Origin of the sequence: Epilithonimonas hominis (assembly GCF_003730015.1) — a bacterium.
Taxonomy (GTDB): domain Bacteria; phylum Bacteroidota; class Bacteroidia; order Flavobacteriales; family Weeksellaceae; genus Epilithonimonas; species Epilithonimonas hominis.
Window position 1 is genome coordinate 1 of sequence record NZ_RJTU01000079.1, and the last position, 57,671, is coordinate 57,671.

Sequence of the window (57,671 nt, forward strand, 5' to 3'; positions counted from 1 at the left end):
CAAGTTTTGAAACTAATCCCTAATCCATCTTCATAACATTTATAAGAACTGCTAACTTGAAAAGTATAGAGCATATCAAATGTTTCAGTATTGTTTCAGGCAAAAATACAAAAAGGGTTTTACATTTCTGTAAAACCCTCTGTTTTAAGCTCCTCCTGCTGGGCTCGAACCAGCGACCCTCTGATTAACAGTCAGATGCTCTAACCAACTGAGCTAAGGAGGAATGTCCTTTGTTTTAAGTGGTGCAAATATAAGAGGAATTTCCTTTATCCACCAAATTTTTAAAGAACTTTTTTTTAATTTTTTTGAGTCAAAAATTGACTGATTACTTTAACTATGTCATTTCCAAATATTAACACCATCAGTCCTAGTAAGAAAATAACGCCTATCATCTGTGCATTTTCCAAAACTTTTTGTGGTACAGGCTTGCCTGTGATGATTTCCCAAAGCGTAAACAATACGTGACCACCATCTAATCCTGGAATTGGAATCAGGTTGAGGAAAGCCAGCCATACAGAAAACATAGCAGTAAAGCCCCAGAAAAATTCCCAATCTATAGACAGTCTTCCATCATTACTCTTTTCAACGTGCATATTATTGACAATGGCAATTGGCCCGCCCACTTTCTTATAACCCTGCGTTTTGGTATTAAAGATGATTTTAAACTGTTTTATCTGCATAGTCAGAACATCTATCGTTCTTGTAAATCCTCTCGGAACAGCTTCCAGGAAAGAGTATTCCTTGGTTACTTGGGACTTGTCAAGGTATTTTTGAGCTATTTTAGGATCAAAGGCGAATCCAAGTTTAGCATCATCGCCAACATTTGCAGTCAATTTTAAAGGTTGCTTGTTACGAAGAACATCCAATTCTATAGTTTTACCTTTATTGATTTTTAATTCTTCTGCCAATTGGTCAAAATAAACTGTTGGTTTGCCATTTACGCCAACGATTTCGTCCCCTTTTTGTAGCCCGGCTTTCATAGCTGGTTTGTTAGGAATAACAGAATCAACAACAGCAGGGAAACGATTCATGAAATAAAGCTTCGCTTCGTTCGCATGAAGAACTTCGGCAACGCCATCTTCATTGATGGGGAATGTTACTTCCTTTCCATCCCTCAAAACCGTTACATTATCCGCAAAAAGCATATTAATGCTGGATGTTTCCATTCTTTCAGCTGGTTTCCCATCTATTTTCAGGATTTTATCACCTGTTTTTAGTCCCATTTTCTGTCCAGCATCAGAAACAGCAATTCCATTTTCGAATTTGGAATTATCATGAAACTTTTCGCCAGTAAAAAAAGAAAGACAAGAATAAATCAACCACGCCAGAAAGAAATTAACCGTCACACCTCCCAGCATAATGATTAGCCGCTGCCAAGCTGGTTTTGCACGGAACTCCCACGGCTGCGCCGGTTTCTTCAGCTGCTCGGTGTCCATGCTTTCGTCCACCATTCCTGCAATTTTCACATAGCCGCCCATTGGCAACCAGCCGATGCCGTATTTCACACCTTCGTGTCTTCTCCAGTCATCTTCCGGAAGTGCGGAAGTGTCAATCGGTTGTGTTATTTTTTTACCGTTGATTTCAACCTCTTCATCCGTAGGCTGGTTTTTTGAAAAGAATTTATATTGCCATTTTCCATTGATTTTCTTCATGGCGAAGATGGAAAAATAAGGATCGAAGAATAAAAAGAATTTATCTACTTTGGTTTTGAACCATTTCGCTGGCAAGAAGTGCCCGATTTCGTGTAATGTTACAAGGATAGAAATGCTCAGGATGAACTGAAATATCTTTAATGCTAATTCCATTAATATGTTTTAAAATTATAGTTGTCAAAGGTAATCATTTAGTCAGAAACTATACCAATGTAAAAACCAGCCTTTTTTCTGCCAAATTTGCACTTGGTGCTAATGATAATTTGGGCAGCTTATCCGCCCTCCGCTATTATCTTTTTGCTCGGCATAGCCTCTCGCAAAAAGGATAACCGCTCAGGTCGGGCTGCGGGCGATTCAGCGGAAAATCAAAAGTGTAAATATTAGATAGAAATCCTTAATTTTAAATCCATATTAAAAATGAAATAATGTCAAATATTGAGATGATAATCGAGGAAAGAGCAGCAGATATCGGTAATTTTCTGGTTGGTAGATTGTTGCCGTTTTCTCAAAAGAGAAGCGTTGGGCCATTTGTATTTATCGATCATATGGGACCTGCTGCGCTCAAAGATTATGAGAATATGGATGTTCCACCACATCCACACATTGGACTTTCCACTTTGACATTTTTGTTCGAGGGGAGCATCATGCACAGAGATTCTATCGGGACAGAAATCGAGATCAAGGAAGGCGCTGTCAATTGGATGACTGCCGGAAAGGGTGTTGCTCACTCCGAAAGAACACCTGAATATCTCAGAACTACTGATAAAAACCTCCACGGATTACAGATTTGGGTCGCACTCCCAAAGGAATTGGAAACAATGGAACCCGAGTTTTTCCACATCAACAAAGAAGACATCCCAAGCTGGATAGACAACGGAATCAACTATAAATTAATCGCCGGCGAAATCCTCGGACGCAAATCTCCCGTTCCGGCTTATTCGCCGCTTTACTTTCTGGAAGTCAAAAATACGCTCCAGGAAGATCGGGAAATCATTCTTGGCGATTATCTTTTTGGCGAGTCTTCTCTTTACATCTTAGATGGAAACATAGAAAGTGAAGGCAATCTTTATACGCCGAAACACATCCTGATTGCGAAAGATGCCAAACTTTGCCATTTCACATTGAAACCGAATTCTACAGTTTATATCTTTGGAGGCGAAGCGTTTCCGGAACCAAGATACATCTATTGGAACTTTGTAGCGACTTCCCTGGAAATGATTGAAGACGGCAAAACCAGATGGCAAAACCACGAATTCCCAAAGGTGATTAATGATGACGGTTATGTTCCTTTGCCGCCACAGAATAAAAATATTAAAATGAAAGAATGAGAAATGTAATTATTGGAAGTCTCTTGTTAATCTTCTCATTAGCAAACGCTCAAGTTCACAGATTTTATTACGAACTGACTTACAAGCCGACCAAAGATTCTATCACAACGGAAAAGGAAATGATGGTTTTGGATGTTGGGAAAGATGAATCGCTTTTTATGCCTTACAAGCAGTTAGACTATGATTCTACCTTGACAGCCGGCATCAGAAAAGCTCAGGAAATGGGCACCGATGTAGATGCGACCATCATGGCGAAGAAGGCTCCGGTTATCAGCTACCGAATCAACAAACTGAAGAATGGGAAGTTACGGTACAAAGATTTCATCGGAATGTCGGAATATTATGTTTATGAGGAGAATCCAAATCTGAAATGGCATATCTCGTCTGAAAAAGAAAAAATCGGTGTTTACCATACACAAAAAGCGTCAACCGAATTTGGCGGAAGACAATGGACTGTCTGGTTCACTCCGGAAATCCCGATTCAGGATGGACCGTATAAATTCTCAGGTTTGCCCGGACTCATTGTGAAAATCGAAGATGCTGTTCAGAATTACATCTGGACATTAGAAGGCAATAAAAAACTCAACCAAAACATCGACACCAACAAACAGAACTACCTGGAGTTTCAAATGGGAGAAGCGAAGAAAATCTCCAAAGACGGTTTCGTAAAAAGAATGAGTGAATACCGAAAAAACCCGATGGGACAGATGTCACAATGGTATGAAGATAAGGATGCAGAGCTGATGAAGAAACTGAAAGAGCAGGAAACCCGCGAAAAACAAAAACTCAATCATTACAACAATCCTGTTGAGCTATAAAAAAAGCATTTCGGAATTTCCGGAATGCTTTTCAATATATGATTTGGTGTAGAATTTAGAAGTTGAAAGAAACCCCAATGCTTCCATTGTTACCAGCCTCGATGTAAGCACCCACGCTGTCATTGAAGAAGTAGCGCACACCCAAGTGAACACCCAGTCCGAAATCGCTACCCAAAACTCCAAGATCTACACCCGGATAGATGTCCCACTGGCTCGGCAAGTTCAAAGGGTCCTGTAAGTGGAAATTAACTCTACCGAAAACGAAGAAGTTATTATCCTTGTTATTATCTTTATAATCACTGAAGTAGATGTTTGCTCCACCTCCTAATGAAACGATTTTTGATAAACCATAGTCATAAGTTCCGGTAATCCCGGTTCCGTTACCCCAAGCATTTAGACCTACTTGAAGTTTTTGGTCGCCTTTTCCTGTCCAAGCCTGTGCATACGATAGAACACCGGCGAAAAGTCCGAACGCTAATAATAGTTTTTTCATAAGCGTAAGTTTATTTTTTGATTAATAAATTTCAGGTATCAAAAATAAGACCATTAGTGCATTTTGTAGTTCTAGAAGGATTTTTTGCTGTTTTTTTTCTTTCCGAAAATATTTTTAAATAAGTGTAAATAAATTTAAACAATAATTAAGGCCTTTCAATAGATCGGCTTTTCACTTTTGATTTCCGGCTCTGGTCACCAAAAGAAATCAGCAGATAAAACAGAAAAGGCAGGATGAATATACTCCCAAGAACCAAGGCCCACCCAAGTGCTGCAATCGTTTTTGGGGCGGCACTTTCATCGAAAAGTGAAAGATGTGTACCGTTTGCAAATAAAATAATATTAGGATTATGCTGATATGTCGCCGCAACCAAAATCATAATAATCTGAAAACCTCCGAATACCCGAACTAATAAAAACTGTTTTTTCTTAATGGCCTCATTGGTGAACAAAAGGCTAATGGTAGCCAATGTGATTACGACGATGCCAAGTGCGTTTGAGAAAATCCAGTTGAGCAATGGAATTTGAGAATAGTAAGCGCTTAAAAAAACCAAAATACCGGTTGCAACAACATATATAGCAGTTTCCCGCGCTTTCTGCACCATAACGGACAATGCATCACTAAAACGGGCTTCGTGCAAAGAAAATAGTGAGGCTAGATAAGCACACAACGAAACCGTAAAAAAACCGACAGATATTCCGAAAGGATTGAGCCAACTGAAGATATAAAGACCTAAAAAATCTTTGGCTTCCGTGTCAATAGAACCGGAAATCGTGGCTGCAGCAATAATACCTAAAAAGAAAGGCGTCAGCAGGCTGGAGTAGTAGAAGATCTGAGTGTAGATTTTTTGCCAGCTGTCATCCACAGCATCGTAATTCCTGAAGGTAAATGCAGTTCCTCTAGCAATGATGCCAATTAGCATCAGAACAACAGGAATATGCAGATAGGTAGAAACAGTAGTATAAATGGTCGGAAATCCAACAAATAAAATCACAACAGCAATTATCAGCCACATATGATTGGCTTCCCAAATCGGTGCAATTGATTTGGACATAATCTTTTTCGTTTTTTCACGATAAGTTTTTTTAGAGAACAGTTCAATAATTCCTGCCCCGAAATCGGCTCCGCCAGTAATCACATAAAGACAGATTGAAATCCAAAGAAATGCAATGACAACGTAAATCATAATGTTTTGTTTTTAGGATTATAATTCGGGTCTGTCGGGTCATACAGTTTCGGAACCATTTTGATTTGTCTCAAAAGTAAAAAGATGATAATCAGTGATAACGAAATAAAAACTAATGTGAAGAAATAAAATGAGTATTGGATTCCCGGCATCGGTGTAACGGCATCTATGGTTTTCATAATACCATAAATGATCCACGGCTGTCTGCCAACTTCTGTTACTGTCCAACCCGCTTCTAATGCGATATAACCGAATGGAATTGCTGCAACGAACATTTTCAAATACCAGCTTTTGGTCAGCCATTCTTTTTTCCAAAAAGTGGCGATGAGGTAAACGAAGCCAATTAACATCATTACACTTCCAAAAAATATCATAATTTGAAAAGCATAATGAACGACTGCTACCGGTGGCCAGTGATCCTTGGGGAAATCCTTCAGTCCTTTTACCTCTGCATCAAAATCACCCCAGGCTAGAAAGCTGAGAAGTTTCGGAACTTTTATGGCATATTTTATCTGTTCATTCTCTTCATCCGGGATTCCACCGATGACGAAACTGGCGCCTTTTTCTGTTTCAAAATGCGCTTCCATTGCAGCCAGCTTTACAGGTTGTCTTTTGGCGACAGACTTTGCAGCAATATCTCCGCTGATGGGCGCCAGAAGCGCACCTATAATAGCAAAACCTGCGGAGATCCTGAATGCTTTCTTATGAAAACTGACATTTCTTTTCTTTAAAACCATTAAAGCGTGAATACCCGCTACTGCAAATCCTGTTGCCGCAAAAGCAGCTACCGTCATATGAAATGCCTGTGGAAACCAAGCGTCATTAAACATCGCTTTTATCGGATCAATATTCAGATATTCTCCATTAATATAATCGAAACCAGCAGGACTGTTCATCCACGCATTCGCAGCAACAACCAAAATACCTGAAGCTAATCCGCTGACGCCAACCACCACACCGCAAAACCAGTGAAACCACTTGTTGAACTTTTCCCAGCCGTAAAGGAAAAATCCTATAGCTATTGCCTCAATAAAAAAAGCGGTGCCTTCCAGAGAAAAGGGCATTCCGAAAATCGGACCGGCATGTTCCATAAATTTAGGCCAGAGTAATCCTAACTCAAAAGAAAGCATCGTTCCGGAAACAGCACCTGTTGCAAACAGAATAGCGACACCTTTGCTCCACGCTTTGGTGAGACCTTTGTAAACCTCATCTTGAGTTTTAAGGTATTTGTAATGAGAAAAAGCCATCAGAAAAGGCATTACCATTCCCACACAAGAAAATATGATGTGGAAGCCCAATGAAACGGCCATCTGAGATCGGGCAGCCAGAAAATCATCCATAATTTCAATTTTATTGTAAAGTTAGGATTTAATGATGTTACAATCACATATAATAAGAAGAGAAATATCATATTCGTAGTGACTTTGGGATGATATTTTTCAATACTCTTACAACAAAAAATCCTGAAATTTTTCAGGATTTTAAATATTATTTTGATGATTTCAGAGATCTGATTCCCATTTCATAAAGTGCAAAACTGAGCAGGTCAGCATTTTCGCCAATGATCTGTTCTGTAGATCTTCCTGCACCATGACCTGCATTTTTTTCAATTCTGAGTAATATCGGATTGCTGCATGCTTGCTTTTCCTGTAGCTCTGCCCCGAATTTGAAGGAGTGTGCAGGAACCACACGATCATCATGATCACTCGTGATAATCATAGTAGAAGGATAGCAGGTTCCGGCTTTTACATTGTGAACAGGTGAGTAAGACTTGAGGTATTCGAACATTTCCTTGCTGTCTTCAGCGGTTCCGTAATCATAGGCCCAGCCCGCTCCGGCTGTGAATTTATTATACCTAAGCATATCCAGAACGCCTACTCCGGGGAAAGTCACTTTTGCCAGATCCGGTCGCATCGTCATTGTCGCACCCACTAGCAAACCACCGTTGGAACGGCCTGAGAGCGCCATATATTCTTTGGATGTGTAACCTTTTGCCTGCAGATATTCGCCGGCAGCAATGAAATCTTCAAACACATTTTTCTTTTGCTGTTTTGTGCCTGCATCGTGCCATTTCTTGCCATACTCGCCACCTCCTCGGATGTTTGGAACCGCATAGATTCCGCCATTTTCCATCCAGATCGCATTCACAACCGAGAATGCAGGCTGAAGGCTGATGTTGAAACCACCATAAGAATATAAAATCGTTGGATTTTTACCATCCAGCTTTGTTCCTTTTTTATAGTTGATCATCATCGGAACTTTTGTACCATCTTTCGACGTATAAAAAACTTGCTCAGAAATGTAATTTTCTGGGTTGAATTTCACATTTGGCTTCTCGTAGATCTCCGATTTTCCTAATGCTACATTATACTTGTAAATGGTTCCCGGCGTAATATAGTTTGTAAATGAGTAATAGATATCTTTATCCTCTTTTTTGCCACCAAATCCAGAAACAGTTCCTTTGCCTGGTAATACAATTTCTCTCACCACTTTCCCAGTTTTGTCGAATTGCTTCACAAGGCTGATGGCATCTTTCATATATTTACCGAAGAAGTAACCGCCAGCTTCAGAAACGCTGAGTACATTCTCCGTTTCTGGGATCACATCTTTCCAGTTTTCTGGGCTTGGATTTTTGATGCTTACTTTTACAAGCTTCATATTTGGAGCATCTTTATCGGTGAAGATGAAAAGGTCATCACCCTGAGTATCCACAATATTAGCATTGATGTCAAAACCTTTGTTGATTTGCACAAAATCGCCACCGTTTTTCAGATCTTTTATATACAGTTCGTTTCCGTTGGTTGCGTTGGCTGCAGAGATGATGAGAAATCTCTGATCTTCTGAAACACCTGCAGACAGATATCTTCTGGGTGTTTTTTCGCCGCCGAAAATCAGCTGATCTTCGGATTGTTTTGTGCCCAGTTTATGGAAATAAACCTTGTGTTTATCCGTCATTCCGGAAAGTACCGTTCCTTCTTTTGGTTTGTCATAGCTGGAGTAGTAGAAACCTTCATCACCTTTCCAAGCAATGCCACTGAATTTCACATCCACCATTGTTTCATCAATTTGTTTTTTGCTGATCGCATCGATGATGATTATTTTATTCCAGTCGCTTCCACCTTCAGAAATAGAGTAGGCGGCAAGATTCCCTTTTTTGTTGAACGACAGGTTGGAAAGTGAGGTAGTGCCTTTCTCAGAAAACGTATTAGGATCTAGGAAAACCTCGACTTTTTTGGTTTTGTTATTAGTTCTGTAAAGTACCGATTGTGCTTGTAATCCGTTGTTTTTGTAATTATAAGTGTAATCACCTTCTTTGAACGGTGCTCCTATTTTTTCATAGTTCCAGATGTCCCGCAGCTGATTCTTAATGGTTTCTCTGAAAGGGATTTTGGAGAGATAGTTCTGGCTGTAAGCCACCTCTTCGTCCACCCATTTTTTTGTAGCTTCTGAATCGTTTTCCAGATCGCGGAAAGGATCTGCGACCTGTGTCCCGAAATAATTGTCCGTTTGATTGCCTTTCTGGGCTTTTGGGTAATTGGGTTTTGCCATAGACTGTGCATTGACTCCAGTGTAGAAAACGACTGCGGCTGCAATCAGTATTGAGTATCGTTTCATTTTTATTGTTTGATGGTTTTCAAAATTAATAAAAATTATCTCCAAAGCTTTGTTACGTAGGATAAAATAATATAAAATTTTAATTTATATCAAGGATATTAAAAAAGTAGCGCCTAAGGTTATAATGGTTTTGCACGGGTTAAAAAAAGTTAATTTATTTTACTCTGAAAAACATTAGCCCGTAAAAGATTATCTTTGCGAATTATTTTACTGGATGAAGAAGCTTGTCATTATTCCGACTTATAACGAGAAAGAAAACATCGAAAAGATCATTTCGGCAGTTTTTGCTCTGCAGCAGGATTTCCACGTGTTGGTGGTAGATGATTCTTCACCGGATGGAACGGCTGAGATCGTGAAAAAACTTCGTGAAAAATATCCGTTGCAGCTTCACCTTACGATTAGAAAAATAAAAGATGGGCTGGGCAAAGCCTATATACACGGTTTTCAGTGGGCGATTCATAACGATTATGATTTTATTTTTGAGATGGATGCCGATTTTTCTCATAATCCAAAAGATCTGACCAGACTTTTCGAAGCCTGCAAAAGTGCAGATATGGCGGTGGGCTCTAGATACTCTCAGGGCGTGAATGTTGTAAATTGGCCGATGGGAAGAGTGTTGCTTTCTTACTTTGCCTCAAAATATGTAAGATTCGTGTTGGGGTTGCCAATTCATGATACTACGGCTGGTTTTGTGTGCTTTCGAAAAGAAACACTCTTAGCTATTGGGCTGGATAAAATCAAGCTGAAAGGCTATGGTTTCCAGGTAGAGATGAAATACCGGGTATTCAAGAAAAATCTTAAAATCGTAGAGGTGCCTATTATCTTTACGGATAGAACGGAAGGCGAAAGTAAAATGAATGGCGGAATTATCCAGGAAGCTGTTTTTGGCGTTCTGAATCTAAAATGGAAAAGTTTAATCGGGAAATTATAGGATGAGATTTTTTATTGCATATTTATTTCTTGCGATCTTTACATTATCCTGTACTGAAGCAATAGAAAAGCCGAAAGATATTTTATCGGAGGAAAAAATGTCTGAGATCATTGCAGATTTTGCCATTAATGAACAAAGCTATACCATAGGCGGTAATATCAATACAGAAAATGCCACAAGATTTATCCTGAAAAAATATAATATTAAAGGGCAACTGTTTACAGACAGCTATAAATATTATATGACCGATCCGGACACTATGAAAGAGATACTGGACGAGGCACAGAAAATTATAGTATCAAAAGATCCTAATGCCGAAGCTTTTATCAATAAAAAACTGAAGGAAAACAGCGGAATTCCGGCACAGGCAAGATAGAATTATAAATATATGAATGACGTTCGGTAAAAACCGGAGGCGAAATCTACTACATACAATGAAATTTTTTGAAATCGAAAAAAACTCGGAATCAAAAGCGAGAGCAGGCGTTATCACTACAGATCACGGAACCATTCAAACCCCCATTTTTATGCCTGTTGGAACGGTTGCATCTGTAAAAACAGTGCACCAGAGAGAGCTTAAAGAAGACATCAAAGCACAGATTATTCTCGGCAACACCTATCACCTGATGCTGCGTCCTAAAATGGATATTATGGAACAGGCAGGCGGTCTTCATAAATTTATGAATTGGGACAGGCCAATACTTACCGATTCCGGCGGATATCAGGTTTTTTCTTTGGCAAAAAGCAGAAAGATTACTGAAGAAGGCGTGAAGTTCAAATCTCATATCGATGGCAGTCTGCATTTTATGTCACCAGAGGTTTCTATGCAAATCCAAAGACAGATAGGAGCAGATATTTTTATGGCTTTTGATGAGTGTATTGCCTACCCAAGTGATTACAATGCGGTGAAAACCTCTATGGAACTCACACACCGCTGGCTGAAAAGATGTATTAGCTGGACCGAAGAGAACAAAGAATTGTATGGCCACAAACAGAGATTGTTCCCGATTGTTCAGGGTTCTTGTTTTTCTGACCTTAGAAAGATTTCGGCCGAGGTGATCTCAGAAGCCGGAGCCGATGGCAATGCTATCGGCGGACTTTCCGTGGGCGAGCCAGAAGATGAAATGTACAGAATAACGAATGAAGTGACAGACATTCTCCCAAAAGACAAACCAAGATATCTGATGGGTGTTGGCACGCCTTGGAACATCTTGGAAAGCATTGGTTTTGGAGTGGATATGATGGATTGCGTGATGCCGACGAGAAATGCCAGAAATGCAATGCTATTCACTTGGCAGGGCGTAATGAATATGAAAAATGAAAAATGGAAAACCGATTTTTCTCCGTTGGATGAGTTTGGGACAAGTTTTGTGGATCAGGAATACAGCAAAGCTTACGTAAGACATCTTTTCGTGGCAAAGGAATATCTGGCAAAACAAATTGCTTCCATTCATAACCTTGCGTTTTATCTCGATTTAGTGAAAGTTGCGAGAGAACATATTGTTGCAGGAGATTTCTACCAGTGGAAAGAGCAGATTATTCCTCAGTTAAAGACAAGGCTTTAGGAAGTAAAAAGTGAAGCGTAAAAAGTAAAACGGATTCTAGCAAATTAAAAAGTAAATATCCCTCATCTAACTCACTACCTGACTTTATGAAAATCATAGATCTTTACGTTATTAAAAAATATCTGGGAACACTCATTTTTATGTTGATGTTGCTTTCTGTAATTGTCTTGGTAGTAGATGTACAATCTAAAACACCCAGAATAGAGAGTAATGGTTTTACGGTGGGTTATTTTCTTCTGTATTTTTATCCGTTCTGGATTCTGAATCTCATACTGACATTTATGTCGATATTGATTTTTATTACAGTCATTTTCTTTACCTCTAGGATGGCTAATAATACGGAGATTGTTGCAATCATCAGCAGCGGTGCCAGTTTTCACAGATTTGCAAGGCCCTATCTTATTACATCGATTCTTATCGCATGTTTTACTTTGGCGCTCAATCATTTCATCTTGCCTTGGTCCAACATCAAAAAAAATGTTTTGGAGCCTTACACCTACAATGCGATAAACAGGGAAAAGTTATTGGGTAATATAACTATTGCCTCCAACCTCAATCCCAGCGAATATATTTTTGTAAACAGCTACAATAAAAAAGAAAACCGCGGTTCTGGGTATATGTATCAGAGGTTTGATAAAAACAAAAAACTGATTTATCAGATCACAGCTATGGATATCCAGTGGGAGCCGAAGAAAAAGCACTTTATAGTAAATAATTTCTCCGAAAGAACTGTGAGAAAAGATGATACTGAGCTGCTGGCAAATGGAGCGTCTAAAATACAGGATTTTAAGATGCCGCCATCGGAGCTCTTTCCGGATGTTTTGGTTGCGCAGAACAAAACAACTCCGGAACTGATTGAAATGATAAAACGGGAAAAAATGAAAGGAAACAGCAATGTTACTTCTTTTTATAACGAGTTGTACAAAAGGACATCTATGCCGTTTTCTATTATTATTCTGACTTTTTTGGGATTATCCTTGTCTTCGCAGAAAAAACGTGGCGGGCTTGGGCTGAATCTTGCTTTGGGAATTGCTTTGGCGTTTTTGTTCGTATTTTCTTTTCAGGTTCTTAATGTCGTTTCGGAGAATAAAACATTACCACCGTTGCTGGCTATGTGGCTTCCAAACATCGTTTTTGCCCCTATAGCAGCATATCTTTACATCAAGAGAGCCAATCAGTAAATTCAGTAAAGCATTTCGATTTCTTTATGAAAGAATTTTTGTAATCCTTCATTTTCTAAATCAATCCACAGATATCCCGCATTGTCAGCGTTTTTAACTATGCCATTTTGTCGCACTCTGTTTTTCTGAAAAACGGAAATTGCATCCCTCTTGAAAAGATGTAAATTATATTGTTCAAGAATTTTTTCTTCATCCGGGATATTCATAATTCTGGAAATAAAGTAAGTATGAAAATCCTGAATAAACGTTATCAAATCAATATTGACGCCTGTAACAGAAAGGATTGAGCCGGCTTTTGGCAGATTGCTAAAATCTTTTTGAAGGATATTAATTCCAATACCGATAATAAAATAATCGTTACCGTTCTTTTTTGTTTTCTCGATGAGGATCCCACAAACCTTTTTTCCGTTCAGAATGATGTCATTTGGCCATTTTATGCATGCAGATACATTTGTCATATTGTCTAGAAAATCCCTCACAATAATGGCGGTATAATAATTGAGGCATACACCGGAAATACTTATCTTATTGCGGATTACAGCTATAGAGTAAGCAAGGTTCTCGTTCGGAATCACTTCCCATTTATTACCATATTGGCCGCGGCCTTTGGTTTGATTAAAGGTAAAAACGGCGGTTGTTTCGTCTTCATTAATGAGGTTTATGATTTCGTCTTGAGTGGAAACACAATTTTCGAGATAGAGTAAACGGTTCATTTATGAAAACTTTATGAGATTATGAGGCACTAAACAAAGATAAATAGATAAAAATCAATAAATTTGCAATTACACAATTTTTTTGAATGAGTAAAAGTACAGAAAAACAATTATTAGTCGACAAGATCGTTGAAGCGATTCAGGATACAAAAGGAGAAGATATTCAGATCTTTGATCTGTCGGGCATAGAAAATTCAGTAGCAGAGACATTTGTCATCTGCAGCGGAAACTCTAATACGCAGGTTTCTGCAATAGCAGGCAACATAGAAAAAAAAGTCAGAAATGATATCAGAGAAAGGCCTTGGCATGTAGAAGGAACGGAAAATGCGATGTGGGTTTTGGTAGATTACGTTTCCGTTGTAGTGCACGTGTTCCAAAAACAGATCCGTGATTACTATGATATAGAAGAACTTTGGGGCGATGCTAAGATCACAAAAATCGAAAGCTAGAGATGTAATATGGGCATCAATAAATTTTTTTAAAAAACAAAAATGAATAATAAAGGATTCAATTGGTTCATACCAGTTTTATTAGGAATTATTTTACTCATATTTCTTCCGGGATTATTGGGAGATTCTATGGTAAAAAATATAGATGAAAAAGAATTTTACGGATTGGTTCAGCAAGGCAAAGTCAATGAAGTAATGGTTTACAGAGACAGCTTTAAAGCGGATGTTTATCTTACTAAGGAGGCTAAGTCTGAACTGCAAAAAGGCGAAAAGAAAAGCGATCCGCTTTCTATGATAAACGTGAAGCCGAGTCCGGATTTTGTATTAACTTATGGTGACCTGAGATATTTCCAGGAAAAGTTTGATGGTATCAATTCCAAGCTTCCGAAACAGGCAAGAATGGAATTCGGGAAAAGTCAGGGCTTTTTCTCAGATCTTCTTTTTACAGCATTATTCTGGATTGGGATTATGGCGTTATTCTATTTCGTCCTTTTCAGAAAAATGGGCGGTGGCGCAGGTGGTCCTGGCGGTCAGATCTTCAGCATAGGAAAATCCAGAGCTAAGTTGTTCGATGAAAAAGATAAAATCCAAGTAACATTTAAAGATGTTGCCGGATTAGAAGGTGCAAAAGAAGAAGTTCAGGAAGTCGTAGATTTCCTTAAAAACTCTGAAAAATATACCAAATTAGGTGGCAAGATTCCAAAAGGTGTTCTTCTAGTAGGTCCTCCGGGAACAGGAAAAACATTGCTTGCAAAAGCTGTGGCAGGTGAAGCAAAAGTACCTTTCTTTTCATTGTCTGGTTCCGATTTCGTAGAAATGTTTGTGGGTGTTGGAGCTTCCAGAGTAAGAGACCTTTTTGCTCAGGCAAAGGCAAAATCTCCGGCGATTATCTTTATCGATGAAATTGATGCTATTGGTAGAGCCAGAGGTAAAAACAATTTTTCAGGCGGAAACGACGAAAGAGAAAATACATTAAACCAGCTACTTACAGAAATGGATGGTTTTGGTACAGATACCAACGTTATTGTGATGGCGGCCACCAACAGAGCAGATATTCTGGATAAAGCATTGATGAGAGCTGGGCGTTTTGATAGGTCGATTTATGTTGATTTGCCAGAGCTTCACGAGAGAAAACAAATCTTTGAAGTTCATTTGGCAAAGATTAAACTCGATCCGAATATTGACAGAGAATTCCTAGCTAAGCAAACACCGGGATTCAGCGGTGCAGATATCGCAAACGTTTGTAACGAAGCGGCTCTTATCGCTGCTAGAAACTCACACGAGTCGGTTACAAAACAAGATTTCTTAGATGCTGTGGACAGAATAATCGGCGGTCTTGAGAAAAAAAATAAAGCAATAAAACCTTCGGAAAAGAAAAGAGTGGCCTTCCATGAAGCTGGTCATGCAACAATTTCTTGGTTGGTAGAGCATGCTGCACCATTATTGAAGGTTACCATCGTCCCAAGAGGACGTTCTCTAGGGGCAGCTTGGTATCTTCCGGAAGAGAGACAGCTCACCACCACAGAACAGATGCTTGATGAGATCTGTGCAACCTTGGGCGGTAGAGCTGCGGAACAGGCTGTTTTTGGAAATATATCTACAGGTGCTTTGTCCGATCTAGAAAGAGTGACTAAACAAGCTCAGGCAATGGTTACAATTTATGGTCTTAATGATAAAGTCGGAAACATTTCTTACTATGACAGCTCAGGCCAGTCGGAAATTAACTTCGGAAAACCATATTCTGAACAGACGGCCAAAGTGATAGATGAGGAGATTAGTAAATTAATCGAAACGCAATATCAAAGAGCAGTTAATATTCTTACTGAAAATAGAGATAAATTAGATGCATTAGCGCAGAAGTTATTAGACAAAGAAGTAATTTTCCGCGAAGATCTTGAAGAAATCTTCGGAAAAAGAGCTTGGGACCCGGAATTGACAGAAAAACCGGTGTCGAGTTTAGATAATCCTGCAGATGCTGGAAACGTCTTAAATACAGAGAGTTAATTTTTTAAAACTCATTTTATATAAAAAAAATCCTGGGGCAACCAGGATTTTTTTTATTAAAACAATATTTTGGTTTTTAGATTATTATAATTATTCTTTACATTTGTAATTAATAACAAAAAAAACCACAGTAATTGAGCCTGTTCAAGAAATTCGTTAATAAAATAATGAATCAGTCTGAGGAAGAAGAGCCGGATGTTACCAAACTTGCGGATCAACTTCGTGATGCAGATCTGGACTACAAGTTTGCCCAGCTCTTTACGCATTCCGGGGGATTCTTTAATTATTGTGCAGATGAGTCTGAGGCATTGCAGACCCTGAACCAGATCATCAAGATAGAACAGATTAACGACGTATTTTGCTGGGATCAGGATCTAAGAAATTTTCTTGATGTCATCAAATGCAAATATTCTCCAGAACTTACAGAAGATAATGATGCTGCATTTATTACCTGCGAGTATCTGATAGCTTTTGATGGCAGAATCATGCTGTCTCATAACAATATCCTTCATTATCATTCCTCTCGCTTGCCAAGCAAAATCATTATTATGGCTAATGTTTCACAAATTGCAAGCAATCTGAATGAAGCTATGATGAAGGTAAAACGCGCAGGAAATCTTAAAAACCTTACCTCAATAAGCGGAAGTCAGTCCAAATTGGATACACCTAATAAGGATAATACCAAACTTTTCTTACTTTTGCTGGAAGATTAAATTTCAGCTTTGGATAAAAATTTCTTTCAGCGCTCATTGTCGGGACTTGTTTATGTTCTCGTTATAGCCATTTGTACTACGCCAGTCGGCGCATATCTGTTCAGTAGCTTTCTTCCGGAAGTCAAACAGCAATATCTTTTTTATGGACTGATTACATTCTTTTTTGCCGTTGGCATTTTTGAATGCGTCAGAATCATGAAATTTGATAACGGTATCTATAAGTGGCTTGTTTTTCCGATTGCAGCATTTATTTACTACACTTTCACGAAACGGTTTTTTTATCATGGTTTTTTCTTCAATGTCAATCTGAGCGAGATGCTTTCTCTGGCACTGATTCCAATAGCCGCCATCACATTATTTAAATTTCCCAAGGAGCTTTATTTTGAAAACGGAAAACTGATTTTTACTGTAGTTTATCTCGCTTTGCCTTTTGGGTTTGCTTTAGGCTTGCCAAAATTCAGTACTCTTGATCCGGAATATACTTTTACTCTAGAGGTTTTTATGCTTTTTGTTTTGATATGGAGCAGCGATACTTTTGCTTATCTAACAGGGAAGTTTTTTGGGAAACATAAAATGGCGCCTAAAATCTCCCCTAAAAAAACGTGGGAGGGATTTGCTGGTGGTGTAGTCCTCACATTGGTATTGGGATTCTTTGTAGAGCAGTATTTCCCTGAACTGAGAGGAAACTGGATGATTGTCGGATTGCTGGTCTCTATCTTTGCTCCATTAGGAGATTTGGTAGAAAGTCAGCTAAAGCGTAGTTTTGCAGTCAAAGATAGCGGAAACATTATTCCGGGTCACGGTGGCGTTTTGGACAGATTAGACAGCTTCATAATCTGTGCACCGGTTGTTTATCTGTATTTTATTTTAGAAAAATTATTTTAGAAACAGCATATGAAATTACATAAAGAATCAAAAGGTACATTGATCGTTGCAATACTGTTTATTGCATTTGTCGGGGCAATTTCCATTTATTACCTGCATCTTTGGTCATTGCTGATTATGATCCCTCTTTTGATAATGTTAGGACTTATTTTCTGGTTTTTCCGGGTTCCCTACAGGGCCATTCTAGATCATAAAGAAAACGTAGTAGCGCCTGTTGATGGTAAAGTGGTGATGATAAAAGAAGTTTTCGAAGATGAGGTTCTCAAAGCCAATTGCATCCAGGTTTCTATTTTTATGTCGCCGCTCAATGTTCATATCTGCCGATATCCGGTAAGTGGAGATGTGATATATAAAAAATACCATCCAGGGAAATATCTCGTAGCGTGGCATGAAAAATCTTCTACGGAAAATGAAAGAACAACTGTGGCGGTAAAAAGTATGACGAACCATCAAGTGGTTTTCCGCCAGATTGCCGGTTATGTCGCCAGAAGAATTGTTTTCTATTGTAACATCGAAGACAAGGCAAAGGCAGGACACGAGTTTGGTTTCATCAAATTCGGATCCAGGATGGATGTCTTCCTACCGCTTGATACGGAAATCCTCTGTAAGATTGGTGACAAGACCAAAGGCGGAATAGACGTCATTGCCAGAATGAAGGATTAAAACTGATTGATTTTAATACAAAGAGACTTATTCAGAAGTCTCTTTTTTTATTTGTATGATGATTTTACAATTCAGTCATTATTTTGTACGGTTCAGTCGGATTAATTTCTTTTAGAGATCCTGCCGCTCTATCTTTGAACCATCAAATAAATAATTCAACAGCTATGAAAACATCATTATTTTTCTCATTATTTTTATTATTAGTTTCGTTCTTCTCCAAAGCTCAGATGGATGATAAATTTTATCAGCCTAAAAAGGAGATGAAAACGTTAGAATTCAAAAACATTGAAAACATAAGCCTTCCCGTTGAAAGCGATACGATAACAGCAGTGGTTCTAAAGCCGGAATCAAGACAAATCAAAAAAACAATCCTTTTTTTCCACGGTGCAGGCGGTAATATATCAACCTATCAGTTTATGACAAAGCCTTTGGTGGAAGCAGGATTTCAGGTTGTCATGATCGATATGAGAGGTTACGGGAAATCTACAGGAAAGCCAACACATCTTAATGTGGCTGCAGATGGCCAGAAAATGTTTGATTATCTGTTGTTGAGAAAAGACATCAGCAATACAAAAATTTATGTTTATGGCGCTTCCTTAGGATCTCAGATCGCAACGCACCTGGCAAAAGATAACCTATCGAAAATCTCAGGTCTGATTTTGGAAGGCGGAATGTCATCATTCACAGATATTGCAATTTTTTTCAAACCGGAGTACAAGGAAGTTATTGAGAAATTTGTTGTTTCTCCTTATTCTGCAAAAGAAGATGTAAAATCTCTTGCCGGACTTCCTAAACTATTTATTTACAGTAAAAATGATAAAACAGTTCCTTTTGAGCACGGCCAGCTTATTTACAATAATGCTCCGGAACCAAAACAATTTCTGGAATATAAAGCAGATCATCTGGAAGCGATATCATCTGAAAAAGATCAGGTTCTGAAAGCTATTGAGAAATTATAATACAACAGGGAAGATTATCTTCCCTTGCATTTTTAGCTATACAAAGTTTAATTTTTTCTCCATTATTAATCAGCATCCATAGAAATGATGAAAATCGAATGGCAACGAATTCTAATTAAACTCTTTTTTCTTATACCAAGATTATCTTATGACGAATTTGTAAAATAAAAATATCCGTCTGGTTTGGACGGATATTTTATTCGTTATGACAAGTTATTTTTATTTCAATGCGATTTCAATCACCTCGCTCATATTAGAAACATAGTTGATTTTTAGATTATTCAGGTAATCTTTTTTGATTTCCCCTACATCTTTTCTGTTCGCCTCACAAAGAATCACTTCTTTAATACCAGCTCTTGTCGCCGCCAAAAGTTTCTCCTTAATTCCACCAACAGGAAGAACTTTTCCTCTCAAAGTAATCTCGCCGGTCATTGCCAAATGAGATTTCACTTTTTTGTTTTTGTAGCTGGAAACCATTGAGGTTAACATTGCGATACCTGCAGACGGTCCATCTTTCGGCGTTGCGCCTTCAGGAACGTGGACGTGGATATTTTTTTTCTCTATATCTTCTTCGGAGATGCCCAGATCTTCGTGGTGCGCTTTGATGAATTCTAGAGCAATTGTTGCAGATTCTTTCATCACGTTTCCAAGATTTCCTGTCATTGTTAGACCGCCTTTTCCTTTGGAAAGGATACTCTCGATGAATAAAATGTCACCGCCAACACTAGTCCAAGCTAAACCTGTCACAACACCTGGCACATCTGTAATCTCCGATAATGTTTTCGGTCTCGGAACACCAAGAATTTCATCTACTTTTTCAATAGAAATTTTTGGGTTATATTGCTTTTCCATAGCCAGCTGCAAAGCAACCCAACGGGCAATTCCCGCAATTCTTTTTTCCAAAGTTCTCACACCGCTTTCAGAAGTATGCGCATCAATGATATGTTTTAGTTCAGCATTACCTATTTTCAATGATTTGGCATCCAAACCATTTTCCTGAAGTTGTTTTTTGATTAAGTGTCTTTTAGCAATTTCAATCTTTTCTTCTAAAGTGTAACCCGCAATGCTGATGATTTCCATTCTATCCAAAAGCGGACGCTGTACAGACGAAAGCGAGTTAGCTGTCGCAATGAACATTACTTTGGAAAGGTCGTAACCACATTCAAGGAAATTATCATAAAAGTTACTATTTTGTTCAGGATCAAGGACTTCTAATAGGGCTGAACTTGGGTCTCCGTGAATCCCTTGTCCGATTTTATCGATCTCATCCAAAACGATCACAGGATTAGATGTTCCGGATTTTTTGATAGATTGGAGTATTCTTCCCGCCATCGCACCGATATAAGTTTTTCTGTGTCCACGGATTTCACTTTCATCATGCAAACCGCCGAGAGAAACCCGAACATATTTCCTACCCAAAGAATCTGCAATTGACTTTCCAAGCGAAGTTTTTCCAACTCCCGGAGGACCAACGAGACAAAGGATTGGTGATTTCATATCGTTCTTCAGTTTCAGAACAGCAATATGTTCCAGGATGCGTTTTTTGATATCTTCCAGTCCAAAATGTTCTTTATCCAAAAGTTTTTCGGCTTTGTGGAGGTCAAAATGATCCTTAGAATAGTGTCCCCAAGGCAAATCTGTAAAAAAGTCCAGATAATTTCGCTGAACATTATAATCTGGCGAGTTAGGATGCTGCCGCTGAAGCCTCTGTAATTCTTTCTGGAAGTGATTTTCAACGTCAGTACTCCAAGTGATTTTTGCAGCCTTTTTCTTGAACTCATCTACATCAGATTCTGCACCACCACCTAACTCTTCCTGAATGGTTTTAATCTGCTGGTTCAGGAAATACTCCCGTTGCTGTTTGTCAAGATCTTTGCTTGTTTTTTGATGAATCTGATTTTTCAATTCCAAATGACGGTAATCGTCGTGCATCATTTCATATAAAGCATTAGCACGTCCAATCAATGTCTTTTCATCTAGCAATTTTTGTTTTTTGTCAGAAGAAAAATTACCGTTGGCAGAGACAAAGTTGAGCAGTTCTTCTTCACCTTCGATGTTTTTTAGCGCAAACTGCGCAGCATTTGGAATATTTGGATCAATATTGATAATTTTTTCTGCAAGATCTTTGATGTTGTCCATCAAAGCCAAAAATTCTTCTTTATCTTTTGGTTTAAAATCTTTTTGCGTTATGATTTTGGCAATAAAATACGGTTCATTAGAAACCATTTTTTTGATTTTGAATCGGTAATAACCTTTCGTAAGGGCTGTGATATTGCCTTCCGGAAGTTTGATGATCTTGATAACCTTTGCCAAAGTTCCGATAATGTAAAGGTCTTTCTCTGTTGGATTTTCCTCATTTGGGTTTTTTTGGCAGATAATTCCTATAAATTTATTTTCCTTTTGTGCATCTTCCAGTAATTTTTTGGATTTTTCCCTTCCAGCGGTAATTGGTGTAACCACAGACGGGAACATTACCATATTTCTTACAGGAAGAATCGGGAAAAGGTCTTGAGACTGATGGTTCTCTATCTCATCTAAGTCCGAAAAATTAATTTCTTCTGCGATGATTCCGAGACCATCGTCAAGAATCTCTTCAAAATTGATATTTTCAAATTCTGTCATAATATCGTTGATGACATAATGTCATTAATCTTAATTAATATAAAAATTGTTTCTCTATATTTCTTAGAAAATCAATCAGGTTGTATGTTGGATTATAATTTCGCAAGAGGTATGCCATTGGAAAAAACAATACAATTTGGCAGAAATATTATTAATAATTCTTATCTTAGTATCAATAAATAAAAATAAAATGAAAAACTTACTTAGAATATTTTCTATTATTATAATGATTTCAAGCTGTTCCTTCTATGGACAAGCACCATCCATCAACAAAAATGTGACTAATAATTCTTTCCGAGTAGAAACTTGGGGACAATTAGGAGCTGGAAATATTGTTGAAGATTATGAAACTGCGAAAGCAAAAACAAAAGACAAATCTAAACTCAAAGAATTGGTTTTAGATGCTATTTATAATAATGAGCAAGAAAAAAAAGCATTGGACGTTAAATCTTCTGAAAAAGAACAAATAATCAATAAATTAAAATATCAATTACAAAAGATTGAAGACAAGGATTCTTCTAAATATAAAAAGGCTGACGAAAAATTACAAAAAGAACAAACAGAATACAATACTATAACTAGTAGATTGGTAAAAAATCTTAAGGATAGTAATAAACTCCAAGAAGAGTATCAGCAAATTACGGGAGACTAATAAAAAGACTGTTTTTAAACAGTCTTTTTATTAGTCGAAGTTTTCCTAATGTTAATCATACAAGCTATTCTTAGATTTTATTTTAATTCTCATTACTTATTGATTCTAATTTTTGACAAAGCAAAAAATTCAAAAGCAACAATCAATGGAAAAGAAAATGAAATTAATAATATTTTTAATGAGGGTTTATCAAAAATAAACATTCCAAAAGTCAAATATAGAAATGTCGGAATCAAGAAAAATATTAAAATGTTTATTTTAAATATTTTTATAAAATAAAAATAGAATAAAGGAATTATTAGATATAAAAAATATAAAACAATATAGGGTTCAAATTTAAGAAACATTACAAAAAAAGATTGAAGTAATATTGGCGAAAGTCCAACGAATAAACTTAATTTAGAATGAAAATCAAATCGAGATAGAATTAACCCTATCGAAAAAGAAATAAAATAAAGTGGAAATTTTCTTGTGAAAAATAATTCTAAAACAAAATCATTTTTTGGTGCCGAATTGATTATTAAGAAGAGTAACACTGATATTACAAAAACAAAAATTTTATCTTTAAAAAAATCTTTATTTAAACCTAACAAAAAATATAAAACTATTTGCCCAACGAAAGGTATAATTGTATAAATATTTTTGTTGTAGAAAATATTAATTAGGGCTAACAATGTTAACCCTAAAATTAAGAAACATTTATTTTTTTTATTCAATTTATACAAAATTAAGGAACATAAATACAATAAGCGTCACAAGGCTCTCCATTCCACCATCCACAACCTGTTGTGGTTGAAACACATCCGCCAGCTTTACAAGGGTTGTCCATCGTACACATAGTACACCAGCTTGTGTAACAATCTCCACTACCAGTACCTCCTCCTGGAGTCGGATCCGGCATTTTGTGAGAAATAAAATATGGTGTTAATTGCTTTGTCGTTTTGTCAAAATTACTAAGATTTTGAAAATATAATTTCTCCTCATAATCTGAAAATCCTCCTTTTTGAGCAACAGTAGTAAGTTTTTGAAGGTCGCTTAACCCATTAATAGTTAGCTCTTTTATAATTTGCTCAACCACAAACTTTTGCTTTTTGTTCAAATCAACATTTTGCAAAATAAATTCCATTTTATTTATCCATAATTTCTTTTTTTGTTCATCATTCATTTTATTATAAACAAAATATCGAGAATAGTTATCATATTTTACAAATTCATTTCTATCAGAGTATTTTGTCAAATCAGGATTTTTAGCATAAGATTCTTCTATAGTCTCTTCTAAATGTTTTTGTTGGCTAATTATTTCCTGCTCTCGACAAGAGTGAAAGGATATAATACCAATTGTCATCAAAATAAAAGTAATAATTTTTTTCATCATATAAATTTTTAATTGTTAATAATTACAAACTTATTGAAGTTTTCTCCTATTATATCAACAAAAAACTCACAAATTTTGTGTAAATATTTACACAAAATCTTAACTTTGCTTTAAAACATAACCGATGATAGTTGGAAATAACCTGAGAAGACTTAGAATAAAATCTAAAAAGTCTCAACAAGACATTGCAGATTTATTAGAAATAGACCGTCGTACTTACATTAATTGGGAGAACGAAGAAAATGATGTGAAATCTGAGTATATACCTAGAATTGCAAAAATTTTTGATGTAGATATAAAAGATTTATTTCAAGACTCTAAAAGTAATATTCAAAATATTAATCAAGAAAATAAAGACAATTCAATTAATGGGGTTGTTTTTGTCTTGACTGATAAAGAAAATATTGATAGATTAACTGAAATATTAAAGATTAGTTTAGAAAAAAGATAATTTTCTAAATAAACCTTTTCAAAGTTCTGAACTCTGCAAGGGTTTTGAAATTTTATTTGAATTGATTTATACCAACATTCTCTGTGCTTTTTTCACACCCTCAACCAAAATATCAATTTCTTCCAAAGTATTGTAAACTGCAAAACTTGCACGAACTGTTCCAGCGATATTGAAAAAATCCATAATCGGTTGTGTACAATGATGTCCGGTTCTCACAGCAATTCCCATTTTGTCGAGAATCATTCCTGTATCAGAAGCTATTCCTGCACCTTCCAGATTGAAAGAAACAACTCCTGTCCTATTGGCTTTTTCTCCATAGATTTTGATTCCATCTAGTTCCAGAAGTTTTTTCTGAGCGTAAGCCAGAAGTTCGTTTTCGTGGATTTGAAGATTATCGTGACCGATTTGATTAATGAAATCAACAGCTGAACCCAAAGCGATATTTCCACCTACATTAGGTGTTCCAGCTTCGAATTTGAAAGGTAAACCTGCGTAAGTTGTTTTCTCGAAACTGCAAACCGCAATCATTTCGCCACCGCCGTGGAAAGGATGAAGATTTTCCAAAACAGATTCTTTTCCGTAAAGAATTCCGGTTCCCATTGGTGCATACATCTTGTGTCCTGAGAAAACAAAGAAATCACAGTCCAATTTCTGAACATCGATTTTGAAATGAGGCGAAGATTGTGCGCCGTCTATCAAAACATAAGCGTTGGAAAGTCTTCTTATTTTTTCAATGATTTGTTCGATTGGATTGATTATTCCCAAAGCGTTAGAAACCTGATTTACAGAAACGATTTTCGTTTTTTCATTAAGCCAAGAATCCAAAACATCGATTTGAAGAATTCCGTTTTCGTCCATTGGAATGACGCGAAGTTTTGCACCAGTTCTTTCGCAAAGCATCTGCCAAGGAACGATGTTGGAATGATGTTCCAGATATGAAATGATAATCTCATCATCTTTCTTGATTTGATTGGTCAAAGCATAAGCTACCAAATTGATTCCTTCGGTTGTTCCTTTTGTGAAAATAACTTCGTAATCGTGTTTTGCATTGATGAATCTTTGGATTTTCTTTCTGGAAAGTTCCATTTCTTCCGTTGCAATCTGACTCAATGTGTGAATCCCGCGATGAACATTGGCATTGATGGTTTCGTAATATTTTTCCCAAGTTTCTAAAACTGAAATCGGTTTTTGTGATGTTGCAGCGTTGTCCAGATAAACCAATGGTTTTCCATTAACCTGTTGATTTAGAATTGGAAATTGTGTTCTTATGTTGTTGTTATCAAACATTTTGGATGTAGATATTAGATGTTAGAATTTAGATGTTAGATTGAAATCCAATGTTTAAAACGTTGAATTATTGCAGCCCGTCCTGAGTGGAAATCCTTTTTTGTGGCTGGAAAAGCCCTGGCAAAAAGATTGGGAACGGAGGACGGAAAAGCTACCCAAATAATTAAAATGGTGTTTATAATTATTTAGAATGGGTCAAAGTTACGGCAAAATTTATTAAAAATTTCGATGTTAAATATTTATAAAATGAGTGTGATAATTGGATTAAGGAATAATTATTGAGTATTTTTGAGCAATTCATTTATTAATAACAAAATAAATACGAAACTATGGCATTCGAATTACCAAAATTAGCTTATTCGTACGATGCGTTGGAACCAACAATCGATGCGAGAACAATGGAAATCCACCACTCTAAGCACCACCAAGCTTATGTGGACAATCTTAATAACGCAATTGCAGGAACAGACCTTGAAGGAAAATCTCTTGAAGAAATCCAAAAAATAGGTACAGATAAACCAGCCGTGAGAAATAACGGAGGCGGACATTACAATCATTCACTTTTCTGGGAACTTTTGACGCCAGGAGGAAGCAAAGAACCAGTTGGAAATGTGAAAGCTGAAATCGAGAAAATCGGTGGTTTTGAAAAATTCAAAGAAGATTTTTCTAACGCTGCTAAGACTAGATTCGGTTCTGGATGGGCTTGGCTTGTAAAAAATGCTGACGGATCTGTGGTTGTTTCTTCCACACCAAACCAGGATAACCCACTAATGCCTGTTGCAGATGTGCAAGGAACTCCAATTCTTGGATTAGATGTGTGGGAGCACGCTTATTACCTGAATTATCAGAACAGAAGACCGGATTATGTTTCTGCGTTTTTTGATGTGATTAACTGGGATAAGGTTGAAGAGCTTTATAATAAATAAGATAAAAATTGTGGCCCCAACCCTAAAGGGAGCAATTTTTAAAATAGAAAACCACCAAAATTTTGGTGGTTTTTTTATGGATTATCAATAGTTGTATTCCTGATTTTTCGCCAGATTTTTCGCCCAAAAATAATAACTAAAATCAAGAGAGCTAATGCCAGTATGAAAGCAATAACCGGTAAAAAGATTGAGAGAACAGACATCAATCCAGCTCCGGCTGTTTCTGTTGTAGCTATGACGTTATTACCTATTCCTGCAGTAGTTGCGGTAGAAGCGGCACGTGTTCCGGCAAACCCTGCTGCTATGGTTGCTGCTGTTCCGCCACCTGCAATTATTGCCAAAGCCCATTGTGGAAATGTACCTAACTCTATAAACTGACTTGCAAAAAGAACAGAGCCAGCTACTGTGGCGAGTGGAACAGTTACGGTATCTAGAAAATTATCAACCACGGGAATGTAGTAAGCCAGAATTTCTACTAATGTTGCGACTCCTGTGACAATGAGTGTAGGCAGACTAGACAACCATTGGAAGTTATCATTCATAGGAATCCAGCCTAGATATGAGGCAAGACTCACGGCAAACAAAGGTAAAAAAACACGAAAACCTGATGCCGCAGCAAGACCGATTCCAATGAAGGAACTCAGGATGTAAGGTAAAATATCACTCATTTGTAATTTTTATAAGATTAAAATTACAAATTAAAAAAGAATATTATCTCGTTTTCTTTTTACAAAGTTCAAGGAAATTCTTTTCCAAATCTGAATAGTGCTCAGGCATTTCCTTGGAAACCCAAAATAACATAGCCAAAGATTTCTCTCCAAATGCTTCTTTATATATGGATTTATTGAGTCTGTAAGCTTCTCTGAGTAAACGTTTTAAACGATTCCTGTCGACGGCCTTTTTAAAGAATTTTTTAGATACGGATACTCCCGTTTTGTTGCTGTCTAAAGTGGCTGTATCATTGGGCGTTAGATAAATAATCCTGATATTGTCCACAGAAAGCCATTTCCCTTTTTTGAACAAAAGGTCAATATCTGATTTTTTTTTCAGCTTTTCTTGTTTCGGAAATCCGTGCTGTTTCAAATTAATTTTTTCTTCCTGTTAGATAATTGATGACCTCTGCAGCAGCATACAATCCAAAAATGGCTGGAATAAAACTGATGGTTCCATAAAAAGATTTTTTAAAGTTGCTTCCATCCGTTAGTTTAAGGCTGTTTTCATCTTGTAGCTCTGTAGAGAAAACACATCTAAAACCTTTAGTGATTCCTTCTTTTTTCAATCTTTTTCTTACCTGCTTTGCCAGCAAACAGTTGTTTGTTTTTTGCAGGTCTCGTACCATTACTTTACTCGGGTCCGATTTTCCGCCGGCGCCCATTGACGAAACGAGTTTAATTTTGTGTCGTCTGCAGGTTTTTATAAGCGTAAGTTTTGGGGTGAGAGAATCTATGCAGTCTAGCACGTAATCAAATTTTTCTGATTTTATGAGCTCTTCCATTCTTTCTGGCTCCAGAAACTCGTTGATTTTTGTAAGCTTGAGTTCTGGGTTAATGTCCATCAGTCTGTCTCCAACCAATTCCACTTTATGCTGTCCAATTGTAGAATGTAATGCTGGTAGCTGTCTGTTGATATTGGTAATATCCACCACGTCACCGTCTGCAATGATCATCGTTCCGATTCCGGCTCTTGCCAGAAATTCTGCGGCAAATGAACCAACTCCCCCTAATCCCACAACTAGGACTTTTGCATTTTGCAATCTTTCTAATCCTTCGTTTTTTATAAGCAGCTCTGTACGCTCCAGCCAGTATTTATCCATTATGTCGAATATTGCCAAGATTTTCCCACATTTGATTCTTAAGATTTTCAACAGAAACAGATCTAACTTCGGCTATTTTTTCATATAAATCTTGTATGCTGAAATCCGAATTGTCTGTTTCCAAAAACAACCTGTCTATGGGAATATTTCTGATAATTTTTTGCAAAGATAAACTTTCCAAAGCTGCTCTTCCAAAACTGAGATAAAAACCAGAATTCAGAAGTTCTTCCGCAATCTTTTCTTTCTTATTAAATCCGTGGATAATTAATGGGATTTTAGCTTTTTTGAAATGTAGAATCTGTGAAAAACGTCTCACACAATGGATGATTACAGGTTTTCTAATTTCTTCTGCCCAAGATAAATGAGCCTGGAATACTTCATTCTGCAGTTTTTCATCAACTGTAATTAGTCCGTCCAGCCCGCACTCGCCTACTGCAATACAGTTTTTATCTGACGTTTTTTTTTTAATTTCTTCAAAATCTGACTTCCAGTTTTTTGTAATATCCTTAGGGTGTATTCCTGCTGAAAACATAGAATCTGGAATGGCTTCTAGATGATTAAGATTATATATTCCCTGCTTAATCTGTTTATGATGATGAAAATCTAGAAAATCCATAGTCAAATATAAAAAGTTTATATTAAATAAAAACATTTTGAGATGAATTAACTCATTGACTTTCTTTTAAATTTCCCTACAAATTCTATAATAGATTCGATTGCTAAAATGTTTTATAATTGATGAAATAATATTATTTTTACATTCTGTTCTATATATATGAAAAAAAAATTTACAGAGAAACAAATAAAAATTCTTGATGTCGCTGAGGAGCTTATTGCTAAAAAAGGCTTTGATGGTACTTCGGTTAGAGATATCTGCTCAAAGGCAAACATTAATGTTGCAATGATTTCCTACTACTTTGGCTCCAAGGAAAAGATGATGTCCTATCTTTATCAATATCGGGTGCAACGTACAAAAGAAAGTTTCTCCGAGTTTGCTCAGACTATAAAGGAGGGAAAACCAGAGATGCAGATGAAGGAGATTGTAAATTATGTGATCTCACTGCTATTCAAATACAGTTATTTTCACGGATTTGTGACACAGGAAATGCGCTCATTAGATAATGTTAAAGATGATCTACTGGAATTTTATCAGACTTGTGTTATAAGGATAGAAGAAATAGTGAAAAGAGGGATCGTTTCCGGAGTTTTCCATAACGCACCGAAATCCGAAGATATTCTTACAATGATTATTGGTTCCGCATTATTCGTCATCAGAAATAAAAATTTTTATGAACAGTATGTTCCTACAAATAATGAGGCACAATATCAGAAAGAATCAGAACAAAAACTGAAAAATAGCATACTACTAAGTGTTTTTGCTATTTTGGACTATGAGCAAGATTAATTTTTAGTCATCATTTTCAATACCTCATCAATATAAAGTTCGGTTTCTTTTGGCCTGTTTTTGCTATCTTTCTCGTCGCCTTCTTTCTTCCCTAGACGGATGATGATCATATCATATTGGGGGATAACTACTACATATTGCCCGTTGAGTCCGCGCATATAATAATGGGGAATTCTATAGTCATTATTAATCCATAATCCCATTCCATAGGCGCCATTAGAGTTTTCGGTGGGAGTTGTCATCTCATTGATAAAGTTTTCACTGATGAGCGGAACACCGTCAATTTTTCCTTTATTAAGAATCAGATATCCGATTTTAGCAATATCCCTTGCGTTAGACTGGATGCAGCAAAAAGACTTTTCTATACCCATATCGTCTGTAGACCAATCAGCATCATTTTCCATACCAAGAGGTTTCCAAAGCATTGAAGATGCGTACAGTGATAAGGGCATTCCTACAGCTCTGCCAATAGCAAATCCTAAAAGTTGTGTGGCGCCACTCTGATATTCGAATTTTTCGCCAGGCATTGTTATTAGTTTTTTATTAAAGACAAGATCTGCCAATGAAAATCCATAATACAGAGCGGCATTTGGACCTAATGGATTTTTATAATCTTCTTTCCAGTCCAGCCCGCTTTCCATAGAGGCCAGATTTCTGAGGGTGAGATTTTTACCAAAATCATTAGGACTAAACTCAGGATAAAAGTCTGAAAAATTCTGATCTGCATTTAGAAATCTACCATCATCAATAGCTTTTCCAAGAAGAAGAACCGTGATGGTTTTAGCTAATGAAAAGGAATTGCTTGGTTTATATTTTCCATAGCCGTACCAATAATGTTCCTGAAAAATTTTTCCGTTTTTCACTACCAAAAAAGCTGTAGTTTCTGTTTCTTCAAGATGTTTTTTTAGAGAGTTTGTCAGTTTTATTTTATTATAAAAATCATCTGTGGTCCAGCGTTTTGGTTGCCCTTTAGAAATAATCTTCGAGGGAAAATATTTTCCATCATCTATCGTAGAACTATTTTCACCTTTCAGATAAGTTAATCTTGCAGCACGGAACAGATAACTATAACCGGAGACGTATATGAGAAGAATTATAGAAGCAATGACGAGTAGGAAAACCTTGAAGATCTTTTTTAACATTCTTGATAGATTTGTTGTAAAAATATTTAATTTAATCAAATATTGATAATTTTGTTTGGAACGATTTTCGATTTTTCTAAGATATGAATGATGTACAGAAAAAACAGCAACTCAGGCAATATAAGACATTAGCAACAGGATTATTTATCCTGATGATGATGACTTTTATAGCGATGACCATTTTGCAGAAACAAAGTCAGTCGCATTGGATAGGATATATTAGAGCCTTTTCAGAAGCTGCGATGGTAGGTGCTTTAGCAGATTGGTTTGCAGTGACTGCGCTTTTTAATTATCCGTTAGGTGTTAAAATTCCGCACACCAATCTCATCGAAAATTCGAAAGAAAAGATAGGCGATAATCTAGGGAACTTTGTGGTCGATAACTTTCTTTCTCCGGAAAATATTCGTCCTTATATTCAGAAACTAAAAGTTTCGGTTTATGTTGGGGATTGGCTTTCCAAAGAGAGGAATCAAGATGTTTTGATTAATGAATTATCTTCAATTATCAAAGATATTGTCAATAAACTGGATGACGATGCTGTGGTAAAATTCATCTCTGGAAAAGCTGAGGAAATGACAGATTCCATCAAATTAAATTCCATCATAGGCAATGGGATCGAATATCTTCTCAGTAAAAATGATCATCAGAAAATCATCACCAACCTGAGCGCTCAAGTCAAAGGTTACATTCTCGAAAATCAGCAAATGATTTCTGAAAGAGTGCGAAAGGAGAGTTTTTTCCTGATTCCAAAATCAATTGACAATAAAATCGCAGAAAAAATCACCAAAGGTTTGAGCGATTATTTTCTGGAAGTGGAGCAAAATGCAAATCATCCTTTACGAAGTGAAATCACCAATAAAATCCTCGATTTTTCGAAAGAGCTGAAAGATGAGCCAAAATGGAAAACGGAATTTGAATCCATCAAATCTGATTTTCTTCAAAGTGATAAAATCAAACAATATTCATCCGATATCTGGCAATCTTTGAAATCGTCATTAATCAAAGAACTTTCAGAAGAAGATTCTACATTGAAATCTTACGTCAAAAAAAATATAGACGAATTTGTCGCAAATCTTCAAAACGATGAACAGTTCCAAAACCGAATTGATGGCTGGGTGAGATTAACAGCGTATAAATATATTCTGAAAAACACACAGAATTTTGGTGAACTCATCAGCACAACTGTTGGCAACTGGGAGGGAAAAGAACTCAGCAGAAAGTTAGAGCTTGAAGTTGGAAAAGATTTGCAATTTATCCGAATCAACGGAACCATTGTTGGTGGCCTGGTAGGTCTGCTGATTTATACGATTGCGAATTTTATTTAAAATTCAAAATAAAAAAGCCTCCAATTAGGAGACTTTCAATTTTATTTTTTCTCAAGGATTTTCTCGATGATTTTATGTGTAATCATATAGGTTGGTTTTACACCAGTCAATCCAAGTCCACCAGAAGAAAGTGTGCTTCCTGTCTCTAAAGGATTATCCGAAGCGTAATAAGCATACATTACAAATAAATCAGGAGAAATATGATGACGGATTTTGCTTGCTACCTGAATCGCTTTTTGATAATGCGCTCCTTCCATTTCCAGTCCAATCGCTTTCCAAGAGGTTGTCATAAAGTAAGATAAAATGTCTTTGTTCTGAAGCGATGTTCCCAAAACAGTGATCATCGGTCCTTCGAAAGATTTGATCTCATCATCTACAAAATCAGTCGCTTTTAGAGCGTTTTCGAAAACGTAATTATCAGCAGTTCCTTCAAAAATGTGAGAAGTTGGAATCATAATATCACCTTTTCCTCCGGTTAGGATTCCTGCTTTACCCATTATAGAAACGGATTTAACCTTCATCATATATACTTCGCCTTTCACTTCGTATGGTCTTAGCAATTCGTCCATTACCTCAAAAGCTTGTTCCCCAAATGCGTAGTCAAAAACCAGGATAACATCATCTCCTTTGAATTTCTGATCCGCAAAAACCGTGTTTTTAAGTTCAGTTTTAGCAAGGTCTATGATTTGAACGTCGATATTGCTGCCGCTGTTATCATCAATATAAATCATTCCCTGTTTTTCAGCATATTCTAGGACTTTAGTTTGAAGTTCTTTTTTGTTACTGATGTCCGCAAATAATTTATAATCAACCTCTTTTGTTCCTTTTTTATTAAGAGCATCATTGGCAAAAACCATATTTTTAACCGAGTGCATATTCGCACTGATGATGTGAAGCGGACGCATATGAAGGTCGTTTTCTACCAGGACTTTCTTGATTTTGTTTGCCCATCTTTCCCCGAAAAGGTGATGGCCAACTCTTTCCTGAAGAATTGCTGAAAAGTAAATTTCTCTTTCTCTGTTTTCCTTCCAGTCTTCCAGGCTAATCTGACCGAGCCAGTAAATAATCTTGAACAAGCGGTCGGGATTTTTATCATCTCCGAAGTTGTTATAAGCATTAAGTGTTTCATCAAAAGTTCGTCCTAAAAAAGAAGAAAGATGAATCAATGCGACTTCTTTTTCTTTTCTGCTGTATTTTTTTTCTCCTTTCGCAACTTCTTCAATGATATTCCAGGTTCTCTTGGCGCGGCCTTCATTTTCCAAATCGAAACCGATATTCCTGATTTTGTCAGCTTCTAAATAAAGGAAAGTCAAGTGAGTCAGTATGTCATAAATCTCAGAACGTCCCAAAAGAACTTCGATGTTCATTTGATGTTCATCGATTCTATAGCAGTTTCTTCTACGTTTTTTCGGAACAATAGGTTCAAAACTTCCTTTGTCAAAACCTTCGTCAGAAGTCAGGTGGATGAAAGAACACTCCTCGATGCCTTCCGGAAGACGGTCAAGAACATAAAGTAAACCGTCCAGCTCTATTTTATTGGGGATGCTCATGCTTCCGTAGATTTCCGGATTGATTACCATTAAGAGTTTTCTTAATGACTCACCCGACACTCCAGACGGTTTGAAAAATCCTCTATAGAATAAGTGTCTCATAGAGACATATAATCTTTCGATAGCTTCTGTGGTTTCTCTTGCTCTTGAATTTGCCATATAATAAAATTTTTGTAAAAGTTTGCTAAGATATGAAATTTATTTTAAATCATATTTTAATTCTTAATGATTTGAATTTCAAATAGTTTGATATTAAAAGTGTTTTGATTATTCAAATTTTATAACAGTTTCTAAAGTTAAACTTTCCCCACTGATTTCAAAAATTAAATTAGATTTATATTCAGTTGAAATAATCGTAATTTTTATTTTATATAATTGATGGGTACTGTATTGTATATTAAAGGGTGTCTTAATGTATTTTTTAAAATTTTATCAAAGTTAATTAAAAAATGAGGGGGCGTTTTAATTTTGAATTGTATTTTTTGTAAATTTGCCCTGTTTAAAATAACACACTTTTATGTCAACATTAAGATTTAAAGCCTTAGCCGAGCTTCCTTTCAGAAATTACCGAAAAGATAATTTCGTAGAAGTTCCTGCAAAACTATCCGAATTGTTTTGTCAGAATGTATTCTCAGAAGAGACAATGAGAGAATATTTAACAAAAGAAGCATTCAATTCTATTTTGGATGCGATTAAAAAAGGAACAAAAATCCAGAGACATATTGCAGATCAGGTGGCGGTGGCTATGAAAGATTGGGCTTTGTCAAAAGGTGTGACGCATTACACGCACTGGTTTCAGCCGTTGACAGGTGCAACTGCAGAAAAACACGATTCTTTCTTTACGCCAATTGAAGGGGGTAGAGCAATCGAGAGATTCAGTGGCGGTATGTTGATTCAGCAGGAGCCCGATGCTTCTTCTTTCCCAAATGGTGGAATCAGAAACACTTTCGAAGCCAGAGGTTATACCGCTTGGGACCCAACTTCTCCAGCTTTCATTATGGGGACTACACTTTGTATTCCTTCCATTTTTATTTCTTATACAGGAGAAGCATTAGATAATAAAACCCCTTTGTTAAGAGCGCTGAATGCTGTTGACGAAGCGGCTACAGATGTAATGAAGTCTTACTTCGATAAAAATGTAACCAAAGTTTCTCCAACTTTAGGGTGGGAACAAGAATATTTCTTGGTAGATACAGCTTTGTATCAATCTCGTCCAGATTTGGTTATGACTGGAAAAACTTTGTTAGGACATTCTCCGGCGAAGGGACAGCAGTTAGATGATCATTATTTCGGTTCGATTCCTACAAGAGTAATGAACTATATGAAGGAATTGGAAATAGAATGTATGAAGTTGGGAATTCCTGTAACGACTCGTCACAATGAGGTGGCGCCTAACCAATTCGAGTTGGCTCCAATGTTTGAAGAAGCGAACGTTGCGGTTGATCATAATTCTTTATTAATGGATATTATGGCGAGAATTGCTCATAAGCATCACTTCCATATTTTATTTCACGAGAAACCATTTGCTGGCGTAAACGGAAGTGGTAAACATAACAACTGGTCTCTTGGAACGGATACAGGTGAAAACCTTTTGAGCCCAGGAAAAAATCCTAAGAAGAATCTTCAGTTCTTAACTTTCTTTGTTAACACTTTGAAAGCAGTTCACGATTATGCAGATTTGTTGAGAGCAAGTATCGCATCTGCAAGCAATGACCACAGATTAGGAGCGAATGAAGCGCCACCAGCTATTATCTCTGCATTTATCGGAAGTCAATTATTCGGCGTTTTGGAGGAGCTTGAAAAAGTAACCGATGGAAAATTATCTCCTGAAGAAAAAACCGAACTTAAACTTAATGTTGTAGGAAAGATCCCTGAGATTCTTTTAGATAACACAGATAGAAACAGAACTTCTCCATTTGCTTTTACTGGAAATAAGTTCGAAATCAGAGCAGTTGGTTCTTCTGCAAACTGTGCGGAAGTAATGACGGTGATGAACGTAATTGCTGCAAAACAATTAAGAACTTTCAAAACTGAAGTAGACGCTTTGATTGAAACTGGTCTTAAGAAAGATGAAGCTATTTTCAATATCCTTAGAGAATATATCAAGCAGTCCAAGAATATTATGTTCGAAGGTGACGGTTATTCCGAAGATTGGGCGCAAGAAGCAGAAAAAAGAGGACTCAACAACCTTAAAACTACGCCAGAAGCACTTAAGGAAGAATTGAACAAAAAATTTGTTGACCTGTACGAAGAACTAGGAATATACTCGCACCGTGAGTTCGAAGCTAGAAACGAAATCAAGCTAGAGAAATATTCTACTGTAATTGATATCGAAGCCAGAGTTTTGGCAGATATCGCAAGAAACCACATTATTCCTGCAGCACTTAACTATCAAAACAGATTGATTGAGAACGTTAAAGGTCTGAAAGAAATCTTCGGAGACAAAGAATTCAAAACTTTGGCAAAAGAACAATTGGAATTGATTTCTGATATTTCCCGAAATGTTTCTCAAATTAAAGTTGGCGTTGACGAACTGCTAGCAGCCAAAGAAAAAGCTAAAAATACTTCTGGAAGTCAAAAACAAGCCGAAGAATATTGTAATAACGTCATTCCTTTCTTCGAGGTAGTAAGAAAAGCTTCTGATGCATTGGAAATGATGGTTGATGACGAATTATGGCCAATGACGAAATATAGAGAATTGTTATTTACTAGATAGACAATTTCTAAAACGTTAAAAAGTCTTAACTAAAATTAAAACCGCAAAATCTAAATAAAGGCTTTGCGGTTTGTTTTTCTTTAACATTCTAAAAAAGACTGTTAAATTATGTTAAACTGAAGTGCGATGAATTTGATTTCAAATGCCCTGTCATGAGTATTGGCTATTTTTGCTATGCAATGACAAAAAAAACCTCAAGTTTAACACAAATAATTAAATATATATGAAGAAAAGAGTTCTAATTTATATCGTATTTGTGACCACATTTTTTTCGCTTCAGTCTTGCGTTTCTAACTATGTGGTTTCTAATAATGAAACATACAAAACTGATGCCAAGTTTGCGTCATTAAACATTCAGCCGGTTGTAAATAATACGCCAAGTAAAACGCAAAAAGTTTTAGCAGCTATTTCTAACACCAGCGCAGACATCAAAAGATCTGCAATAGAAAACGCCATCAAACACAGCAATACAATAGACAACATCTTGTCCGAAGCTGAAAGTTACCTAGGAACACCGTACAGGTTCGGAGGAACTTCCAGAAGCGGAATAGACTGTTCAGCGTTCGTATTGTCCGTTTTTGGTACAGCAGCTGGGCTGAATCTTCCAAGAGTAGCAGCACAGCAATCCCAAGAAGGTGATTCTGTAGAAAAAACAGAACTTCAGAAAGGTGATCTGGTGTTTTTCTCACACAGAGGCAGCAGAATTTCGCACGTAGGAATCGTGGAAGAAGTAACAGCGGACGGGCAAATAAAGTTTATACATGCTGCAACATCTAAGGGTGTTATGGTTTCATCTCTGGATGACAGCTATTGGGGTCCAAAATTCAGATTTGCAAAACGAATTATTTCCGAAAACAAACTAAGTGTATTAAATAATTAGAGAGACTGAAAATATTTCAGAAAAAACCTTAGAAGCAATTCTGAGGTTTTTTTATTTTTATGTCATAGCGAAGCAGGAAGTACTCTAAAGAAAATGCTAAGGAGCTATTTCCCGCTTTCCGTTGCAATCTTTTTTGCAGACAATTTCCATTTCTATAAACCCGAAGTTCACGCAAAAAACGATTTCCACTGCAATCGGGGCTAGGGATTTTCTTTATCCAAACAGCATTTGTCAGTTAAATTTTATTGTCATTTGGCAATGAGACTCTCGAACTCAGTCAATAATCAATGTCTCAATTTTGGCTTGTACTTCTTTACTCTTCAACCTTAAGATAATAAAATACAATTCCGGAAACTGCAGTGCGATCTCATCCCAGCTTTGTGTTAGTTCATAAGCGTTTTCAATGCCTTGTACCAGACTAGCCAGAAAATGCTTTTTACGCTGGATCAAACCACGGAAACCATAAGCGCCCAGAACCTGAAGAAAACGCATCAGTTTCATCCATTCAAAAGATTCTGCTAGGTTTTTTTTATCATCATCATTCCAAAAGGAGAGATAATAATCCAACATTTCAGATTTGAATTCTTTTGTGAAATTTGCCTTTGCCTGAAAAAGAAAGGAAATCACATCATAGGTTGCCGGACCTTCCATCGCAGATTGATAATCAATAAAGAAAACCTCATCATTATCACTCACTAAAATATTTCGCGACTGGAAATCCCGGATCATCAAGGTTTTTGGCTTCAGATTCTGGATTCTTTCAGAAATTAGCTTGAATTCTTTAAGTAATGTTGATTTATGATACTCAATTTCCAGCACATCCACTAGGTAGTTTTTAAAATAATAGAGATCGTGTGTGATGGGCAGATCATCATACTTTTCATATTCGAAGCTGTTGCGAAATTCTGTTTTTCCCAAAGTTTTCATCTGTAACTGGAATAATTTTTCAAGACTTTTCCGCACCAGTGATTTTACACGTTCACTTTGCCCTTCATTAGAAATTACTTCGGAAAGCGTTTCATCCCCAAGAAATTCCTGAATGTAAAGCGTATGATCTGTATTGATTTTGAGGATTTTGGGCGTGTTAAGATTCAGACTTTCAAATAAATCTGATAAATAAAAAAATGCATTATTCTCGCGGAGATTTTCATTGTAGGTTACGACATACTTCTGCGTTCCTGACTGTCCGATATAATTGATTCTTGAAGATCCGCTTTGTGGCAGCGCTGTGAAAAAATCTGCTTTCGCTTCTATAAATTCTTCAAAAAATTCCTGATGATTCTGCATAAAACAAAGTTAATTAATAATAGAATTTGAACCACGAAAAATTGTAATTTTACTTTATGAAAGATTTTCTTCCCGTTCTGAAGATCCTGCTGAGATTTGTGATTATTTATATAGTTCTGGTATTGCTTTACCAATTTTATCTCAATTCCTATTCTGCGGAGGTGGTAGATCCGTTTACTAGAAATGTAGCAGAACAGGTCGCATCTTTCCAGTATTTTCTAGGTTTTCCGACGACTTTGGTAGACAGCATGAAACTCCACAGCGTACTTTTTCAGACTTCCGGAAAATATACGACAAGAATGGTGGAAGGTTGCAATGTGATATCTGTTGTGATTCTTTACGCCGCTTTTATTTTTGCGTTTTATAAAGGCGCCAAAACTTTTCTATATGGGTTGGTAGGCATTTTTTTGTTACATATTCTAAATGTTCTAAGAATTGTATTGCTTAATATTATTTTCCTGAAGTACCCTCAATATGAAAAAATCGGACACGATTATATTTTTCCGTCAATCATTTATGGCGGCGTTGTCATTCTGTGGCTGGTTTGGATTCAGTTTTTTGCATTGAAAAGAGAAAAAGATGCTTAGATGGATTCTAGTTTTAGCCGGTTTTATAGGGCTGATTGCAGTGCGCGGCTTAGAAGGCAAGATTTTCTACGATCCATTTCTGGCCTATTTCAAGTTGGCAGATCAGTCTGCTTCATTCCCAGAGTTTGTGTGGGGAAAACTATTTTTCAGCTATCTTTTCAGATTCGGCTTGAACACTTTTTTTTCTTTGATAATCATTCATTCTATCTTCCAAAATAAACATTGGACAAAGCAAGCATTGGTATTAATACTTCTTGTTTTTGCCATTACTTTTCCGATCTACTTGTATTGTATCAATGATGAGTTCCGATTCGGATATCTTTTTTCTTTTTATGTGAGAAGATTTGTCATTCAGCCATTAACGCTGATTCTCATTATTCCGATTTTTTATTACAGAAAAAAGATGATTCTGAATTAGTTTTCCTGCGTGTGTTTATCTGGCTGCGAAATATTCTCACCATTCCATTCTATCTTTTTTGTAAATGCTTGCTGGCGAACTGGGCAGTTATCAACCCGACAAATAGCACAAGAGGTTGGTTTGCAATCATCCATATGAAAATTGAATTCCACTGTTCTATCGGTGTTTTTTGCAATTAGTTTAATGACTTCTTCCATCTCATCGTGAGCTGTTCTTAACTCGAAATACCAGGGCAAAGTAATGTGTGCATCTATATGAAGCCTGCTACCAAATTGCTGGATTTTCATATTATGAACATCAATCCATTCTGGTTTTCGATTTTCATTAAGGAAAGTGGCTAGTCTTTCCAGCATCTCAGGATCAGCTTCATCCATAATTCCACTTAGAGATTTTCTGATGATTTTGTATCCGATGACAATAATGTAGAATCCAAAAATTAGCGCTACTACAGAATCTAACCAAATCAATTTTGTGAAGTAAACCAAAACTAAACTGGCAACAACCCCCAAAGTCGTAATAGTGTCAGATTGCAAATGCTTTCCAGAAGAAATGAGGACAATAGAATTCTCTCTATTCCCTTTCCGAATCGAGATATAGCCAATAATGTAATTGATAATAGCCGTTGCTGCGATAATCCAAATTCCTAAATCCAGTTTACTAAGAACTTTGCCAGAAATCAAGCTGTTGGTACCTTCGTAGATAATCATTACACCGGCAATACTAATCAAAGAACCTTCAATAGCGGATGTTACAAATTCGACTTTCCCGTGTCCGTAAGGATGATTTTCATCTTTTGGTTTTGCAGCAAGATATAAGGAATAAAGTCCAAGAAAAGCACTGATTACGTTCACGATGCTTTCCATTGCATCGGAGAATACAGCATCAGAATTTGTCAATTTCCACGCAACTAATTTTCCAACGAAAAGGATAATCCCGACAACAGCGATCCATTTTTGAAACGCAATATTGGAATTTGTTTTTTTATTTGTCTTCATTACTAAAAAAGAATCTTCGAGATTTTCGAAGATTCTTTAGATTTTGTTAGTTTAAACTAAGTTGTTTGCTACTAGGTATTCTGCAATCTGAACTGCGTTTGTAGCAGCGCCCTTTCGGAGATTGTCTGCTACAATCCAGAGGTTGAGCGTTTTAGGTTGAGAAAGATCTCGACGGATTCTTCCAACGAAAACGTCATCTTTTCCTTCAGAATATAATGGCATTGGATACTCATTATTTCTCACATCGTCTTGAAGTGTTACACCAGGCGTTTCAGAAAGTATTCTTCTTACTTCATCAAGATCAAATTCATTTTCGAATTCGATATTAACACTTTCAGAATGTCCGCCTTGTACAGGAACTCTAACAGCAGTTGCAGTCAAATTGAAAGTATCGTCGCCTAGGATTTTCTTAGGCTCTTTCATCAATTTAATTTCCTCTTTGGTGTAATCGTCATCAGCGAAAACATCACAATGCGGCAATGCATTTTTGAAGATTTGGTAAGGGTAAACTTTCTCAGGACTTTCTCCTTTGATTTGGCTCTCTCCGTTCACCGAATATTCTATTTCAGAATTCAATTGATCAACAGCAGCTTTACCAGTTCCGGTTACAGACTGATAAGTAGAAACTACAACTCTTTTGATGTCGTATTTTTGATTCAAAGGGTGAAGAACCATTACCAATTGGATTGTAGAACAATTTGGGTTAGCAATGATTTTATCTTCTTTTGTCAGAACATTAGCATTGATTTCAGGAACAACCAATTTTTTAGTCGGATCCATTCTCCAAGCCGATGAGTTATCGATCACTACTGTTCCAACTTCGGCAAATTTTGGAGCAACTTCCAAAGAAGTTCCACCGCCAGCTGAAAAAATAGCGATCTCGGGTTTGACTGCAATAGCGTCGTCCATGCTAACGATAGTGAATTCCTTGTTCTTAAACTTAATCTTCTTACCAACAGATCTCTCTGATGCTACAGGAATTAATTCGGTGATTGGAAGATTTCTCTCTTCCAAAACTTTCAGCATAACTTGTCCAACCATTCCGGTTGCGCCTACTACAGCTACTTTCATTGTTTTAAATTAATTAAAATTGTTAATAATATTTATCCAAAAACTCTAGCCCAAGGGAATGCAAATACAAAAAGTGCAATTGCAACCAATCCTAATGACATAATAGGAATAGTCAGTTTTTCGATTGTTTTGAATTTTTTATTGATGATTGTCATTAACACAGCTGCGATTAACATAGAGAATGGATGTTCTACATAAGTGAATCTTAAATCAGCATTTTTCATCACCATACTCATATCCAGCCCCTTTGTGAAATTGGTTATCAACATTACGATTCCAATCAAAAACTGAACGTGAAAAAAGATCATTGTAAACAAAGTTACTTTTCTGAATGCTTTGGAAATGTTACCGCTGTAACCAAACATTGTAACCAATAAAAGGATAAGAAATGCGGCTACAAGTAATAGCTCAAGATAAGCAAAACCTTTGTGAGCGTGAAGTAGAATGTTATAAAATTCCATAGTCTGATTTTTTTTGATTAGCAAATATAGAAAAATCCCGACAGATTGCCGGGATTTGAGTTGTTAATTAAAATGTAATTCTATGATTAGAAAGAATATTTAAATCCTAACATCATATTCCAAGTAGTAGCAGTTGTGCTTGCTGGTCTTGTTGGTTTTTTTAGAAGTTCATTATTATCACGTAACATCGTGAAGCTTGGGTCTGGAGTAGCTGCAGTTCCTGATTTTGCTAATACGGCAGCACCATATGAGCTAACCATATAATCCTTGATTCCCCAATCAGAATTAATTAAATTACCGATGTTAACAATATCCAAAGTAATCTGAACTTTGTCTCCTTTCGTAGCCATATTGTTGAAAATAGTCTGGCTTAAACGAACATCAACCCTGTTTGTCCAAGGAAGTAAGAAACCGTTTCTTGGAAGAATCTGTCCTCTGTATTTTTCAAGACCATTGTCAGAGATAAACTGATCAAAAGCTTGCTGCTGCTGAGCTGCAGTATATTGAACTTGTCCGTTTGAAACAATATCAACAAATTTTACACCTTGTGCAGCTGTAGGGATATACATCAAATCATTTGCAATACCGTCACCATTCACGTCATTAGAATAATAATAAGAGAACCTACCCTGGCTAGAACCGGAATAGTAAATACCAATCGTTGTATTCTTTATATTATAAGTAATGTTTGCAACCACTCTATGTGGGATCGCATAGTTGGATAGTTGTAATACTTCTTCATTAGGCGAATCGATTGTTGGAGAACCACCCCAAGCAGATGATGCACTTGATCCTGCATTCGCAGATACTTCTTTTGCTTTTGAGTAAGTATAGAATACAGATCCAGAAAGACCATTCCAAGGAGCTATGTTAAATCCACCTGTTGCAGAAAAAGAATATCCTTTTTTATCTGTGTTTGTTAAGACATAAGCATTGTTTGCTCCAAGTGCTGTGTTGTATTGATAAGAAGCAGCAGTTGGATAATATGCTCTATCTGCGTATGTCATTCTTTCAGTTGATGCTTTTCTGTTTGCGCCAAACTGGAAGATTGCATTAACATCTCTTGTGTAAAGAATATCTGAAGTGAATGTTACTTTAGTATTCGGGATTTTATAATCGATACCTAAACTTGATCTCCAAACAGAAGGCATTTTAAAGTTCTGATCTACTAAAGAAAAAGAAGATGGAGCACCAACTTTTGGACTAGAAATAAATGGTGTTACCTGAGCTCCATTAGCGGTGTAATAAATAGGATTATTTACATAATAGTATGGATCTGTTTGGAAACGAATTTGTCCAATCCATGGAGCGACAGCTGCGTAACCATTAGGCTCAATTGTATTTTGTAGTACTCCTGCACCTGTTGGCATGTTAGTTAACCATACAAATGGTACACGTCCTGTGAAAATACCACTTCCCCCGCGGATAATTAAACTTCTGTCTCCAGCAACATCATAGTTAAAGCCAAATCTTGGCGATAACATTACTTTAGAATTAGGCCATTCTCCAGAAGAATAATTTTTAGGATTTCCATTTACATCTAATAATGTTAATGCATCAATAGATGGATTTGGAGTTAGGTCATTAAGATAAAGTGGTAACTCAGCTCTTAAACCTAATGTGAAGTTGAATTTTTCATTAACTGTAAATTTATCTTGAATATAAGCTGAAGCTAAACCAAAATTAACTCTTGCATATGTATCTTGGCCAGCATATGGATAAGTCAGACCATACATAATTGGCGCCACTTCGTTAGCTGTACCTGTTGTTAAGAAATCCTCAACAGATTTATACCTATAATATCCAGTTCCCATACGAGTGTAGGAATTTCCGAATTTTTGCAATTCGAAAGCAACACCTCCTGTAAAAGTATGTTTTCCTGATGTATATGTAAGGTTATTGATGAATGAATAGTTATTGTTTATAACATCATTCTTATAAGAGAACAATTCTGTTCCAAAGCTCATGTAGTTTCCTCCTGTTGCAGAACCATCCCAGATATCTACAAATGGGAATAACTGATTAGAAGGTGTAGATCTTGTATCTTGAATTTGAGAATAAGTGAATAACAACTTATTAGATAACTTGCTATTGAAAGTTGAGTTCAACTCGGCAGTAATAGACTGTACAATATTTTCAAATCCATAATTACCATTCTCAAACGTCATAGAGTTTGCAGAAACACGATTGAAAGAAGATCTTGGCTGAGGACCAGAGTTTCCGTTAGCGATTTGCATAGAATTCGCTTTCATATAATTATAACGAACAGCAAACTTGTGTTTATCACTAATGTTCCAATCTAGTCTTGCTAAGATTTTATCTCCACTTTGTTCTGCTTCATTAGCATAGCCTTGGTATCTTCCTGGATCATAGCCCCAAACATTAATCAAGTGATTTCTAACTGCAATTAGATCAGATTCTTTAACTCTTGTAATGTTATTTGCCGCGTCTGCTACTCCATTCTGAGAAGCTTTCCAAAGATTAGCTCCAGAAGCATTAGCTCCGGTAGCAATTTCTCTTTCCGCACTTAAGAAAAAGAATAATTTATCCTTAACTATTGGCCCACCTACAGTAAGACCGTTAGTCATTTTCACACCAGATACTTGGTCTAATTTGTCACCGTTGATTTTCCAGCCAGTTAGCTCTTTTCCAGTATAATAACCATAAAGAGATCCGTGAAATTTATTTGTACCCGATTTTGTTACAGCATTGATACCAGCTCCCGTGAAACCAGATTGTGTAATATCAAAAGGAGCAATGTTTACAGAAATCTCTTGGATAGCATCCAAAGAAATAGGCTGTACAGCTCCACCTCCAGGAATAGGGTTTGAACTTAAACCAAATCCATTATTAAAGTTAGCACCATCAATTTGCAAATTGTTGTATCTTGCATCTCTACCAGCAAATGAATTTCCATTAGCCTGAGGCGTCAATCTTGTAAATTCTGTAATGCTTCGTGACGTTTGAGGTAGCTCTTGGATTTGTTTTTGTCCAACGTTGGTTGCTGCACCATTTTTATTAGTGTTAGTCTTTCTGTTTCCAGTTATGACAACTTCACCAATATCAGTAGTTTTTACACCGTCTTTAGCATTAGCATTCAACACAAAAGGTTGACCTAATTCCAAATAAACATCTTCATAAATAAGTGGCTTCTCGTTACTTTTAGAAATTTCTATTGTATACGGACCACCAACACGCATGTTCGAAATCGTAAAACTTCCAGAAGAATTAACTGTTCCTGTATAGACAGTTCCTGTTGGGACGTGGGTTGCTTTTACCGTTCCACCGGCTGCGTTTGCATATACACCTTGCACACTACTTGTTGTTACCTGTGCAGTTGCAGTGAAAAAACCGGCAAGTAAAATTGCAACGATTAGAGTCTTTTTCATTTTCCTTAAGATTTATGTCGCAAAAGTCTTAAAAAAAATGATAACTCCTGTTAAGAAAGTGTTAAATTTTTAAAGCCTTGAGACTCAGGTCGATATTGCTCGAAGAGTGAGTTATTGCACCCGCTGAGATAAATTTAACGCCAGTTTTTGCCACCGAATTTAGCACCTCGCGCGTAATTCCACCGCTTGCTTCTGTCTCAGCTTTTCCATTAACTAGATTTACTGCTTTAGCCATCATTTCCACATCCATATTATCAAACATAATTCTGTCAGCACCAGATTTTACAGCTTCTTCAACTTCTTCAAGGTTGCGTGTTTCAACCTCAATTTTAAGTTTCAGCTTGTTTTTCTTGACATAATCTTTTGCCATTTTCACGGCATTGGTAATACTTCCGTTATAATCGATATGATTGTCTTTCAGCATTATCATATCATAAAGGCCATATCTGTGATTGGTTCCGCCACCAATGGCAACTGCCCATTTTTCACAGACGCGGAAGTTTGGTGTAGTTTTTCTGGTGTCAAGAAGTTTTGTTTTGGTTCCGACTAATCTGGAATCCCAATCGTGAGTCATAGTTGCAATGCCACTCATTCTTTGCATACAGTTCAGAACCAAGCGTTCAGTAGAAAGAATCGACCTCGCTTTTCCGGAAACTATAAAAGCAACATCCCCTTTTTTAGCAGGCTGCCCATCTTTAATAAAAACTTCAACATTGAGATTTTTATCAAAATATTTGAAAATAATTTCTGCCAATTCAACACCAGCTAAAATGCAGTTTTCTTTGACCAAAAGCTGTGCTTTCTGCTCCAGATCTTTTGGAATGGTTGATAATGTAGAATGATCTCCATTTTGGATGTCTTCTTCCAAAGCTGTTTTTATGAATTCTTTTAAAACTTTATCTGTTGCGTATGCTGGTCTTTTCATTGCTTTTTAATTTCTTTTATCAATAATGGTTTCGTCGCCAAATCTTTATTATAAAATGCGCCTTTGTTCTCTTTCATTTCCAGAGAATGTTTAATAATCAGATAAGAAACATTCACAAGATTTCTCAGTTCAGAAAGCTGTGGCGAAAGTATGGAATAATTATAAAGTTCTGTCACAGCTTCATAGATCTCACGTTGTTTTTTCTTCGCCAATTCTAATCTCGCATTACTTCTCACGATGGCGACCAAATCGCTCATCATTTCCTGAAGTTGTTTTCTGAGATAAGTTACCAGAACCATTTCATCCATCATTTTCATTCCTTCTTCATTCCATTCCGGAACAGCTTTCAAATCATCAAAATTAAAATCATTTTCTTTAAGAAGTTCCACTGTTTTCATCGCTGCATTATGACCAAAAACCAAACCTTCCAATAAAGAATTCGAAGCTAAGCGGTTGGCACCGTGAAGTCCAGAATTGGTGCATTCTCCAACTGCAAAAAGATTTTTGATGGAAGATTGACCATTTTTGTCCGTTTCAATTCCGCCCATCAGATAATGACAAGCTGGAACCACGGGAATCAATTCTTTCATCGGGTCGATGCCTTCATCCATACATTTTTGATAGATATTCGGAAAGTGATGCAGGAATTTTTCTCTGTCCATTTCCCGGCAGTCCAAGCCTACATAATCGTCTCCGCTGATTTTCAGTTCATTATCAATGGCTCTTGCAACAATGTCCCGAGAAGCCAATTCTTCGCGTTCATCGTATTTTTGCATAAAAGGTTTTCCGTTTTTGGTGCGAAGTTTTGCGCCATCCCCACGAACGGCTTCGGAAATCAAAAACAACATTCCGTCTCTTTTAGAATACATCGCCGTTGGGTGAAACTGATAATACTGCATATTCGAAACCTTGCCTTGTGCTCTGTGAACAAAGGCAATTCCGTCTCCAGTTGCGATAATCGGGTTGGTTGTGTTTTTATAAACGTGACCAGCGCCGCCAGTTGCAACTAAGGTAATTTTCGAAGTGATTTTTTTGATTTTCTTATTTTTCTCATCCAGGATATATGCACCATAACAGTCAATGTTTCCTTTGTCAAATTCCTTTCCGGGAACGTGGTGTTGGGTAATAAGATCGATGACATAATGATGAGGAAGAATCTCGATATTCGGAGAATTGTTAACGGTTTCCAAAAGTGCTCTTTCGATTTCGAAACCTGTGATATCTTTATGATGAACAATTCTGTTTTCTGTATGTCCACCTTCTCTTCCTAATGAATATTTCCCTTTTTCTTGATCAAATTTTGCGCCCCATTCCACGATTTCATTAAAACGATGAGGAGCTTCTTCCACCACCATTTTTACAATTTCTGGGTCATTGATGTAATCTCCAGCCCGCAAAGTATCGTCGATGTGTTTTTGGAAATTATCTTTAGAGAAATCTGTTACGACAGCCAATCCGCCTTGTGCGTATTTGGTATTGCTTTCGTCTTCGTTGGATTTGGTGACGATTGTTATTTTAGTGTCTGGTAATTGTTCGGCAATTTTGATGGCGTAAGATAAGCCCGAGATTCCGGAACCGATTACAAGAACGTCTGTTTTTATCATTTTAATTTTGAAATTGTAGGATTATTAAGGATATTAAATCTTTGGATAACTGTCAGGATTGGATTTGGCAAAACGAATGCCGTAAACCTTGACTACTTTTTCCTCTTCATTAATAATATAATGAATCATAACGGGGAAGTTTTTGACTTGTCTCAGACGAAACTCATCAAATCTTATTTGGAAATAGGGAATTTCTTTAAGTTGGTCTAATGTATCATTGAAATTAGTAAGAAATCTTGCCTTAAGTTCTTTAGAAATTGCTCCATAATAATCACTAGCATCTCTAAGGTCAGATTTCGCACTTTTTAGAATTGAAACTTTGAACATTATAAAAAGTTATCTTTAATAGCGTCCCAATCTTCAAAATCTGCTTCTTTAGCTTCTGCAAGACGCTTTCTCATTAATGCTTTCTCATCTTCAGAAATTTCAAAATCAAGTTCTTCTTCTTTCGGAAAAATGATAACCTCAGCATATTCTGCATCGAAGTTTTCTGGAAGTTCGATGTTTAACTTATGGTTTTTGACCTCAACGATTTGTCTGATAGCATTCATTTTATTTGAATTAATAATTAAAATTACAGAAATTTGATGAACTTATCTACAGGTTTTCTGACTTTTTTGAAATTCTGGAAAATATTATCTTTTGTAAAAACAACAAACAGACAGGTTGTTTAGGTTTTAATCAGTTCCATTTTTTCAAATCATAAGCCGCTTCCCAAAAATAATATTCCATTTGTGATGCTGTGATAAAAGCTTCGGTCATTTTTTCTCGAATAGCTTCGGTTGTTTCGGAGGCAATTTTGTCGCAAATATCAATTGCTTGCTGTACAGCAACGCCGAATTCTTCGCCACCATAAGTATCAATCCATTTCTGGTAAGTATTGTTTTCTGATTTTAAGTTGTGATAGATATGGTCTCCTACTTTTTTATAAATCCAAAAGCAGGGCAAAACGGCAGCCATAGCGATTTCTATTGCATCTAAGGCTGCTGTACTTTTTAAAAAATGAATATAATGATGACAAGCTGGCTGGATTTTTCCTTTTTCCGTTAATCCAAAATCCTCAAAATAAGATTCGTGTAAATTATTTTCTACAACTATTGCATTTTCTGCAAATCGGGTAAAGATTAATGTATCTTTTGCATCATAAGCTCGGGCTGCAATTAATGCCAAAGCTCTCCCGAAGTGCTCAAGGTACAAAGAATCCTGCGCCATGTAGAACTGGAATTTTTCTTTGGGTAAGCTTCCGTTTGCTAACTCCTGAATAAAAGGCATTTCTAAAATAGATTGGTATCTATTTTCTATTTGTTTCCACGCAGTTTCAGACCAATTCATTTTTGATTAATTTATCTGGGTTAAAAAAGTGATTCAGAGGACCGTTTCCTTTTCCGGTAACAACATCTTTTCCGTTTTCAATTGCTTTATAAACATATTCTTGAGCCAAAGAAACGGCTTTGTTAAGAGACTCTCCTCGAGCTATATACGAAGCAATAGCAGATGAAAGCGTACAGCCAGATCCGTGAGTATTATTAGTTAAAAATTTATTGGTTTCAAAAGAAGATTGTTTTCCGTTTTCTTCAAAAAGCAATGATGTGATAGTAGAAGTTTGCTGATGTCCACCTTTTAGGAGAATGTTTTTACAACCTAATTTTGAGATTTTCTCCCCTGCAATATGCATGTCATCCAAATTTTTAACAACCATATCAGCTAATATTGCGGCTTCGTCCATATTTGGTGTAATTATGTCTGCAATTGGAAATAGTTTTTGGACAATTGTGTTGATAGTTTCTTCTTCAATCAATAGATGTCCGCTTGTGGCAACCATTACAGGATCAAAAACGATGGGTACTTTTTTATATTTGCTTAAAGTTTTTACTATTATTTCTACCAATTGTGGTGTGTGAACCATTCCAATTTTTATAGCTTGGGGAAAGATGTCATCAAGGATTGCCTCGATTTGATCTGCAACAGCTTCCATCGGGATCGGGTATATTTTGCGCACACCTTGTGTGTTCTGTATTGGAAGAGCTGTTAATACGGAAGTTGCATAACAGCCTAATGAGGAAATCGTTTTAATATCTGCTTGAATTCCTGCTCCGCCGCTACCATCAAAACCGGCAATAGTTAAGACGGAACTATAAGTATATTTTTTCATTTCAGTATTTCATTTTTAAGCTTATAAGCTGCTTTTTCCGGATTGTCAGAACCACAAATTGCAGATACAACAGCAACCGAATCTGCGCCAGCTTTAATAATTGAAGAAGCGTTATTTATATTAATATTTCCAATCGCAACCAATGGTTTTTTGGTAAGAGAACGTATTGTTGAAAGTCCGTTTAGCCCCCATTCGGTTACGGTGTCTTTTTTAGTATCAGTAGAAAATATTGGGCTGATGCCTAAGTAGTCTGATAATGCGGTATTATTGTTTTCTAGCTGATCAAGATACTCGATAGAATATCCTATCAATTTATTTTGAAAAACGCCATCTTTTCTCAATTCATAAGGAGTGATATCATTATTCCCTACATGAATTCCGGCAGCAGCAGATTTTTCAGCCACTTTGGGATTGTCATTGATAATCAGTGGGGTGTTGTGTTTGTCTGTAATCTCTTTTAAGAATAAGGCTTTTTTAAGGAAGTCCTTAGTAGAAATATCTTTTTCCCTTAATTGGATAATATCAACACCGCCAAGAATGGATTGTTCTGCAACTTTAAGAAAGTCTTTACCTAAACAATCTTTTTCGGAAATCACAAGATACAGCTGATATGGAAATGATGGATGGAGAGCCATTATTTTGTTAGCTTTAAATGAGAATTAAATTCTTTATCCGTAATATTATAAAGCTTATCAATAATATTGAGCTGTAAACTTCCTGGTCCGGAACTATTTTTGGCAGCTAATTCTCCAGATATGCTAAGTAAGCTCAAAGCGGCTGCTGCGGCTTCGGATTTGTTTTCTATAACACCAATGAAAGCACCGACAAGAGCCGTAGCTGTACATCCAAGACCTGTAACCTTTGTCATTAATGGATCGCCATTATCAAGAAAAAGACATTGATGTTTATCTATAACTATATCGGTTTCCCCCGAGATACAAACCACGGAATTATGATTTTTAACAAGGGTTGTTGCTGCATCAATCGCTTCATTGCTCATAGCTGTACTGTCTACTCCTTTCGTAACAGTGTTGTTAAGTTTCGCAAGTGCGATAATTTCAGAAGCATTACCACGAATAACAGTAGGATTTAAAGATAATATTTCGCTTAGAACAACATCCCGATAGGGGGTTGCACCCGCTCCAACAGGGTCTAACACCCATGGTTTTTGTAAAGAATTTGCTTTTTTCGCCGCAATCATCATTGATTCATGCCAATATTCATCCAAGGTACCGATATTAATGACCAGAGAGTGGGAAATGCTTACCATATCCTCTACTTCGGGTTTTGCATGCGCCATAATAGGCGAAGCACCGATTGCCAAAAGTGCATTGGCGGTATTGTTCATCACTACATAATTGGTGATGTTATGAACGAGAGGTGAGGATGTTCTTACTTGGAGGATGTGTTGCCAAAGATGATTTTCCATTTTGATATTTATTTAAAAAAACAAACGCTTCAGGATAATCCGGAACAACAGTCGGTAGTTTAGAATACAAACTTATTGCTTTTTCCTACGCCGATATTAGCCGGATCAGGTTCAAAGGGACTCTCTCAATTCTTTTCAGAATACCCCTAAAGCATATTACAAAAGTATTGAAAAATATTTAAATGAAAATGAGAAGAGATACAACCAGTAAGCAATTAAAAGAAAAGCCTATAATAATACCTGTTTTTGATAATTTCCATATAATCCATTTGAACTCAAATAATTAACAATATATATGATTGTTGAAAAAAGTTATGAACATTAAGTAAAAATGTGGGCAAAAGTGGTAAAATGTGGTAAAAATTTATATAAATTTGCTCCAAATGAAAAATTTCATTGGAACATATGAGTGTAAAATAGATGACAAGGGGCGCATCAAACTGCCTGCTTCGCTTACGAAGCAGATGGAACACTTTGCAGATGAGCCATTTGTAATCAAGCGTTCGGTGTTTCAGAAGTGTCTTGAGGTCTATCCTATGAAACCTTGGGAAAAACTGATGGCAAAAATAAACGGTCTCAACCGATTTATCAAACAAAATGCAGATTTCATCAGGATGTTTACGGCTGGAGTCAAAACCGTGGAGATGGATAACGTTGGTCGTCTGCAAATCAGCAAAGATTTGACGCAGTATGCTAATCTCAGTAAAGAAATTGTGATTACAAGCGCGGGTGAGCTTTTCGAGATTTGGGATAAGGATTCTTACGAACAAGTCATTTCTGTTAGCGAATCTGATTTCGCCAATCTTGCAGAAGATGTGATGGGAAACCTTGATTCCGAGGAGTCAAATTAATAATTAAGAAAGAGTAATTAATAGGTTCTGAAACCGATTATTAAATCATTTATCAATCATCATTCATCAATTATAAAAACAATGTATCATAATCCTGTCTTATTAAAACAAAGTGTAGATGCTCTGGTTACCAATCCAGACGGGATTTATGTGGACTGTACTTTTGGTGGAGGCGGTCACTCTAGAGAAATTTTAAGCAGGCTTTCCGAAAAAGGAAGGTTATTTTCTTTTGACCAAGATTTGGATGCGTTGAAAAATACGATTGATGACCCGAGATTTACTTTGGTCAATCAGAATTTTAGGTTTATAGAAAATTCGATGTTGGCTTATGGGATTTCTCACGTTGATGGAATTTTAGCAGACTTAGGAGTTTCTTCTCATCAGTTTGACGAAGCGGAAAGAGGATTTTCCACAAGAAGCAATGCGCCTCTTGATATGAGAATGAATGTGATGCAAGGTCTTGATGCAAAGAAAATCATCAACGATTATGAAGAAGAAGACCTCGCGAATATCTTTTATCAATATGGAGAATTGAGAGAATCTCGAAAATTGGCAAGAGAAATCGTTCATCACAGAAAAACTAAAAAAATCAATACGACTGAGGATTTGAAAAATCTCTTCAGTTATATTCCTGCATTTAAGCAGAACAAATTTTTTGCTCAGGTTTTTCAGGCAATCCGAATTGAGGTTAATCAAGAGCTGGAAGTTTTGAAAGAAATGTTGGTTCAATCTTACAAGATTTTAAAAGTTGAAGGAAGATTGGTCGTGATTTCTTACCATTCTTTAGAAGATAGATTGGTAAAACGTTTCCTGAAAAACGGAATGTTCGAAGGTGAGCCTCAGCGTGATATTTACGGAAATTATGCAAAGGCTTTTGAGTTATTAAAGACAAAAGCAATCATTCCGGACGATAAAGAAATAGAAGAAAACTCAAGAGCGAGAAGTGCAAAAATGAGAATTGGAATAAAATTGTAATGCTGGGTGCGGGAAGCTAGATGAACTTCTGACACCCGACATCTGACATCTGACAAGAAATGGCAAAGCAGACAACCTATAATAAGCAGAAAAAGAAACTCACTTTTATGGACATCATAAAAGGGAATTTTCTTAACCGTGATGAGGTAAAGGCACATTACAAATATTTTCTGTTCATTTTCGGATTGTTGATGGTGATGATTTACAGTAATCACTTGGTTAACAAAAAAATAGAGCAAGTTAACAAGCTTAAAGAAGAAACGGAAGAATACAAATCCAGAAATGCTTACGCACAAAGTAGGCTAATCAAAATAAGAATGGAATCCGAACTAGGAAAAGAAATGGTTCAGGATTCTCTAGTGAGTTTGGAAAGCCACCCGATGAAATTATTGATAAAAGTAGACAGCACAGATGGTAAAGCAGCCAAATAACAATTACGAAAAAAAACGTTCCAATGCGTTGAAGTGGGGCTACCTTTTTGTTTTGGGAGCTTTCATTTTGTTTGTCATCTTTTTGGGTAGAATTATGATTCTTCAGAATACCAATGTTGAAGAATTTGAGAATAATTATATCAGTAAAAATTACCGCGAAGCAACTTTGAAAGCAGCTCGTGGAAATCTATTTGCTTCCGACGGTTCTATCTTGGCGACGACAGTGATGCGTTATGATATCTATCTGGATTTCAAATCAATGAGAGATACAATCTATTCCAATAATATTGGAGCTTTGACAGATTCTCTCAGTAAAATGTTCGATAAGCCAAGAAGTTATTTCAGAGCAAAACTGGATGCACAAAACAAGAAAAACAATCAATATTATCTTTTAGCAAAAGGTTTGGACTTCGATCAATACGATAGAATTCGTGAGTTTCCGATTTTCAAAAAAGGTAAGAATAAAGGTGGTTTCATTGTAGAGAGAAATTTCCGAAGAGAATTGGCAACCACTCAAATTGGAGCTGGAACAATCGGCGCTGATAACGGCGAATCAAAATCAGGTTTGGAAGGTGCTTTTAGTAAATTCTTAACTGGAATTGATGGAAAAAGATTGGAGCAAAAAATCACTTCTACACAATGGAAGCCAATCGATTACTGGAAAGTTAAAGAGCCTGTTGATGGGCAAGATGTTTATACTACTCTTGATTTAAGGATTCAGGATATTGCCCATTCGGCATTGGAAAATCAGTTGATAAAATTCGATGCAGATCACGGTTCGGTGGTCGTAATGGAAACAGGAAGCGGGAAGATCCGCGCTATGGTCAACCTTAGAAGAACAGAACCGGGAATTTATGTTGACGCTTACAATTATACTGTAAAAGACGCTCAGGAACCAGGTTCCACATTCAAAACAGTGTCACTTCTGGCTGCAATGGATGATGGCTTCATTGATGAGAACACACAAGTCAACATCGGAAACGGAATCTGGAACTATGCAGGACAAAGAATTACCGATGGACACGGTGGTGGAACTTATGATGTGAGCGATGTGTTGGCAAAATCCAGTAACGTGGGTGCCGCAAAGCTGATAATATCACATTATGCAGACAAACCTCAGGTTTTCATAGACCATTTGAAACGTTGGAAAATGTTCGATAAGATGCAAATCGAATTGCCGGGAATTGCAAAGCCATCCATTCAAACGCCGGAGAGCAAGCGTTGGAACAAAGCCACATTGGCTTCTTTGGCTTATGGTTACTCGTCAAGATTTCCGCTGTTGCAGCTGGTTACTTTTTATAATGGTATCGCTAATAAAGGTAAGATGGTAAAACCTCTTTTCATTGACAAAATAATGAAAGATGGTAAAGTTCTTTATGAAGCGAAACCTGAGATTATGGTTAAGAAAATGGCTTCTGATAAAGCGATTACGATGATGACACACGCTTTGACAAAAGCAGTTGAAAAAGGAACGGCAAAAAGTATCTATACTCCGAATCTTAAAATTGCAGGAAAAACCGGAACAGCAAGATTCGAATATTGGAAAGCTGGACCGATGAAATATCAGGCATCATTTGCGGGTTTTTATCCAGCTGACAATCCGAAATATACGTGTATCGTAGTTATTAATCAGCCAGATACATCAAAGGGTTTTTATGGAGGAACAGTTTCTGCTCCGGTTTTCAAAGAAATTGCAGGAAAGACTTTCCTGAAAACGCCTTTGAATGTTGAAAAAGACCTTTTGGTGGAACATAAAGTTAATCTTAACAAAATGACTGCACCAAATGTAAAGTTAAATGTCAGAAAAGACTCTATGCCGAATTTGGTTGGAATGATTGGAAAGAATGTGATTCCTCAACTTGAAAATTTGGGTTACAGAGTAGACTACAAAGGTGTTGGAAAAATCACAGGACAATTTCCGGCGGAAGGTGCAAACATTGGAAAAAACCAGAGAATTTATCTGAATCTTCAAAACTAAAAATTAAAGCGAAAGCCTAGATATATGATTTTAAAAGACTTATTACAAAGAATCCAGATTCTGGAAACTATCGGAACTCTTGCACTGAGCGAAGTCGAAGTGTCGGAATTGGTTTTTGACAGCCGAAAAGTTGTTGAAAATTCTTTGTATGTTGCATTGAAAGGAACAGTTTCAGACGGACATTCTTACATCAATCAAAGCATCGAAAAAGGTGCAAAAACGATTGTTTGTGAAGTATTGCCTTCAGAAATTAATGAGGAAGTAACTTATTTGAAAGTTGAAAATTCATCGAAAACTTTAGGACATTTGGCTTCTAATTTTTACGGAAATCCTTCTGAGAAATTAAACTTAATTGGCGTTACAGGAACCAATGGAAAAACTTCTGTAACAACTTTATTATTTGATATTTTCAAAAATTTGGGTTATCAATCTGCTTTGATTTCCACTGTTGAATACAGAATTGCTGACGAAATTATTCCTTCAACGCACACAACGCCGGATGTAATTCGTCTAAATCAAATGTTGGCAAAAGCGGTTGAAATCGGATGCGAATATGCTTTTATGGAAGTAAGTTCTCACGGCATTTCTCAAGACAGAATTGAAGGTTTACATTTCAAAATCGCTGGTTTTACAAACATTTCTCACGACCATTTAGATTATCACAAAACTTTTCAGAATTATATCTACGCGAAGAAAAGATTCTTTGACGAGCTGGAAGATTCTGCGATTGCCATTACGAATGCCGATGATAAAAACGGTATGGTAATGCTACAAAATACCAAAGCGAAAAAGAAAACTTTTGCTTTGAAAACGATGGCAGATTTCCACGGTAAAGTTGTGGAAATAGATTTCAACGGAATGTTGCTGAATTTCAATAACAAAGAATTCTGGACAACATTGACGGGCAAATTCAATGCTTATAATTTGTTGTTGGCTTACGGAATTACCTTGGAATTAGGAATGGACGAAACAGAAGTTCTTCAGGCGATTTCAACATTGAAAAGAGTGAATGGAAGATTCGAAACGATAAAATCCGACAGCGGAATTTTCTTCGTAGTTGATTATTCTCACACGCCGGATGCATTGGAAAATGTGTTGGACAGCATCAACGAAATCAGAACTAAAAACGAAAGATTGATTTGTGTTTTTGGGTGTGGAGGCGACAGAGACAAAACCAAACGTCCTGAAATGGGAGACATTGCAACCAAAAAATCGACTTTGGCTATCATCACTTCGGACAATCCAAGAACTGAAGAGCCAACGCAGATTATCAAAGAAATAGAAGCCGGTGTTCAACCGCAGAATTTCAGCAAATACACTTCGATTCCAGATAGAAGAGAAGCCATAAAAATGGCAATTAAATTTGCCGAACCAAAAGATATTGTGTTGGTGGCGGGAAAAGGTCACGAAACATATCAGGAAGTAAATGGTGTGAAACATCATTTTGATGACAAGGAAACGATTAGGGAACTATTACAATTAATGGGAAAATAGAACATCATGCTATATTATCTATACGAATATTTAACTGCTCACGGGATTCACGTTCCGGGAATGAATTTGTTCAAGTACATTTCGTTCCGGGCAGCGATGGCCGTTTTGTTTTCGCTGATAATTGCCTTGGCATACGGTAAAAAAATCATCAATTTCCTAAGAAAAAAACAGATGGGTGAACTGGTTAGAGATCTTGGTCTGGAAGGGCAAAAGCAGAAAGAAGGAACACCAACAATGGGCGGTTTGATTATTATTTTGGCAACCATCATTCCGGTTTTGTTGTTTACAAGAATTACCAATGTTTACATCGTTCTTTTGATTATCT

56 protein-coding genes, 1 tRNA gene and 1 riboswitch (1 of these 58 running past the window's edge) are annotated in these 57,671 nt (G+C 36.6%); of the genes, 28 read left to right on the forward strand and 29 right to left on the reverse strand.

All coding sequences use genetic code 11. From position 1 onward, the window contains the following. Positions 1-149: 149 nt before the first annotated feature. Together EGH73_RS12400 and rseP are read right to left on the reverse strand one after the other, a co-directional pair. A tRNA-Asn gene (locus EGH73_RS12400) sits at positions 150-223 on the reverse strand. Between the two features lie 73 nt (positions 224-296). Further along, positions 297-1,805: an RIP metalloprotease RseP gene (rseP, locus tag EGH73_RS12405; protein ID WP_123282109.1), complete on the reverse strand. Its 1,509-nt coding sequence runs from the start codon at positions 1,803-1,805 to the stop codon at positions 297-299. 272 nt (positions 1,806-2,077) lie between these two features. Between rseP and EGH73_RS12410 the strand changes: the two genes are divergently transcribed. Both EGH73_RS12410 and EGH73_RS12415 read left to right on the forward strand, forming a co-directional pair. Next, positions 2,078-2,980 carry a pirin family protein gene (locus EGH73_RS12410; RefSeq protein WP_123282110.1) on the forward strand — a complete coding sequence of 301 codons (903 nt, stop codon included), beginning with the start codon at positions 2,078-2,080 and terminating at the stop codon, positions 2,978-2,980. Beyond that, on the forward strand, positions 2,977-3,798 hold the full coding sequence (locus tag EGH73_RS12415) for a GLPGLI family protein (protein ID WP_123282111.1): 822 nt from the start codon (positions 2,977-2,979) through the stop codon (positions 3,796-3,798). The genes EGH73_RS12410 and EGH73_RS12415 overlap by 4 nt, the downstream gene beginning before the upstream one ends. A 55-nt stretch (positions 3,799-3,853) precedes the next feature. On the opposite strand, the gene EGH73_RS12420 is transcribed toward EGH73_RS12415, so the two are convergent. From EGH73_RS12420 to EGH73_RS12435, 4 genes are all read right to left on the reverse strand, one after another. After that, a complete protein-coding gene (locus EGH73_RS12420) occupies positions 3,854-4,291 on the reverse strand; it encodes a DUF6646 family protein (RefSeq protein WP_123282112.1) in 438 nt (145 codons plus the stop codon). A 145-nt stretch (positions 4,292-4,436) separates the two neighbouring features. Then, complete coding sequence (locus EGH73_RS12425) at positions 4,437-5,477, reverse strand: cytochrome d ubiquinol oxidase subunit II (protein ID WP_123282113.1); 1,041 nt, start codon at positions 5,475-5,477, stop codon at positions 4,437-4,439. Next, the gene (locus tag EGH73_RS12430; protein WP_123282114.1) at positions 5,474-6,817 is read right to left on the reverse strand and encodes a cytochrome ubiquinol oxidase subunit I; all 1,344 of its coding nucleotides are present in this window, start codon (positions 6,815-6,817) and stop codon (positions 5,474-5,476) included. Before EGH73_RS12430 ends, EGH73_RS12425 begins: the two co-directional genes overlap by 4 nt. 148 nt (positions 6,818-6,965) lie before the next feature. Further along, entirely contained in the window at positions 6,966-9,092 is a 2,127-nt protein-coding gene (locus EGH73_RS12435; protein ID WP_123282115.1) for a prolyl oligopeptidase family serine peptidase, read from the reverse strand. A 214-nt stretch (positions 9,093-9,306) separates the two neighbouring features. Here EGH73_RS12435 and EGH73_RS12440 point away from each other — a divergent pair, with 214 nt between their 5' ends. From EGH73_RS12440 to EGH73_RS12455, 4 genes are all read left to right on the forward strand, one after another. Further along, positions 9,307-10,023, forward strand: coding sequence for a polyprenol monophosphomannose synthase (locus tag EGH73_RS12440; protein ID WP_123282116.1), 717 nt, complete (start codon positions 9,307-9,309; stop codon positions 10,021-10,023). A 1-nt stretch (position 10,024) separates the two neighbouring features. Then, positions 10,025-10,399 carry a DUF4296 domain-containing protein gene (locus tag EGH73_RS12445; RefSeq protein WP_123282117.1) on the forward strand — a complete coding sequence of 125 codons (375 nt, stop codon included), beginning with the start codon at positions 10,025-10,027 and terminating at the stop codon, positions 10,397-10,399. A 58-nt stretch (positions 10,400-10,457) separates the two neighbouring features. Beyond that, positions 10,458-11,588 (forward strand): tRNA guanosine(34) transglycosylase Tgt, encoded by a 1,131-nt coding sequence (gene tgt, locus EGH73_RS12450; RefSeq protein ID WP_123282118.1) that lies wholly within the window; start codon positions 10,458-10,460, stop codon positions 11,586-11,588. Between the two features lie 86 nt (positions 11,589-11,674). After that, on the forward strand, positions 11,675-12,769 hold the full coding sequence (locus EGH73_RS12455; RefSeq protein WP_123282119.1) for an LptF/LptG family permease: 1,095 nt from the start codon (positions 11,675-11,677) through the stop codon (positions 12,767-12,769). Positions 12,770-12,771: 2 nt separating this feature from the next. On the opposite strand, the gene EGH73_RS12460 is transcribed toward EGH73_RS12455, so the two are convergent. Then, on the reverse strand, positions 12,772-13,482 hold the full coding sequence (locus EGH73_RS12460; protein ID WP_123282120.1) for a biotin--[acetyl-CoA-carboxylase] ligase: 711 nt from the start codon (positions 13,480-13,482) through the stop codon (positions 12,772-12,774). A gap of 86 nt (positions 13,483-13,568) precedes the next feature. Between EGH73_RS12460 and rsfS the strand changes: the two genes are divergently transcribed. From rsfS to EGH73_RS12490, 6 genes are all read left to right on the forward strand, one after another. Beyond that, the gene (rsfS, locus tag EGH73_RS12465) at positions 13,569-13,931 is read left to right on the forward strand and encodes a ribosome silencing factor (protein WP_089770896.1); all 363 of its coding nucleotides are present in this window, start codon (positions 13,569-13,571) and stop codon (positions 13,929-13,931) included. A gap of 42 nt (positions 13,932-13,973) precedes the next feature. Next, a complete protein-coding gene (ftsH, locus tag EGH73_RS12470; protein ID WP_089770895.1) occupies positions 13,974-15,935 on the forward strand; it encodes an ATP-dependent zinc metalloprotease FtsH in 1,962 nt (653 codons plus the stop codon). A 134-nt stretch (positions 15,936-16,069) separates the two neighbouring features. Then, positions 16,070-16,648, forward strand: a complete 579-nt coding sequence (locus tag EGH73_RS12475; RefSeq protein WP_089770894.1) for an LUD domain-containing protein — start codon at positions 16,070-16,072, stop codon at positions 16,646-16,648. Between the two features lie 9 nt (positions 16,649-16,657). After that, the gene (locus EGH73_RS12480; protein WP_123282121.1) at positions 16,658-17,533 is read left to right on the forward strand and encodes a phosphatidate cytidylyltransferase; all 876 of its coding nucleotides are present in this window, start codon (positions 16,658-16,660) and stop codon (positions 17,531-17,533) included. A gap of 9 nt (positions 17,534-17,542) precedes the next feature. After that, on the forward strand, positions 17,543-18,196 hold the full coding sequence (locus EGH73_RS12485; RefSeq protein ID WP_123282122.1) for a phosphatidylserine decarboxylase family protein: 654 nt from the start codon (positions 17,543-17,545) through the stop codon (positions 18,194-18,196). A 164-nt stretch (positions 18,197-18,360) separates the two neighbouring features. Continuing rightward, positions 18,361-19,155, forward strand: a complete 795-nt coding sequence (locus tag EGH73_RS12490) for an alpha/beta hydrolase (RefSeq protein WP_123282188.1) — start codon at positions 18,361-18,363, stop codon at positions 19,153-19,155. Positions 19,156-19,374: 219 nt separating this feature from the next. Here the strand turns inward: EGH73_RS12490 and lon are convergent, their stop codons facing one another. Beyond that, positions 19,375-21,777 (reverse strand): endopeptidase La, encoded by a 2,403-nt coding sequence (gene lon / locus EGH73_RS12495; RefSeq protein WP_123282123.1) that lies wholly within the window; start codon positions 21,775-21,777, stop codon positions 19,375-19,377. Between the two features lie 136 nt (positions 21,778-21,913). Here lon and EGH73_RS12500 point away from each other — a divergent pair, with 136 nt between their 5' ends. Continuing rightward, positions 21,914-22,429 carry a hypothetical protein gene (locus EGH73_RS12500; protein WP_148041708.1) on the forward strand — a complete coding sequence of 172 codons (516 nt, stop codon included), beginning with the start codon at positions 21,914-21,916 and terminating at the stop codon, positions 22,427-22,429. Between the two features lie 48 nt (positions 22,430-22,477). Next, positions 22,478-22,708, forward strand: a complete 231-nt coding sequence (locus tag EGH73_RS14095; protein WP_123282125.1) for a hypothetical protein — start codon at positions 22,478-22,480, stop codon at positions 22,706-22,708. A gap of 448 nt (positions 22,709-23,156) precedes the next feature. Here EGH73_RS14095 and EGH73_RS12510 read toward each other — a convergent pair whose 3' ends face one another. Further along, on the reverse strand, positions 23,157-23,801 hold the full coding sequence (locus EGH73_RS12510; protein ID WP_184808112.1) for a bacteriocin fulvocin C-related protein: 645 nt from the start codon (positions 23,799-23,801) through the stop codon (positions 23,157-23,159). Between the two features lie 127 nt (positions 23,802-23,928). On the opposite strand from EGH73_RS12510, the gene EGH73_RS12515 reads away from it, so the two are divergent. Beyond that, the gene (locus tag EGH73_RS12515) at positions 23,929-24,255 is read left to right on the forward strand and encodes a helix-turn-helix transcriptional regulator (protein ID WP_123282127.1); all 327 of its coding nucleotides are present in this window, start codon (positions 23,929-23,931) and stop codon (positions 24,253-24,255) included. A 66-nt stretch (positions 24,256-24,321) separates the two neighbouring features. On the opposite strand, the gene EGH73_RS12520 is transcribed toward EGH73_RS12515, so the two are convergent. Further along, positions 24,322-25,542 carry an aminotransferase class V-fold PLP-dependent enzyme gene (locus EGH73_RS12520; protein WP_123282128.1) on the reverse strand — a complete coding sequence of 407 codons (1,221 nt, stop codon included), beginning with the start codon at positions 25,540-25,542 and terminating at the stop codon, positions 24,322-24,324. Between the two features lie 329 nt (positions 25,543-25,871). On the opposite strand from EGH73_RS12520, the gene EGH73_RS12525 reads away from it, so the two are divergent. Further along, positions 25,872-26,468: a superoxide dismutase gene (locus EGH73_RS12525; RefSeq protein WP_123282129.1), complete on the forward strand. Its 597-nt coding sequence runs from the start codon at positions 25,872-25,874 to the stop codon at positions 26,466-26,468. A 74-nt stretch (positions 26,469-26,542) separates the two neighbouring features. Here the strand turns inward: EGH73_RS12525 and EGH73_RS12530 are convergent, their stop codons facing one another. From EGH73_RS12530 to EGH73_RS12545, 4 genes are read right to left on the reverse strand one after another with little or no spacing between them, the layout of a single operon-like run. Then, positions 26,543-27,136, reverse strand: coding sequence for a DUF4126 domain-containing protein (locus tag EGH73_RS12530; RefSeq protein ID WP_089767990.1), 594 nt, complete (start codon positions 27,134-27,136; stop codon positions 26,543-26,545). Positions 27,137-27,179: 43 nt separating this feature from the next. Continuing rightward, complete coding sequence (gene rnpA / locus EGH73_RS12535) at positions 27,180-27,551, reverse strand: ribonuclease P protein component (RefSeq protein WP_089767992.1); 372 nt, start codon at positions 27,549-27,551, stop codon at positions 27,180-27,182. 1 nt (position 27,552) lies between these two features. Then, the gene (locus tag EGH73_RS12540) at positions 27,553-28,281 is read right to left on the reverse strand and encodes a tRNA threonylcarbamoyladenosine dehydratase (protein WP_089767993.1); all 729 of its coding nucleotides are present in this window, start codon (positions 28,279-28,281) and stop codon (positions 27,553-27,555) included. Further along, positions 28,274-28,897, reverse strand: a complete 624-nt coding sequence (locus EGH73_RS12545; protein WP_123282130.1) for a TatD family hydrolase — start codon at positions 28,895-28,897, stop codon at positions 28,274-28,276. The genes EGH73_RS12540 and EGH73_RS12545 overlap by 8 nt, the downstream gene beginning before the upstream one ends. A gap of 159 nt (positions 28,898-29,056) precedes the next feature. Here EGH73_RS12545 and EGH73_RS12550 point away from each other — a divergent pair, with 159 nt between their 5' ends. Next, a complete protein-coding gene (locus EGH73_RS12550) occupies positions 29,057-29,686 on the forward strand; it encodes a TetR/AcrR family transcriptional regulator (RefSeq protein ID WP_123282131.1) in 630 nt (209 codons plus the stop codon). Here the strand turns inward: EGH73_RS12550 and EGH73_RS12555 are convergent. After that, positions 29,683-30,828, reverse strand: coding sequence for a serine hydrolase domain-containing protein (locus EGH73_RS12555; protein ID WP_123282132.1), 1,146 nt, complete (start codon positions 30,826-30,828; stop codon positions 29,683-29,685). The genes EGH73_RS12550 and EGH73_RS12555 overlap by 4 nt on opposite strands. A gap of 83 nt (positions 30,829-30,911) precedes the next feature. On the opposite strand from EGH73_RS12555, the gene EGH73_RS12560 reads away from it, so the two are divergent. Continuing rightward, the gene (locus EGH73_RS12560) at positions 30,912-32,153 is read left to right on the forward strand and encodes a DUF445 domain-containing protein (protein ID WP_123282133.1); all 1,242 of its coding nucleotides are present in this window, start codon (positions 30,912-30,914) and stop codon (positions 32,151-32,153) included. A 41-nt stretch (positions 32,154-32,194) separates the two neighbouring features. Here EGH73_RS12560 and EGH73_RS12565 read toward each other — a convergent pair whose 3' ends face one another. Further along, on the reverse strand, positions 32,195-33,862 hold the full coding sequence (locus EGH73_RS12565) for a DUF6909 family protein (protein ID WP_089768003.1): 1,668 nt from the start codon (positions 33,860-33,862) through the stop codon (positions 32,195-32,197). Between the two features lie 358 nt (positions 33,863-34,220). Here EGH73_RS12565 and EGH73_RS12570 point away from each other — a divergent pair, with 358 nt between their 5' ends. Both EGH73_RS12570 and EGH73_RS12575 read left to right on the forward strand, forming a co-directional pair. Further along, positions 34,221-36,419, forward strand: coding sequence for a glutamine synthetase III family protein (locus EGH73_RS12570; RefSeq protein ID WP_123282134.1), 2,199 nt, complete (start codon positions 34,221-34,223; stop codon positions 36,417-36,419). 223 nt (positions 36,420-36,642) lie between these two features. After that, positions 36,643-37,299: a C40 family peptidase gene (locus EGH73_RS12575; protein WP_123282135.1), complete on the forward strand. Its 657-nt coding sequence runs from the start codon at positions 36,643-36,645 to the stop codon at positions 37,297-37,299. Between the two features lie 273 nt (positions 37,300-37,572). Here the strand turns inward: EGH73_RS12575 and EGH73_RS12580 are convergent, their stop codons facing one another. Next, a complete protein-coding gene (locus EGH73_RS12580) occupies positions 37,573-38,586 on the reverse strand; it encodes an aminoglycoside phosphotransferase family protein (RefSeq protein WP_123282136.1) in 1,014 nt (337 codons plus the stop codon). 56 nt (positions 38,587-38,642) lie between these two features. On the opposite strand from EGH73_RS12580, the gene xrtF reads away from it, so the two are divergent. Further along, entirely contained in the window at positions 38,643-39,173 is a 531-nt protein-coding gene (gene xrtF, locus EGH73_RS12585) for an exosortase family protein XrtF (RefSeq protein ID WP_123282137.1), read from the forward strand. Then, on the forward strand, positions 39,166-39,591 hold the full coding sequence (locus EGH73_RS12590) for an exosortase F system-associated membrane protein (RefSeq protein WP_123282138.1): 426 nt from the start codon (positions 39,166-39,168) through the stop codon (positions 39,589-39,591). The genes xrtF and EGH73_RS12590 overlap by 8 nt, the downstream gene beginning before the upstream one ends. On the opposite strand, the gene EGH73_RS12595 is transcribed toward EGH73_RS12590, so the two are convergent. The 12 genes from EGH73_RS12595 to thiM all read right to left on the reverse strand — a co-directional run bounded on the left by EGH73_RS12595 (position 39,588) and on the right by thiM (position 51,617). Then, positions 39,588-40,586 (reverse strand): cation diffusion facilitator family transporter, encoded by a 999-nt coding sequence (locus EGH73_RS12595; RefSeq protein ID WP_123282139.1) that lies wholly within the window; start codon positions 40,584-40,586, stop codon positions 39,588-39,590. The two genes, EGH73_RS12590 and EGH73_RS12595, sit on opposite strands and share 4 nt — an antisense overlap. A 51-nt stretch (positions 40,587-40,637) precedes the next feature. After that, on the reverse strand, positions 40,638-41,657 hold the full coding sequence (locus EGH73_RS12600; protein ID WP_123282140.1) for an aspartate-semialdehyde dehydrogenase: 1,020 nt from the start codon (positions 41,655-41,657) through the stop codon (positions 40,638-40,640). Between the two features lie 32 nt (positions 41,658-41,689). Continuing rightward, complete coding sequence (locus EGH73_RS12605; protein WP_123282141.1) at positions 41,690-42,118, reverse strand: hypothetical protein; 429 nt, start codon at positions 42,116-42,118, stop codon at positions 41,690-41,692. An 86-nt stretch (positions 42,119-42,204) separates the two neighbouring features. Beyond that, the gene (locus tag EGH73_RS12610; protein WP_123282142.1) at positions 42,205-45,507 is read right to left on the reverse strand and encodes a TonB-dependent receptor; all 3,303 of its coding nucleotides are present in this window, start codon (positions 45,505-45,507) and stop codon (positions 42,205-42,207) included. A 61-nt stretch (positions 45,508-45,568) separates the two neighbouring features. Beyond that, a complete protein-coding gene (gene nadC / locus EGH73_RS12615) occupies positions 45,569-46,432 on the reverse strand; it encodes a carboxylating nicotinate-nucleotide diphosphorylase (RefSeq protein ID WP_123282143.1) in 864 nt (287 codons plus the stop codon). Continuing rightward, a complete protein-coding gene (gene nadB, locus EGH73_RS12620; RefSeq protein WP_089768023.1) occupies positions 46,429-48,036 on the reverse strand; it encodes an L-aspartate oxidase in 1,608 nt (535 codons plus the stop codon). The genes nadC and nadB overlap by 4 nt, the downstream gene beginning before the upstream one ends. Positions 48,037-48,069: 33 nt before the next feature. Further along, complete coding sequence (locus EGH73_RS12625; RefSeq protein ID WP_123282144.1) at positions 48,070-48,363, reverse strand: type II toxin-antitoxin system RelE/ParE family toxin; 294 nt, start codon at positions 48,361-48,363, stop codon at positions 48,070-48,072. Further along, positions 48,363-48,587: a hypothetical protein gene (locus EGH73_RS12630; RefSeq protein ID WP_089768027.1), complete on the reverse strand. Its 225-nt coding sequence runs from the start codon at positions 48,585-48,587 to the stop codon at positions 48,363-48,365. Before EGH73_RS12630 ends, EGH73_RS12625 begins: the two co-directional genes overlap by 1 nt. 130 nt (positions 48,588-48,717) lie before the next feature. Continuing rightward, positions 48,718-49,368, reverse strand: coding sequence for a thiaminase II (tenA, locus tag EGH73_RS12635; RefSeq protein ID WP_123282145.1), 651 nt, complete (start codon positions 49,366-49,368; stop codon positions 48,718-48,720). Further along, positions 49,355-50,188: a bifunctional hydroxymethylpyrimidine kinase/phosphomethylpyrimidine kinase gene (thiD, locus tag EGH73_RS12640; protein ID WP_089768030.1), complete on the reverse strand. Its 834-nt coding sequence runs from the start codon at positions 50,186-50,188 to the stop codon at positions 49,355-49,357. The genes tenA and thiD overlap by 14 nt, the downstream gene beginning before the upstream one ends. Then, positions 50,185-50,823, reverse strand: coding sequence for a thiamine phosphate synthase (thiE, locus tag EGH73_RS12645; RefSeq protein ID WP_089768031.1), 639 nt, complete (start codon positions 50,821-50,823; stop codon positions 50,185-50,187). Before thiE ends, thiD begins: the two co-directional genes overlap by 4 nt. After that, positions 50,823-51,617, reverse strand: a complete 795-nt coding sequence (thiM, locus tag EGH73_RS12650; RefSeq protein WP_177165157.1) for a hydroxyethylthiazole kinase — start codon at positions 51,615-51,617, stop codon at positions 50,823-50,825. Before thiM ends, thiE begins: the two co-directional genes overlap by 1 nt. Before the next feature lie 65 nt (positions 51,618-51,682). Next, positions 51,683-51,775, reverse strand: a riboswitch (TPP riboswitch). A gap of 225 nt (positions 51,776-52,000) precedes the next feature. Between thiM and mraZ the strand changes: the two genes are divergently transcribed. The 6 genes from mraZ to mraY form a co-directional block, all read left to right on the forward strand. Continuing rightward, positions 52,001-52,468, forward strand: coding sequence for a division/cell wall cluster transcriptional repressor MraZ (gene mraZ, locus EGH73_RS12655; RefSeq protein ID WP_089768035.1), 468 nt, complete (start codon positions 52,001-52,003; stop codon positions 52,466-52,468). A gap of 81 nt (positions 52,469-52,549) precedes the next feature. Further along, positions 52,550-53,443 carry a 16S rRNA (cytosine(1402)-N(4))-methyltransferase RsmH gene (gene rsmH, locus EGH73_RS12660; protein ID WP_123282146.1) on the forward strand — a complete coding sequence of 298 codons (894 nt, stop codon included), beginning with the start codon at positions 52,550-52,552 and terminating at the stop codon, positions 53,441-53,443. A gap of 59 nt (positions 53,444-53,502) precedes the next feature. Beyond that, positions 53,503-53,874, forward strand: coding sequence for an FtsL-like putative cell division protein (locus tag EGH73_RS12665; protein WP_123282147.1), 372 nt, complete (start codon positions 53,503-53,505; stop codon positions 53,872-53,874). Beyond that, positions 53,855-55,852 (forward strand): penicillin-binding transpeptidase domain-containing protein, encoded by a 1,998-nt coding sequence (locus EGH73_RS12670; RefSeq protein WP_123282148.1) that lies wholly within the window; start codon positions 53,855-53,857, stop codon positions 55,850-55,852. The genes EGH73_RS12665 and EGH73_RS12670 overlap by 20 nt, the downstream gene beginning before the upstream one ends. 24 nt (positions 55,853-55,876) lie before the next feature. Then, positions 55,877-57,346 carry a UDP-N-acetylmuramoyl-L-alanyl-D-glutamate--2,6-diaminopimelate ligase gene (locus EGH73_RS12675; RefSeq protein WP_123282149.1) on the forward strand — a complete coding sequence of 490 codons (1,470 nt, stop codon included), beginning with the start codon at positions 55,877-55,879 and terminating at the stop codon, positions 57,344-57,346. Positions 57,347-57,352: 6 nt separating this feature from the next. Further along, positions 57,353-57,671, forward strand: partial view of a phospho-N-acetylmuramoyl-pentapeptide-transferase gene (gene mraY, locus EGH73_RS12680; protein WP_123282150.1) — the 5' end (the start) only. 923 nt of this gene lie beyond the right edge of the window; the window shows 319 of its 1,242 coding nt (coding positions 1-319); its start codon is at positions 57,353-57,355; its stop codon lies beyond the right edge, outside the window.

Bases quoted from the DNA above. Each gene is read 5' to 3' on its own strand.
- EGH73_RS12605 (WP_123282141.1), bottom strand. From the start codon at position 42,118: ATGGAATTTTATAACATTCTACTTCACGCTCACAAAGGTTTTGCTTAT.
- EGH73_RS12515 (WP_123282127.1), top strand. From the start codon at position 23,929: ATGATAGTTGGAAATAACCTGAGAAGACTTAGAATAAAATCTAAAAAG.
- EGH73_RS12560 (WP_123282133.1), top strand. From the start codon at position 30,912: ATGAATGATGTACAGAAAAAACAGCAACTCAGGCAATATAAGACATTA.
- EGH73_RS12675 (WP_123282149.1), top strand. From the start codon at position 55,877: ATGATTTTAAAAGACTTATTACAAAGAATCCAGATTCTGGAAACTATC.
- EGH73_RS12625 (WP_123282144.1), bottom strand. From the start codon at position 48,363: ATGTTCAAAGTTTCAATTCTAAAAAGTGCGAAATCTGACCTTAGAGAT.
- EGH73_RS12590 (WP_123282138.1), top strand. From the start codon at position 39,166: ATGCTTAGATGGATTCTAGTTTTAGCCGGTTTTATAGGGCTGATTGCA.
- rsfS (WP_089770896.1), top strand. From the start codon at position 13,569: ATGAGTAAAAGTACAGAAAAACAATTATTAGTCGACAAGATCGTTGAA.
- EGH73_RS12555 (WP_123282132.1), bottom strand. From the start codon at position 30,828: ATGTTAAAAAAGATCTTCAAGGTTTTCCTACTCGTCATTGCTTCTATA.
- EGH73_RS12570 (WP_123282134.1), top strand. From the start codon at position 34,221: ATGTCAACATTAAGATTTAAAGCCTTAGCCGAGCTTCCTTTCAGAAAT.
- rsmH (WP_123282146.1), top strand. From the start codon at position 52,550: ATGTATCATAATCCTGTCTTATTAAAACAAAGTGTAGATGCTCTGGTT.
- rseP (WP_123282109.1), bottom strand. From the start codon at position 1,805: ATGGAATTAGCATTAAAGATATTTCAGTTCATCCTGAGCATTTCTATC.
- EGH73_RS12575 (WP_123282135.1), top strand. From the start codon at position 36,643: ATGAAGAAAAGAGTTCTAATTTATATCGTATTTGTGACCACATTTTTT.
- EGH73_RS14095 (WP_123282125.1), top strand. From the start codon at position 22,478: ATGTTAATCATACAAGCTATTCTTAGATTTTATTTTAATTCTCATTAC.
- EGH73_RS12670 (WP_123282148.1), top strand. From the start codon at position 53,855: ATGGTAAAGCAGCCAAATAACAATTACGAAAAAAAACGTTCCAATGCG.
- EGH73_RS12435 (WP_123282115.1), bottom strand. From the start codon at position 9,092: ATGAAACGATACTCAATACTGATTGCAGCCGCAGTCGTTTTCTACACT.
- EGH73_RS12445 (WP_123282117.1), top strand. From the start codon at position 10,025: ATGAGATTTTTTATTGCATATTTATTTCTTGCGATCTTTACATTATCC.
- nadB (WP_089768023.1), bottom strand. From the start codon at position 48,036: ATGATAAAAACAGACGTTCTTGTAATCGGTTCCGGAATCTCGGGCTTA.
- EGH73_RS12510 (WP_184808112.1), bottom strand. From the start codon at position 23,801: ATGAAAAAAATTATTACTTTTATTTTGATGACAATTGGTATTATATCC.
- EGH73_RS12425 (WP_123282113.1), bottom strand. From the start codon at position 5,477: ATGATTTACGTTGTCATTGCATTTCTTTGGATTTCAATCTGTCTTTAT.
- EGH73_RS12525 (WP_123282129.1), top strand. From the start codon at position 25,872: ATGGCATTCGAATTACCAAAATTAGCTTATTCGTACGATGCGTTGGAA.
- EGH73_RS12420 (WP_123282112.1), bottom strand. From the start codon at position 4,291: ATGAAAAAACTATTATTAGCGTTCGGACTTTTCGCCGGTGTTCTATCG.
- EGH73_RS12550 (WP_123282131.1), top strand. From the start codon at position 29,057: ATGAAAAAAAAATTTACAGAGAAACAAATAAAAATTCTTGATGTCGCT.
- EGH73_RS12545 (WP_123282130.1), bottom strand. From the start codon at position 28,897: ATGGATTTTCTAGATTTTCATCATCATAAACAGATTAAGCAGGGAATA.
- EGH73_RS12430 (WP_123282114.1), bottom strand. From the start codon at position 6,817: ATGGATGATTTTCTGGCTGCCCGATCTCAGATGGCCGTTTCATTGGGC.
- thiM (WP_177165157.1), bottom strand. From the start codon at position 51,617: ATGGAAAATCATCTTTGGCAACACATCCTCCAAGTAAGAACATCCTCA.
- EGH73_RS12410 (WP_123282110.1), top strand. From the start codon at position 2,078: ATGTCAAATATTGAGATGATAATCGAGGAAAGAGCAGCAGATATCGGT.
- EGH73_RS12595 (WP_123282139.1), bottom strand. From the start codon at position 40,586: ATGAAGACAAATAAAAAAACAAATTCCAATATTGCGTTTCAAAAATGG.
- nadC (WP_123282143.1), bottom strand. From the start codon at position 46,432: ATGAAAAGACCAGCATACGCAACAGATAAAGTTTTAAAAGAATTCATA.
- tenA (WP_123282145.1), bottom strand. From the start codon at position 49,368: ATGAATTGGTCTGAAACTGCGTGGAAACAAATAGAAAATAGATACCAA.
- ftsH (WP_089770895.1), top strand. From the start codon at position 13,974: ATGAATAATAAAGGATTCAATTGGTTCATACCAGTTTTATTAGGAATT.
- EGH73_RS12565 (WP_089768003.1), bottom strand. From the start codon at position 33,862: ATGGCAAATTCAAGAGCAAGAGAAACCACAGAAGCTATCGAAAGATTA.
- EGH73_RS12460 (WP_123282120.1), bottom strand. From the start codon at position 13,482: ATGAACCGTTTACTCTATCTCGAAAATTGTGTTTCCACTCAAGACGAA.
- EGH73_RS12530 (WP_089767990.1), bottom strand. From the start codon at position 27,136: ATGAGTGATATTTTACCTTACATCCTGAGTTCCTTCATTGGAATCGGT.
- EGH73_RS12630 (WP_089768027.1), bottom strand. From the start codon at position 48,587: ATGAATGCTATCAGACAAATCGTTGAGGTCAAAAACCATAAGTTAAAC.
- EGH73_RS12485 (WP_123282122.1), top strand. From the start codon at position 17,543: ATGAAATTACATAAAGAATCAAAAGGTACATTGATCGTTGCAATACTG.
- EGH73_RS12455 (WP_123282119.1), top strand. From the start codon at position 11,675: ATGAAAATCATAGATCTTTACGTTATTAAAAAATATCTGGGAACACTC.
- EGH73_RS12580 (WP_123282136.1), bottom strand. From the start codon at position 38,586: ATGCAGAATCATCAGGAATTTTTTGAAGAATTTATAGAAGCGAAAGCA.
- lon (WP_123282123.1), bottom strand. From the start codon at position 21,777: ATGACAGAATTTGAAAATATCAATTTTGAAGAGATTCTTGACGATGGT.
- EGH73_RS12440 (WP_123282116.1), top strand. From the start codon at position 9,307: ATGAAGAAGCTTGTCATTATTCCGACTTATAACGAGAAAGAAAACATC.
- EGH73_RS12415 (WP_123282111.1), top strand. From the start codon at position 2,977: ATGAGAAATGTAATTATTGGAAGTCTCTTGTTAATCTTCTCATTAGCA.
- thiE (WP_089768031.1), bottom strand. From the start codon at position 50,823: ATGGCTCTCCATCCATCATTTCCATATCAGCTGTATCTTGTGATTTCC.
- EGH73_RS12520 (WP_123282128.1), bottom strand. From the start codon at position 25,542: ATGTTTGATAACAACAACATAAGAACACAATTTCCAATTCTAAATCAA.
- EGH73_RS12540 (WP_089767993.1), bottom strand. From the start codon at position 28,281: ATGGATAAATACTGGCTGGAGCGTACAGAGCTGCTTATAAAAAACGAA.
- mraZ (WP_089768035.1), top strand. From the start codon at position 52,001: ATGAAAAATTTCATTGGAACATATGAGTGTAAAATAGATGACAAGGGG.
- tgt (WP_123282118.1), top strand. From the start codon at position 10,458: ATGAAATTTTTTGAAATCGAAAAAAACTCGGAATCAAAAGCGAGAGCA.
- thiD (WP_089768030.1), bottom strand. From the start codon at position 50,188: ATGAAAAAATATACTTATAGTTCCGTCTTAACTATTGCCGGTTTTGAT.
- EGH73_RS12665 (WP_123282147.1), top strand. From the start codon at position 53,503: ATGGCAAAGCAGACAACCTATAATAAGCAGAAAAAGAAACTCACTTTT.
- EGH73_RS12490 (WP_123282188.1), top strand. From the start codon at position 18,361: ATGAAAACATCATTATTTTTCTCATTATTTTTATTATTAGTTTCGTTC.
- EGH73_RS12600 (WP_123282140.1), bottom strand. From the start codon at position 41,657: ATGAAAGTAGCTGTAGTAGGCGCAACCGGAATGGTTGGACAAGTTATG.
- EGH73_RS12610 (WP_123282142.1), bottom strand. From the start codon at position 45,507: ATGAAAAAGACTCTAATCGTTGCAATTTTACTTGCCGGTTTTTTCACT.
- xrtF (WP_123282137.1), top strand. From the start codon at position 38,643: ATGAAAGATTTTCTTCCCGTTCTGAAGATCCTGCTGAGATTTGTGATT.